The sequence below is a fragment of the Lacticaseibacillus sp. 30 genome, assembly GCF_053819265.1.
The window spans coordinates 115,344-173,014 of sequence record NZ_JBSOQX010000005.1 but is presented as its reverse complement, the minus strand read 5'-3'; the positions used below and the strand labels follow the sequence as shown (position 1 = coordinate 173,014).

53 protein-coding genes, 3 pseudogenes and 1 riboswitch (2 of these 57 cut by a window edge) are annotated in these 57,671 nt (G+C 47.0%); of the genes and pseudogenes, 28 read left to right on the top strand and 28 right to left on the bottom strand.

Going from position 1 to position 57,671, the window contains the following annotated elements; genetic code table 11:
• The 4 genes from ACWPAB_RS05425 to ACWPAB_RS05410 form a co-directional block, all read left to right on the top strand.
• A protein-coding gene (locus tag ACWPAB_RS05425; protein WP_003586029.1) for an NAD(P)-dependent malic enzyme crosses the window boundary here: on the top strand, positions 1–609 show its 3' portion. Its footprint begins 570 nt before the window's first position; the window shows 609 of its 1,179 coding nt (coding positions 571–1,179); the start codon falls outside the window, past its left edge; it ends in the stop codon at positions 607–609.
• Positions 610–1,268: 659 nt separating this feature from the next.
• On the top strand, positions 1,269–1,688 hold the full coding sequence (locus ACWPAB_RS05420) for a YjdF family protein (protein WP_003577099.1): 420 nt from the start codon (positions 1,269–1,271) through the stop codon (positions 1,686–1,688).
• Between the two features lie 111 nt (positions 1,689–1,799).
• The gene (locus tag ACWPAB_RS05415) at positions 1,800–2,384 is read left to right on the top strand and encodes a YdeI/OmpD-associated family protein (protein ID WP_003586025.1); all 585 of its coding nucleotides are present in this window, start codon (positions 1,800–1,802) and stop codon (positions 2,382–2,384) included.
• 154 nt (positions 2,385–2,538) lie between these two features.
• A complete protein-coding gene (locus ACWPAB_RS05410) occupies positions 2,539–3,933 on the top strand; it encodes an aspartate ammonia-lyase (protein ID WP_003577095.1) in 1,395 nt (464 codons plus the stop codon).
• Positions 3,934–4,072: 139 nt separating this feature from the next.
• Here the strand turns inward: ACWPAB_RS05410 and ACWPAB_RS05405 are convergent, their stop codons facing one another.
• The 6 genes from ACWPAB_RS05405 to ACWPAB_RS05380 all read right to left on the bottom strand — a co-directional run bounded on the left by ACWPAB_RS05405 (position 4,073) and on the right by ACWPAB_RS05380 (position 11,379).
• Positions 4,073–4,867 carry a Cof-type HAD-IIB family hydrolase gene (locus ACWPAB_RS05405; RefSeq protein WP_016381780.1) on the bottom strand — a complete coding sequence of 265 codons (795 nt, stop codon included), beginning with the start codon at positions 4,865–4,867 and terminating at the stop codon, positions 4,073–4,075.
• Positions 4,868–4,889: 22 nt separating this feature from the next.
• Positions 4,890–5,537 (bottom strand): sugar O-acetyltransferase, encoded by a 648-nt coding sequence (locus tag ACWPAB_RS05400; RefSeq protein WP_003568292.1) that lies wholly within the window; start codon positions 5,535–5,537, stop codon positions 4,890–4,892.
• 165 nt (positions 5,538–5,702) lie between these two features.
• Positions 5,703–6,812, bottom strand: coding sequence for a glycosyltransferase family 4 protein (locus tag ACWPAB_RS05395; RefSeq protein WP_003577090.1), 1,110 nt, complete (start codon positions 6,810–6,812; stop codon positions 5,703–5,705).
• Between the two features lie 479 nt (positions 6,813–7,291).
• On the bottom strand, positions 7,292–9,454 hold the full coding sequence (locus tag ACWPAB_RS05390; RefSeq protein WP_016381779.1) for a transglutaminase domain-containing protein: 2,163 nt from the start codon (positions 9,452–9,454) through the stop codon (positions 7,292–7,294).
• Positions 9,447–10,439 (bottom strand): DUF58 domain-containing protein, encoded by a 993-nt coding sequence (locus tag ACWPAB_RS05385; RefSeq protein WP_003586020.1) that lies wholly within the window; start codon positions 10,437–10,439, stop codon positions 9,447–9,449. The genes ACWPAB_RS05390 and ACWPAB_RS05385 overlap by 8 nt, the downstream gene beginning before the upstream one ends.
• Positions 10,440–10,443: 4 nt before the next feature.
• Complete coding sequence (locus ACWPAB_RS05380; protein ID WP_016381778.1) at positions 10,444–11,379, bottom strand: AAA family ATPase; 936 nt, start codon at positions 11,377–11,379, stop codon at positions 10,444–10,446.
• A gap of 366 nt (positions 11,380–11,745) precedes the next feature.
• Here ACWPAB_RS05380 and ACWPAB_RS05375 point away from each other — a divergent pair, with 366 nt between their 5' ends.
• On the top strand, positions 11,746–12,369 hold the full coding sequence (locus ACWPAB_RS05375) for a stage II sporulation protein M (RefSeq protein ID WP_003568283.1): 624 nt from the start codon (positions 11,746–11,748) through the stop codon (positions 12,367–12,369).
• Positions 12,370–12,476: 107 nt separating this feature from the next.
• Here ACWPAB_RS05375 and ACWPAB_RS05370 read toward each other — a convergent pair whose 3' ends face one another.
• Positions 12,477–13,025, bottom strand: a complete 549-nt coding sequence (locus ACWPAB_RS05370; RefSeq protein WP_003577080.1) for a GNAT family N-acetyltransferase — start codon at positions 13,023–13,025, stop codon at positions 12,477–12,479.
• A 207-nt stretch (positions 13,026–13,232) separates the two neighbouring features.
• Here ACWPAB_RS05370 and ACWPAB_RS05365 point away from each other — a divergent pair, with 207 nt between their 5' ends.
• The 3 genes from ACWPAB_RS05365 to ACWPAB_RS05355 all read left to right on the top strand — a co-directional run bounded on the left by ACWPAB_RS05365 (position 13,233) and on the right by ACWPAB_RS05355 (position 17,083).
• Positions 13,233–14,693, top strand: a complete 1,461-nt coding sequence (locus ACWPAB_RS05365; protein WP_032764559.1) for an ABC transporter substrate-binding protein/permease — start codon at positions 13,233–13,235, stop codon at positions 14,691–14,693.
• 243 nt (positions 14,694–14,936) lie between these two features.
• On the top strand, positions 14,937–16,346 hold the full coding sequence (locus ACWPAB_RS05360) for an amino acid ABC transporter substrate-binding protein/permease (protein WP_223602832.1): 1,410 nt from the start codon (positions 14,937–14,939) through the stop codon (positions 16,344–16,346).
• A complete protein-coding gene (locus ACWPAB_RS05355) occupies positions 16,343–17,083 on the top strand; it encodes an amino acid ABC transporter ATP-binding protein (protein ID WP_003568275.1) in 741 nt (246 codons plus the stop codon). The genes ACWPAB_RS05360 and ACWPAB_RS05355 overlap by 4 nt, the downstream gene beginning before the upstream one ends.
• Positions 17,084–17,199: 116 nt before the next feature.
• Here the strand turns inward: ACWPAB_RS05355 and ACWPAB_RS05350 are convergent, their stop codons facing one another.
• The 5 genes from ACWPAB_RS05350 to ACWPAB_RS05330 all read right to left on the bottom strand — a co-directional run bounded on the left by ACWPAB_RS05350 (position 17,200) and on the right by ACWPAB_RS05330 (position 21,466).
• Positions 17,200–18,069, bottom strand: coding sequence for a fructosamine kinase family protein (locus ACWPAB_RS05350; RefSeq protein WP_003581568.1), 870 nt, complete (start codon positions 18,067–18,069; stop codon positions 17,200–17,202).
• Between the two features lie 97 nt (positions 18,070–18,166).
• Positions 18,167–18,943: an AAA family ATPase gene (locus tag ACWPAB_RS05345; RefSeq protein ID WP_003577073.1), complete on the bottom strand. Its 777-nt coding sequence runs from the start codon at positions 18,941–18,943 to the stop codon at positions 18,167–18,169.
• The gene (locus tag ACWPAB_RS05340; protein ID WP_016381776.1) at positions 18,933–20,498 is read right to left on the bottom strand and encodes a PH domain-containing protein; all 1,566 of its coding nucleotides are present in this window, start codon (positions 20,496–20,498) and stop codon (positions 18,933–18,935) included. The genes ACWPAB_RS05345 and ACWPAB_RS05340 overlap by 11 nt, the downstream gene beginning before the upstream one ends.
• Positions 20,488–20,961 (bottom strand): PH domain-containing protein, encoded by a 474-nt coding sequence (locus ACWPAB_RS05335; protein WP_003568267.1) that lies wholly within the window; start codon positions 20,959–20,961, stop codon positions 20,488–20,490. Before ACWPAB_RS05335 ends, ACWPAB_RS05340 begins: the two co-directional genes overlap by 11 nt.
• Positions 20,962–21,142: 181 nt before the next feature.
• Entirely contained in the window at positions 21,143–21,466 is a 324-nt protein-coding gene (locus ACWPAB_RS05330; RefSeq protein ID WP_003568265.1) for a hypothetical protein, read from the bottom strand.
• Between the two features lie 157 nt (positions 21,467–21,623).
• Here ACWPAB_RS05330 and ACWPAB_RS05325 point away from each other — a divergent pair, with 157 nt between their 5' ends.
• The 4 genes from ACWPAB_RS05325 to ACWPAB_RS05310 all read left to right on the top strand — a co-directional run bounded on the left by ACWPAB_RS05325 (position 21,624) and on the right by ACWPAB_RS05310 (position 24,479).
• Entirely contained in the window at positions 21,624–21,962 is a 339-nt protein-coding gene (locus ACWPAB_RS05325) for an iron-sulfur cluster biosynthesis family protein (protein ID WP_003568263.1), read from the top strand.
• A 72-nt stretch (positions 21,963–22,034) separates the two neighbouring features.
• Positions 22,035–22,745: a DUF975 family protein gene (locus tag ACWPAB_RS05320; protein ID WP_003568260.1), complete on the top strand. Its 711-nt coding sequence runs from the start codon at positions 22,035–22,037 to the stop codon at positions 22,743–22,745.
• Between the two features lie 179 nt (positions 22,746–22,924).
• Positions 22,925–24,199: an ABC transporter substrate-binding protein gene (locus ACWPAB_RS05315; RefSeq protein WP_003586011.1), complete on the top strand. Its 1,275-nt coding sequence runs from the start codon at positions 22,925–22,927 to the stop codon at positions 24,197–24,199.
• Between the two features lie 25 nt (positions 24,200–24,224).
• Positions 24,225–24,479, top strand: a complete 255-nt coding sequence (locus ACWPAB_RS05310) for a hypothetical protein (RefSeq protein WP_003568256.1) — start codon at positions 24,225–24,227, stop codon at positions 24,477–24,479.
• Positions 24,480–24,501: 22 nt separating this feature from the next.
• Here the strand turns inward: ACWPAB_RS05310 and ACWPAB_RS05305 are convergent.
• The 3 genes and pseudogenes from ACWPAB_RS05305 to ACWPAB_RS05295 all read right to left on the bottom strand — a co-directional run bounded on the left by ACWPAB_RS05305 (position 24,502) and on the right by ACWPAB_RS05295 (position 27,205).
• Positions 24,502–24,700 (bottom strand): annotated as a pseudogene (locus ACWPAB_RS05305) (hypothetical protein).
• Between the two features lie 147 nt (positions 24,701–24,847).
• Positions 24,848–25,594 carry an amino acid ABC transporter ATP-binding protein gene (locus ACWPAB_RS05300; protein ID WP_003568254.1) on the bottom strand — a complete coding sequence of 249 codons (747 nt, stop codon included), beginning with the start codon at positions 25,592–25,594 and terminating at the stop codon, positions 24,848–24,850.
• A 3-nt stretch (positions 25,595–25,597) separates the two neighbouring features.
• On the bottom strand, positions 25,598–27,205 hold the full coding sequence (locus tag ACWPAB_RS05295) for an ABC transporter permease subunit (protein ID WP_003568253.1): 1,608 nt from the start codon (positions 27,203–27,205) through the stop codon (positions 25,598–25,600).
• Between the two features lie 103 nt (positions 27,206–27,308).
• Positions 27,309–27,481: riboswitch (Lysine riboswitch) on the bottom strand.
• 427 nt (positions 27,482–27,908) lie between these two features.
• On the opposite strand from ACWPAB_RS05295, the gene ACWPAB_RS05290 reads away from it, so the two are divergent.
• Positions 27,909–28,784: a helix-turn-helix domain-containing protein gene (locus tag ACWPAB_RS05290; protein ID WP_003568250.1), complete on the top strand. Its 876-nt coding sequence runs from the start codon at positions 27,909–27,911 to the stop codon at positions 28,782–28,784.
• A complete protein-coding gene (locus ACWPAB_RS05285) occupies positions 28,781–29,629 on the top strand; it encodes a helix-turn-helix domain-containing protein (RefSeq protein WP_003568248.1) in 849 nt (282 codons plus the stop codon). Before ACWPAB_RS05290 ends, ACWPAB_RS05285 begins: the two co-directional genes overlap by 4 nt.
• Positions 29,630–29,784: 155 nt before the next feature.
• Here the strand turns inward: ACWPAB_RS05285 and ACWPAB_RS05280 are convergent, their stop codons facing one another.
• Entirely contained in the window at positions 29,785–30,804 is a 1,020-nt protein-coding gene (locus ACWPAB_RS05280; RefSeq protein ID WP_003581557.1) for a helix-turn-helix domain-containing protein, read from the bottom strand.
• A gap of 234 nt (positions 30,805–31,038) precedes the next feature.
• Between ACWPAB_RS05280 and ACWPAB_RS05275 the strand changes: the two genes are divergently transcribed.
• From ACWPAB_RS05275 to ACWPAB_RS05255, 5 genes and pseudogenes are all read left to right on the top strand, one after another.
• Positions 31,039–32,310, top strand: a complete 1,272-nt coding sequence (locus ACWPAB_RS05275) for an MFS transporter (RefSeq protein WP_003581555.1) — start codon at positions 31,039–31,041, stop codon at positions 32,308–32,310.
• Positions 32,311–32,544: 234 nt separating this feature from the next.
• A pseudogene (locus tag ACWPAB_RS05270) lies at positions 32,545–33,521 on the top strand (mannose/fructose/sorbose PTS transporter subunit IIA).
• A 27-nt stretch (positions 33,522–33,548) separates the two neighbouring features.
• Complete coding sequence (locus tag ACWPAB_RS05265) at positions 33,549–34,364, top strand: PTS mannose/fructose/sorbose transporter subunit IIC (RefSeq protein ID WP_003568238.1); 816 nt, start codon at positions 33,549–33,551, stop codon at positions 34,362–34,364.
• A 17-nt stretch (positions 34,365–34,381) separates the two neighbouring features.
• A complete protein-coding gene (locus tag ACWPAB_RS05260; protein WP_003581553.1) occupies positions 34,382–35,293 on the top strand; it encodes a PTS system mannose/fructose/sorbose family transporter subunit IID in 912 nt (303 codons plus the stop codon).
• A gap of 298 nt (positions 35,294–35,591) precedes the next feature.
• Entirely contained in the window at positions 35,592–35,957 is a 366-nt protein-coding gene (locus tag ACWPAB_RS05255; RefSeq protein WP_003568234.1) for a DUF956 family protein, read from the top strand.
• 125 nt (positions 35,958–36,082) lie between these two features.
• On the opposite strand, the gene ACWPAB_RS05250 is transcribed toward ACWPAB_RS05255, so the two are convergent.
• From ACWPAB_RS05250 to ACWPAB_RS05225, 6 genes are all read right to left on the bottom strand, one after another.
• Entirely contained in the window at positions 36,083–37,012 is a 930-nt protein-coding gene (locus tag ACWPAB_RS05250; protein ID WP_003568232.1) for an aldo/keto reductase, read from the bottom strand.
• 60 nt (positions 37,013–37,072) lie between these two features.
• Positions 37,073–38,266: an MFS transporter gene (locus ACWPAB_RS05245; protein WP_003581551.1), complete on the bottom strand. Its 1,194-nt coding sequence runs from the start codon at positions 38,264–38,266 to the stop codon at positions 37,073–37,075.
• A 277-nt stretch (positions 38,267–38,543) separates the two neighbouring features.
• Positions 38,544–39,965: an MFS transporter gene (locus tag ACWPAB_RS05240; protein WP_003577039.1), complete on the bottom strand. Its 1,422-nt coding sequence runs from the start codon at positions 39,963–39,965 to the stop codon at positions 38,544–38,546.
• Positions 39,966–40,225: 260 nt separating this feature from the next.
• A complete protein-coding gene (locus ACWPAB_RS05235) occupies positions 40,226–40,849 on the bottom strand; it encodes a hydrolase (RefSeq protein WP_016381773.1) in 624 nt (207 codons plus the stop codon).
• 432 nt (positions 40,850–41,281) lie between these two features.
• Positions 41,282–41,803: a kinase gene (locus tag ACWPAB_RS05230; protein ID WP_003585998.1), complete on the bottom strand. Its 522-nt coding sequence runs from the start codon at positions 41,801–41,803 to the stop codon at positions 41,282–41,284.
• Entirely contained in the window at positions 41,800–42,264 is a 465-nt protein-coding gene (locus ACWPAB_RS05225) for an NUDIX hydrolase (protein WP_003585997.1), read from the bottom strand. Before ACWPAB_RS05225 ends, ACWPAB_RS05230 begins: the two co-directional genes overlap by 4 nt.
• 137 nt (positions 42,265–42,401) lie before the next feature.
• Between ACWPAB_RS05225 and ACWPAB_RS05220 the strand changes: the two genes are divergently transcribed.
• Positions 42,402–42,953 carry a GNAT family N-acetyltransferase gene (locus ACWPAB_RS05220; RefSeq protein WP_016367121.1) on the top strand — a complete coding sequence of 184 codons (552 nt, stop codon included), beginning with the start codon at positions 42,402–42,404 and terminating at the stop codon, positions 42,951–42,953.
• Between the two features lie 143 nt (positions 42,954–43,096).
• On the opposite strand, the gene ACWPAB_RS05215 is transcribed toward ACWPAB_RS05220, so the two are convergent.
• Both ACWPAB_RS05215 and ACWPAB_RS05210 read right to left on the bottom strand, forming a co-directional pair.
• A complete protein-coding gene (locus tag ACWPAB_RS05215) occupies positions 43,097–43,426 on the bottom strand; it encodes a PTS lactose/cellobiose transporter subunit IIA (protein WP_016367120.1) in 330 nt (109 codons plus the stop codon).
• Positions 43,426–43,758 (bottom strand): PTS sugar transporter subunit IIB, encoded by a 333-nt coding sequence (locus ACWPAB_RS05210; protein ID WP_003568216.1) that lies wholly within the window; start codon positions 43,756–43,758, stop codon positions 43,426–43,428. The genes ACWPAB_RS05215 and ACWPAB_RS05210 overlap by 1 nt, the downstream gene beginning before the upstream one ends.
• Positions 43,759–43,874: 116 nt before the next feature.
• On the opposite strand from ACWPAB_RS05210, the gene ACWPAB_RS05205 reads away from it, so the two are divergent.
• From ACWPAB_RS05205 to ACWPAB_RS05185, 5 genes and pseudogenes are all read left to right on the top strand, one after another.
• Complete coding sequence (locus ACWPAB_RS05205) at positions 43,875–44,585, top strand: GntR family transcriptional regulator (protein ID WP_003568214.1); 711 nt, start codon at positions 43,875–43,877, stop codon at positions 44,583–44,585.
• Between the two features lie 168 nt (positions 44,586–44,753).
• Positions 44,754–46,112: a PTS sugar transporter subunit IIC gene (locus ACWPAB_RS05200; protein ID WP_003581533.1), complete on the top strand. Its 1,359-nt coding sequence runs from the start codon at positions 44,754–44,756 to the stop codon at positions 46,110–46,112.
• A gap of 55 nt (positions 46,113–46,167) precedes the next feature.
• Positions 46,168–46,587, top strand: coding sequence for a DUF3284 domain-containing protein (locus tag ACWPAB_RS05195; RefSeq protein ID WP_003568211.1), 420 nt, complete (start codon positions 46,168–46,170; stop codon positions 46,585–46,587).
• A gap of 12 nt (positions 46,588–46,599) precedes the next feature.
• Positions 46,600–47,700, top strand: coding sequence for a DUF871 domain-containing protein (locus ACWPAB_RS05190; protein WP_003585991.1), 1,101 nt, complete (start codon positions 46,600–46,602; stop codon positions 47,698–47,700).
• Between the two features lie 153 nt (positions 47,701–47,853).
• A pseudogene (locus ACWPAB_RS05185) lies at positions 47,854–48,081 on the top strand (hypothetical protein).
• Here ACWPAB_RS05185 and argH read toward each other — a convergent pair.
• From argH to ACWPAB_RS05165, 4 genes are all read right to left on the bottom strand, one after another.
• Positions 48,078–49,460, bottom strand: a complete 1,383-nt coding sequence (gene argH / locus ACWPAB_RS05180) for an argininosuccinate lyase (protein WP_003577021.1) — start codon at positions 49,458–49,460, stop codon at positions 48,078–48,080. The pseudogene ACWPAB_RS05185 and the gene argH sit on opposite strands and share 4 nt — an antisense overlap.
• Positions 49,453–50,673, bottom strand: coding sequence for an argininosuccinate synthase (locus ACWPAB_RS05175; RefSeq protein WP_016367119.1), 1,221 nt, complete (start codon positions 50,671–50,673; stop codon positions 49,453–49,455). Before ACWPAB_RS05175 ends, argH begins: the two co-directional genes overlap by 8 nt.
• A gap of 52 nt (positions 50,674–50,725) precedes the next feature.
• Positions 50,726–52,174 carry an ABC transporter substrate-binding protein/permease gene (locus ACWPAB_RS05170; protein WP_003568200.1) on the bottom strand — a complete coding sequence of 483 codons (1,449 nt, stop codon included), beginning with the start codon at positions 52,172–52,174 and terminating at the stop codon, positions 50,726–50,728.
• 100 nt (positions 52,175–52,274) lie between these two features.
• A complete protein-coding gene (locus ACWPAB_RS05165; RefSeq protein WP_016381772.1) occupies positions 52,275–52,949 on the bottom strand; it encodes an alpha/beta fold hydrolase in 675 nt (224 codons plus the stop codon).
• 679 nt (positions 52,950–53,628) lie between these two features.
• On the opposite strand from ACWPAB_RS05165, the gene yycF reads away from it, so the two are divergent.
• The 3 genes in view from yycF to ACWPAB_RS05150 are tightly spaced (at most 15 nt apart) and all read left to right on the top strand, a layout consistent with a single transcriptional unit that may run on beyond the window.
• Positions 53,629–54,342 (top strand): response regulator YycF, encoded by a 714-nt coding sequence (gene yycF / locus ACWPAB_RS05160; RefSeq protein WP_003658889.1) that lies wholly within the window; start codon positions 53,629–53,631, stop codon positions 54,340–54,342.
• Between the two features lie 15 nt (positions 54,343–54,357).
• Positions 54,358–56,268, top strand: coding sequence for a cell wall metabolism sensor histidine kinase WalK (gene walK / locus ACWPAB_RS05155; protein ID WP_003568194.1), 1,911 nt, complete (start codon positions 54,358–54,360; stop codon positions 56,266–56,268).
• Positions 56,258–57,671, top strand: partial view of a YycH family regulatory protein gene (locus ACWPAB_RS05150; protein WP_003585982.1) — the 5' portion only. Its footprint extends 14 nt past the window's final position; 1,414 of the gene's 1,428 nt are visible here — the first part of the coding sequence; its start codon is at positions 56,258–56,260; its stop codon lies beyond the right edge, outside the window. Before walK ends, ACWPAB_RS05150 begins: the two co-directional genes overlap by 11 nt.

The window sequence follows — 57,671 nt, the reverse complement described above, 5'->3', positions numbered from 1 at the left end:
GTTGTCAACGGTGGCGGTTCTGCTGGATTATCTGTTGCCCGGCGCTTCTTGGCCGCTGGCGTCAAGTATATTATGGTGGTCGACAAGGTTGGTATTTTAGCTGAAAAGAACGCCGATCAACTACCGCCACACCATGCCGCCATTGCGAAAATTACGAATCATGAAAATCGGACTGGCACGTTGGAAGATGCGCTGCAAGGTGCAGATGTTTTCGTAGGGGTATCCGCGCCGCATGTTTTGAAGCCAGAATGGATCAAAACAATGGCCGACAAGCCGATTATCTTTGCGATGGCTAATCCAGAGCCGGAAATTTTCCCAGATGAGGCATTGGCAGCAGGTGCTTATATTGTCGGTACTGGGCGGAGCGACTTTGCTAATCAGATCAATAATGTGCTTGCTTTCCCAGGTATTTTCCGTGGCGCTTTGGATGCACGCGCACGCAAGATCACCATTGACATGCAAATCGCTGCGGCGAAGGGCATCGCAAGTTTGATTCCGGATGCAGAGCTATCGACCACCAACATCATTCCTAATGCTTTTGACGGGGATGTTGCGGAAGTCGTGGCGGAAAGTGTCCGGCACGCGGCAGAAGCAACAGCAGAAGCTTAAAAGCAATATTGAAACCTCCTGACAAGGTTGGCAAGGGTCAACTTAGTGGGGAGGTTTTTAGAATATTGACGTTAATCATAGAAAGCAGAACGTTTATTTTTTTCTGACGTTATCATGCGTGTCGTCCGTTACACTAGATGCTGCAGGAGGTGAAGAAATGACTCGAAATCTTGGCATGTCGGTCCTATAGGGTGACAGCAAAAATTTTAAAAGCTGACGAGTTGTTGCATAAAAATGAAGCTTTCAAAAAAATATCGGAGATTATTTCCCGTGCATTTGCTTTTGTTGGGCGGCCTTGTCACCATGACGAGGCTACATGCTGGACATGAATTGGTATCTATGAAAGGATTCATTCTGGTTATTGGGATACTACTGCTTATTTTTACGGAAGTAGTGACTTATCGATGGCTGACAAGGCAGTCCACAGCTGACTAAGTACCTATGTAGTAGTGAGGCTAAACGGACTTATATGCACTTGGTAAGAGACATTGATATTGTCATACACTAGCTTGGCTTGACAGGACCTTTATCAAAGTCAGACAATAACATTGCGCTATCAAAAACACAGTCTGGTTGGTAGTCCAGACGCGGCTTAGGCTGTCAGTATCCTTCCTCCTTGGATGTCCAGATTGCGTGAAAATCTTAAAGGAGGTGTTAGTTTGACAATTCAAGGCAAGCTAACAGTTTATTTTGAACGACCTTTTTATCGCGGATTGTTCGAACAAACAATGGGAGACACGTATCGTGTTGCTAAAGTCACATTTGGGACACAAGCCCCGACAGCAAGTGAGTTGTTACATTTAATTCAACAACGATGGGAAGATCTACATTGGGTAGCCGCACAGGATGTTATTCTCCCCAAGTTACAGATGACAATAAGTCCAAAAAGGCGTAGTCGTCAGGCTCGAAAAGAAGTCCGTAACGCTAAAAGGACCCAAGCAACAACTTTTTTGAAGCTAGCACACAAGCGAAATTTGCAGGTGAAAAAGCAACGACGCAAGCAACTGAAAGACCAGCACGCTTGTGAGGTTCGCTTGAAGAAGCAGGCGAAACGTTTAGAAAAACATCAGGGACATTGATGGGCAATTCAGCATCAATAAATTAGATGAAAAATCTACGCGGATGAATACGTTGCGTAGATTTTTTTGTAAAATGGCCATAGAAAGTTGCTATATGAGGAGGCGGACTTATTGACCAGAAAAATCGTCAATCATCTAACGGTAGCAAATCGCCACCAATTTCGTAGTTGGTTAACAGCTCACTATCAAGACGCCTCGGAATGTTGGGTAGACGTTAAGCGTGGTGTACCGAAACAGGATGACACGTTTTGGTATGTTGACGCCGTGGAAGAAGCCATGTGTTTTGGCTGGATCGACAGTACCTACAAAAAGTTGGCACCTGATCAACCAGCATCGCAGCGCTTTGTACCAAGAAAAGTGGGGAGCGCGTGGTCGGAATTGAATAAAGAACGATGTCGCCGCATGATTCACTTAGGGAAGATGACGGCAGCTGGGTATGCTGTTTTGCCTGATATGAACCCGCGTCATTTCAAGTTTGATCCCAGAATTATTCGAGCACTTAAACGTCGTCCGGGTGCGTGGCAGTATTTTCAGTCGTGTCCGCCTTTGTATCAACGAGTCCGTTGTGACACGATTCAAATCAAAAGTCACCAACCTAAATTATTTCGTCAACGGCTGACAAAGTTTGCTAACGCCTGTCAAGCACAGCAAATGATCGGGCAATGGTGTGACGGCGGACGGTTACCTGTTAAATGAATACGGTTAACGCATTTAAGCTTCATCACAGTGATTTTTTAAATTGGTATACTTTTTATAGGTGTTGTCAGACTACCTAACAACAAACGTTGACGCACGTTTTTACCCGATTATACTGATAAAGTAAATATTGGTATATGAAAGGAAGTTCACAATGCGTATCGAGGAAGATTGTATTGGTAAGTTGGCAATTGATGAGGATGTCTTATATGGAATTCACACGACCCGTGCGCTAACGAATTTCCCGATCAGTACAGAGCGGACTGATCCGCTACTTTTCAAAAGTCTGATCATCATTAAAAAAGCAGCTGCACAAGTGAATGCAGCTGCAGGTACGTTAGATGTTCGAAAGTCGCGGGCGATTGTTGCTGCGTGCAACAGCTTGCTGATGGGGGAACATCAAGATGCGTTGGTCGCGCCTGCGATTCAAGGCAGCGCTGGGACTTCCGTGAATATGAACGTCAATGAAGTCGTCGCCAATTTGGCCAGCGCTGAGCTCAAAACGATTCGCGTTCATCCAAATGATGATGTTAATCAGAGCCAGTCGACCAATGATACTTATCCAACAGCCGGAAAGATGGCAGCATTACAGGCATTGCCACCGCTGAAACAAGCATTAACGTTTTTGATCAAAACCTTGGACGCTAAAGCACATGAGTTTGCGGATGTTGTTAAAGTGGGCCGCACGCAACTGCAAGACGCTGTTCCTACAACATATGGACACAGTTTTCACGCGTATGCCAGCTTGTTCCGTCGAGACTTAGCCCGATTGACACGGGCTGCGGCCGATTTACAGGCGGTTAACTTAGGCGGTACGGCGATTGGAACTGGGTTGAATGCGTCGCCTTATTACCGTAGTCATATTATTCGTCAGGTTAATCAATTGATTGATCTGCAATTGAAGCCAGCTGAGGATTTTATTGATGCAACGCAGAACTGCGACGTTTTGGTGGCCTTCTCTGGTGCTATGAAGGGACTTGCCACTGACTTGTCAAAAGTAGCCAATGATCTTCGCTTGTTAAGCAGTGGTCCACAGGCGGGACTTAATGAGTTACATTTACCAGCAAAACAGGCTGGTTCATCGATTATGCCAGGAAAGGTCAATCCTGTCATTCCAGAAGTCGTTAATCAAATTGCCTTTCAGGTGATTGGCCAAGATGTCACGATCAGTATGGCAGCCGAAGCCGGACAGCTTGAACTGAATGCTTTTGAGCCGATTATTTTCCGTGATTTGTTGCAAGGGGAGCGGTACTTGGCTCGCGGCATTGCAACCTTAACGTCAAACTGTGTGGCTGGGCTGACGGTTAATCGTGAGCAGTGTGAAACCGCGGTTCACCATTCGGCTATCAGTGCCACAGTTTTAAGCCCGTATCTTGGTTATGAGGCGACGGCTAGATTGATTCAGCACAGCATGAAGCAGCACGTTGCTATTCCTGACTTGTTGCGCTCGGAACATAAGCTGTCGGCTGCGATGATCGCGCGATTGTTTTCGCCGATGGTCATGACGAATCAAGAAACAGTGCCAGACTTATCAATTGCTGAAAAGTAGGGATTTGTTAAGCCTAGTTCCACGTGAAACGTCCGCGTATTCGAGTGAGTTTCACGTGGAACACAAAAAAGGAGGCCGCATGCATCGCAAAATCGAGATGCATGCGGCCTCCTTTTTAGTGGCTTCTTCCAACAAGGCTTCAGGGTTCAGATAACAGATGATGCATAAACTGCAAGACACCTTGTTCCTGATTGCTCTTAGTGGTTGTGTCGGCGACTGCCAGTACTGCTGGCGTTGCATTTGCCATCGCCACACCAAGACCAACTTCCCGTAGCATTTCTAAATCGTTGCCGCCATCGCCAAAAGCGCACATGTCAGCAAGTTGAATGTTTAAATGCCGACCAAGTGTTGCCAATCCGGCAGCTTTGTTCATCCCGGGTTGAATGATATCGATGTCGCCGTGGCCGCTGCTTGTCGGTTCTCCCAAGCCAACCAACAGTTGGCGCATTTCGGCAACAATAGCCGCGGTTTTTTCTGGAGGACAACTAATGGCAAATTTTAAAATGCGATCATCGAGATTGTCGAAAGTATCAACTAAACGTAATTGCTTGTAGTATTGTCGTGCCGTTGCGATATGGGTAGCATCAGTACTTTTCAGGGCATAGGCGCTTGATTGACCACAGACAAGAATTTTGAGATCAGGTATGCTAGTTAGTTTAGTCAGAATTGGTTGAATGGTACCGTTTTCAAAAGAACTTAAAGCATACACTTTGTTAGCATCGCGAATGTAGGCGCCGTTTTCAGCAACATAAATCGTATCAGGGAAAGCTTCAAAAAAGGAAGTCAGCTGAAAGTATTGATTTCCACTGGCCACCACCCACTGAATGCCTTGCGCTTGCATTTTTTCATGTAACGTCGCAAAAAAGTCGCGATCATAGGTCATGTCGTCTCTCAAAAAGGTGCCATCCATGTCTGTTGCTATTAATTTGAACATTGTTCTCTCCGTTAATGGTCAGTTAAGACTGCTTTGATTGTTGGCTTTCATCAGCCTGTTGCTGCCAGGTTAAGAACTCATCTTTTTGTTGTTGCCACTGGGCATGATCTTTATCAGTAATTCGCCGAATCATGCGAGCAGGATTGCCAGCAACGATGACATGATCAGGAACGTCTTTTGTGACCACCGATCCAGAACCGATAACAACATCGCTGCCGATGGTCACACCTGGATTAATAATGACGCCGCCGCCAATCCAGACATCATCGCCAATTTTGATAGGCTTACCATATTCTAAATCTTCACCGCGGATAGCGGCATCAATTGGGTGGCCGGCTGTAAATAAACTCACTTTAGGCGCTAAATAAACCCGGTTGCCAATGGTAATTGGCGCGGTATCCAAGAAAACACAATCTGTGTTGGCATAAAAATGATCACCGATTGACGTGTGAGCACCGTAGTCAACGTAGAAAGGAGGCTCAATGTAGTTATTGTCTCCAAATGCATGAAATAATTGTTTTAAAACCGCAGCTCGTTCTGCTTTTTTATCAGGGGCTAAATGATTAAACTGCCAGACGAGATCACTGCCTCGCTGACTCTCAACGCTGATCTCTGGATCGTTTGCTTTATACAGTTTGCCACCAAGCATTCTTTGCTTCATTGATTCCATATTGGTTAGAGCCTCCATACTTAAGATAAGCTCATTGTACCGAATCTTGGCTGTCATGACCAAACTAGAGTCGTTATGGGACGATTTTTAATTGGGATTGTGCGTGCATCATCATAACGCGCTCACAAAAAAGCCGATGCAACAGGCGCTTGCATCGGGGCTTGGTTAACCAGTAACTGAAACACGGGTTGGTTGATGTTCGATAATCGGCATCCATTGACTCACAATGGTTTCGGGGCTAAAGTGACTGGCACGTTCGAGACTTTGATGGGCATAATGATGCCGTAATGCTGGCTGTGACATCATCTTTTTGAGATTATCAACGAAATCAGGGACGTCTTGTGCCTTTGTGAGTAAACCGTAGTCATTGTTGCCAAGATATTCGCGTGAGCCAGTATTTTCCATTGCTACGATAGGTAAGCCAGAAGCCATGGCTTCACCGATAACTAACGGCATACCTTCCCAACGAGAGGTCGATACGAAGATTGAAGCATTACGATAATGATCGCGTAAGGCTTGGTCTTTCAGTGGGCCTTGGTAGATTAACTTGTCGGCCACATGGAAATAGTCAATCAAATCGTAGAAATTTTTCATATCTTCATCAGTGCCTGAGCCGGCAATCGCAATTTGCCAGTCATCTGGTAAAGATGCGGCGGCTTCGAGTAAGAAGTCGATACCTTTGTGGGCAATCGCAATGCGCCCAGTGAAGGCGATCCGGTGTGCGTCAAGATTTGCCTCACCAGTTGGGACGAGGGTGAGGGGATTGTAAATTTTAACCGTGTTCGGATTGAAACGCTTGTAAGAATTTAGGTCACTTTCAGTGAGGGTGACCAAGGTATCAACAGCTTGCAAGCCGCCTTCAAACTCAGCTTGCATTTGAACGTAGTAATCTTCCATGTACGTTGCGTAGTTATTGTGCATCCAGCCAATCAGATTGACCTCTGGTAATGCCTGCTTGATGAGCGGTGCGAAGCTGGTCGTCAAACCAGCAGGCAAAATCACAGCCTGAAAATGCTGGTCACGAATCGTCATAATCAAGTCATTGATTTGATCACGATAATGTGTATATGGGTCGCTCCCAAAGAAGTTAAGCAACTTGGGATCTGTCGGACGCGGGGCAATAAGCAGCGGGGCGTCCAATTCAAAATATGCAGGGGCATCTGCTAAACTATAGAAACTGACATCATAGTGTTTAACGAGATCATTTCCTAAAACAGTTGATGCGCGTTTAACACCGTCCATGACGATGTTTTCAAGTACGATCATAACTTTCATAAGTGTTCGCCGCTAAAGTCAGCGGCTCCCCCCTTTCTTCTGAGTACGTCACGATCTAACTGCAGAGTCCAGTCGAAAAGGCACGGCTGCTAAAAGAATAGCAGTAGGGGCCAAACAATTTCTAAGGTCTACTCAGAAACTGTTTGTATTATCATACTCGCTTTTTATTAGTAAGTGCAAGGATTTTCTGTTAAATGTTGGTATAGCAAGGTTCTCACGGGGTAGACGAGCCGGAAAAGAATGAATTGTGACATTTCCATGAATAATAGGTGTTATGTTTCATGTGAAACCTTCAGGCGGTGCTTATGACAATGAATAGGGATGAATAATTTAACGAGAATTTCTAGGAAAGTGAGGAAAACTTTTTTGGAAATAGTACCGGCATTAGTGGTATGTAAAAACCGAGTATTTTTGTTAAACACTCAAAAAACACAGCAGAGATGCTGCTGTGTTTCATGTGGAACGATTATTGCGTAAAGTTAATTTTGTTTCACGTGGAATTTGCGTCGTGCGCATTGGGCAAGCTGCGTGCTCAAGGATTTTAGGGATGTTGTGAGCGGATCAGGATGAATTGCGACATGTCCAAAAGTCCAAGCTTCGTAAGCATGCGTGAGCGTGGTGAAGTGTCGTTGATCGCCTAATCGTGTATCAATGCGGTGTGCATAGACTGTCAATGGTTGACTTGACTGGCGTCGTGTCACGCGCCGTAATGACCAAAGTAACAAACGATAACGGCGGGGAAAGTTTCTCTGTGTCAAATTGAAACTAATGGTGAACGCCACCAGCGCTGGTAGTTGCCAGATTAAGACAATGCATAAAGTCAAGACGACAGTCAAAACAATGATAGCTGTCCAATGAAAGCTGCCGAGAGACGATCGAGAAGACGGTTTCGGTTGAGTAGATGAGGCGCTCATAATGGAACGCGATTCTGACGAAGATACTGCTGAGCTGACTGCTGAACTGCTGGCTGATTGTGAGGCTGTATTGCTTGCCGCGGAAGGCATTACAGGATCATCAGGGGTGGCCGGATTGCTGAATCCTGGTGTTGGTTCGAAGGGAACCCAGCCTAAATTGTTGAAATAAATTTCCGGCCAAGAGTGTGCATTGCTATTGCGAATGATGTATTGTTTGTTCGCGCCACTTCCGCCTTCAAAAGTGCCAGTATTAAATCCTTTTGCCCATCGTGCTGGCAGGTTAATGCTGCGGCATAGGACAACCATAGCACTGGAAAAATTATCACAGTAACCAATAGGTGAATCGAACAGAAAGTAATCAACATAGTCACGATTTGCCGGTGTTTGCTGTGCATCTGTTTTTGAATAGGTGAAGCGCGGATCTGAGCGCAAGTAAGTTTGAATGGCGATGACTTTTTCATAAGGCGTTTTGGCATCAGCCGTGATTCTTTTTGCCAGTGTTCTAACTCGTTGCGGTAGTGAACTAGGAAGCCGTAAATAATTAGATGAAATTAACTGAGTTGAACTCGTAGCAGTTTCGAGTTGCGTATCGGTAAACTGTTTTTGCTGCACCTGAATATCGAGGCGTTCGAAGCGTTGATCATCGCTCGCAGTTATCCTTTGTGTGGCTGAGTTAAGCAAAAAATCGGTCGTGGGGTCTGGTTTACCGCCAGTAAAAGTTAATTGCCCATACGGTAATGGCAAAAAGGTTTTACCGCCGTTAAAAACTAGTTTCACTGACGTTGCTTGACCATAATCGACTCGAGCCGATGGATCACGCATAATAGCACCGTCTAAAGGAGCAGCTTGCGTCTGAAATGCAGATGGTCGCCAACCCGTTCCTGTATAAAAGGAGTCAACCTCGACGCGATAATAATGAGCTTCACGACTGGTGGCGGTGAATACTGGTGTGGGATCATCATATACCGGACCGCCTAAAACACGACTGTTTTCGGTGAATCCTGTGCGGCCTGAGCCGTTAGCGTAAGCTTCAAGGCTGGCATAGAAGCCTCGCTGATTGAGTCGTTCGCGCGCAGGAACAGAGATATTAGCTAACCAGTCATTCAACGGAGTGCTGGTGCTGAGCCACATGAGTCCAAGGGTTAAGCCAACAATACTAAGACTGCCAATTAAAAACGCTCGCCAGCGGGTGTGATAAAGGTGCAAAACAGCCAACAACCCGGTGACAACAGCGAGCTGGAAAAATTGTGTCGTCAGGTCGCTGCCATTGAAAACATGTACAGCAAGTAAATAACTGAGCACAATGGCCACTGCGCCAGGATAAAGTTGGAGAACAACGGTTATTAATAGTAGAAAGGCGACAAGAGCTACAATCAACGTCATGCTGAGGGTCGCAGGGACATCCACGCCACCAACTTGCAAAAACCGCCTAGTCGCGGTATTGAAGGTTTGGACATAAGTGTTAAACCAGGTAATACCAAAATGCTGTTTAAGCGGCAGTATTGCCCAAAGGCCAACGATCATGCTCAAGAAAGCAGTGGTTAGCCAAATTGGCCAAGCCCGTGGCCATAATGCGGCAAGATAACTAATTAAGCTGATGATGACAACATAGCCTGCGAGTTCACGAGGATGTGCTATCGGATTAATCACCGAGAAAGGCTGTACAAAAAGCGCCAATAACCACCATGTCAGCAAAATGGTAAGGAGACGTTGTAGCCATTTAGGCATGGTCATCACCTCCAGACAAGTCGACTAGTGTTGTAGCAGCCGGAGCCAGTGCATGTGTGAAAGGCACTGCGGCCTGTGTATCAGCAGTTAAAATAAGATAGGCGCGATGCTGATGCTGTGGGGTGGTCAAAACAGCTAAAGAATCAGGCGTGGCGGTACCGTCAGGCTCAAAGTTGGCTAGCGATGTGTTTTGCCGTCCTTGTATGACGGAGGTTAACCGACTGTCTAGCAGATAGCCGTTCCCGCTGAAGATGCCTGTGTCCATGAGACTTGCGAATAAGCTCAAGGCAGGCTCGAGTGACAGCGTTGGTGTTATTAGCAACAGCAATGTCCAGCTGGCCTGACCTTCATGCTCATCGTCATGAACAATCAGCGTATCGGCATGTGCGCTGACTTTCCAAGCGATTTGTTGAATATTATCACCCGGGAAATAATCGCGGAAATTTTTAATGCGGTCACTGGGCAAGCCAGCGTCAGCAGCAGACATTTTTTGCGAAAAGTCATCTGCAATTCGTGCGGCAGCTTCTGGTCTGCGTGCGGGGCCAACAGTGATCGGTGTGGCTAAACGCAAGGGTAGTGTTTTACGAAACCAGCCGAATAAATCAGTCACGGTGGCGGTCATCGGTAACTGATCATAAATGCCGCGCTGTAAGGTTAAACTGATTTTGGCTGTCCGTTGTCCGATTGGCAAATGCCATGTATGTGTTTTGGCACTGTCAAGCAGAAAAAGATTAGGTAGCCATCTGCCATGAGTCAGCGTGAAAAGGCGCGTTACCGGTCTATCGGCGATCATGTCAGGATTATCTGCTGTGAAACGCAGTGTGTTTTTCAATGGCCACAATAGCGGTATCGCAAGTAGTAGTATCAGGATAGCAAAGTCACTGGCAAACCAGCTGGTAGATGAGTTAAATGCCACGCCAAAAACGATCAGCAGGCTGAGCACAAGCAAAATGCCAGCATTGATAAAAAAGTTGCGCCAGTTCATGTGCTCACCCCCGAATCGGAACGGCGGTGTTTTGCAGAATATCTGCTAAGATCGTTGCCGTCGAAAGTGTCGGATCCTTGGCAATGAGCCGATGACGAAAAACAGGATCGAGTAGCGTTTGAATATCGCTTGGATCAACGTAAGTACGTCCGTTAAGCGTAGCGAAGGCTTTGGCGGCAGTGACCAAGGCAATGCCACCACGCGGGCTGATACCTAGCCGAACACGGTTGTCGTGTCGGGTTGCCTGTACTAGCGCGAGAACGTAACTGGCGATTGCATCGCTGACCGTCACGTTAGCCACGAGTTTTTTGGTTTCAGCTAGTAACGATGCGTCTAGTCTAGGTGTTAATTGAGCAATCATCGTTTTACGATCAGGCGTTAGCAGCAAACTTTTTTCCGCGTCAGCATCTGGGTAGCCAAGTGAGAGGCGAAGCATGAACCGGTCCAACTGTGCTTCAGGAAGCGGGTAAGTCCCTGCATAATCAGTCGGGTTCTCAGTTGCCATGACAAAAAAGTCAGGGGCTAGCTGATAGGTATGACCATCCGTTGTAACCCGTCCTTCACCCATGGCTTCTAACAAGGCGGCCTGTGTTCGTGGCGTGGCGCGATTGATTTCATCTGCTAATAAAATACTGGTAAAAATAGGTCCTTTTTGAAATTCGAATTGATTAGTGGCCCGATTAAAGATTGATGTGCCAAGAACATCACTTGGCAGCATATCAGGTGTGAATTGAATGCGGGAAAATGGCACCGCTAAGGTTTTGGCCATCGCTTGAACGAGGGTGGTTTTCCCAACACCGGGAATATCCTCGAACAACACATGACCACCTGCAAGTAAGGCGGTGAAAGTCAATGTGATCGGCATTGATTTGCCCACCACAATCGTCGCTACTTGATCCCGTGCTGCATCAAAAATGGCTTGTGCTTCATTGACTTCCATCATGACACCTCCATGCCGTCATTATTCACGAAAAAAAGCTAAACAGCAAGCATGCGAACTGACGGCTGGCCTGGCGAAAAATGTGAAACGCTGTTTATAGTTTATAAAGGCATTTATTCAGAGCGTCATTTCAATTTTAGTGCTAAGGCAGAACAAGAAAATAGGCGACGCCAAACGTCCCAGTTCGTGGCACGATGTTGGATTAAGTAACGGCTAGTGAGAACTGATGGACACTCAGCTTGGATAATAGGAGAAGGCCTGATTAGAAGAAAAATGATACATACCGCCAAACCCTCAAAATAGCCACCCTTTCCACCCTGGAGTATACTTACCCTAGCATCTGTTATTAGGAAAGAGGGGCAACCTATGAAGAAACGGCTTGGATACAATTTGAATGTTATTGGCCATTATCTATTGATCGGTTGGCTCATTTTCTTTGGTGTCACCATTTTTGTTGGTCTGGTGACATATCTGGTCATGGGCGCGAACCCCAATTTTGTTCGTGGTATTTTTACTGGCCTCTCTGGCAAGTTTGCTAATACTCACGACAGTCTCAGTGCATTTTGGGCCATTTTAGTGAATAACGAACGCGTTGCCTTTGGCCTCATGATCATTGGTATGATTCCGATTCCTTTTCTATACTGGATTTCGTATTATCTCACCTGTGCTTCTGTCGGCTTGGTGCTAGGCATTTATGCCGCTAAGCTGGGTATCGGTGGAGCTTTGGCAGCGTTTGTCTTAGGCATTTTGCCACATGGTATTCTGGAGATGAGTGCTTTGATTATCGGCGTCGCGCTCGCTGCTCAAGTCAACAAGGCCCTTCGCCAGTCAATCAAGCGTTTTTTTGCCGATCCATATTATCGAAAGTCGTCGTTAGATGTGAAGGCTATTGCACTACAGTATGTTTGCATCATCATTCCGATGATTGCCGTTGCTGCCTTAATCGAAGGCTTTGTGACGCCAGCGTTGCTGCGACTGCTTGTACATTGACCTAATTAGAAATAGGGCGCAAAAATAAACCCCGCATGCTGATTTTGCAAGCGGGGTTTTCATATGGCGTGGTGAGCTGGAGGTGACAATTGTTTCGCATGAAACAATTAAGCCCACTCCGAACGCAACAGCGAATAAGTATTCACATCTAAGAAGGTGCCGTCAGCTCGTTGATCGTCTTGACGCAAAGTGCCATCGAGATGAAAGCCGGCTTTTTCGGCAACGGCATTGCTCGCGCGATTTGCCACAGCGGCATTGATGGTTAGCTTATTTAGGTCGTAATCGTGGAAGGCAATATCGGCCAATGCTTCAATGGATTTGTGCATAATGCCCTTGCCGCGTTCGGGAATGGTTAGCCAGTAACCAATGTCGGCTTTATGGCGAACCAAGGTGTCGATCGTGTTCAAACTGATCATGCCAACTGGAGCATCGGCTTGATAAATGGTCAGATGCAAGGCAGTCCTTGCACCAAAAAGCTTGAGTGTTGTATTTAAAAAGTTGATTTCGTCGTCGGCAGTCAGTGTCGTTGCGACCCAAGGCAAGTAGGCAGCCAACGAATCGCGGCTAGTCTCAATTTGTTCGAATAAAAGGGGACCGTCGATTTCCGGTCGCGGTAGGGAAAGTTTCAAATCATAGTCGATTAGGTAGCTAAACATAAGGTCACCACATTTTTCTTTAAGTTTCTCTTAGTATAAAGCAATCTTGCTTTTCTTGCGCGTAGACAACCTTTAGAAAAATCGGTACACTTGTAAGCTGTGAATGGGAGCAGGGTTTACAGGTCTCAAAACACATGAATTGAAGTAGCATGCGTCATTAGCAATTTTTGAAAGAAACAGGAACTAAATGAGAAAGATGGTGTTTTCATGAGACGAGTTTGGAAGTGGTGCGTTGCTGGGGTCATGGCGTTGATGCTGGCGGTCGTGCTAGGCTCACCGGTGTCAACGCAGGCGGCCGAGAAAACTTATGTGATCGGCACAGATGTCACGTATGCCCCGTTTGAGTTTGCGGATAAAAATAATCAGTATGTCGGGATCGATATTGACCTGATGCAGGCAATTGCAAAGGCCGAGGGTTTCAAGGTTGATATCAAACCTTTGGGGTTCAATGCAGCTGTGCAGGCCTTGGAAGCTAATCAGATTGATGGTGTCATTGCTGGTATGCAGATTACTCCTGAGCGGCAGCAAAAGTTTGCCATGAGTGAGCCTTATTACAAAACGGCGGTTGCCATGGCCGTGGGGCAAAATAGCGAAGTCAAAAGTTTGAAGGATTTACGCGGCAAACGTGTGGCCTTGAAAACTGGGACGGCAGCCGCAGACTATGCTTTAAGTTTGAAGGCAAAGTATGGTTTTACCACGGTGACCTTCGATGATTCCAACAATATGTATCAGGATGTCATCACTGGCAATTCGGTCGCTTGTTTTGATGATAAACCGGTTCTGCAATATGCCATCGCCACAGGGTTGAAGCTCAAGCTGGCTGGTCCAGAAAGTAAGGCCAGTTATTACGGTTTTGCAACACAAAAGGATCGTAGCGATCATCTTGATCAACGATTCAATGCCGGACTCAAAAAAGTCAAAGCTGACGGTACATATGCCAAAATCGTTGCCAAGTATTTAGGCAATGGCACACAAGCCGCCCAAAAACAAACCAGTGCCAAGACTCAAGATAGTGATCGCAGTTTTCTCGGATTATTGCGTGAGAACTGGGGAACCTTGATGGGTGGCTTGAAAGAAACCATGATTGTGACGATTGTCGCGATCTTCTTCGCAACCGTTGTCGGGATTCTTGTGGGCTTGCTTGGCGTTTTGCCAAATCAGTTTGCTCGCGGTGTAGCCACGACATTTATCTACATTTTCCGCGGATTGCCGCTGCTGGTATTGGCCTTATTCATTTACACAGGCATGCCAAGTCTAATCGGTTCAAAAATTCCGGCATTCGTGGCTGGGATCATCACCTTGACCTTAAACGAAGGTGCGTACACCGCGGCCTTCGTCAAAGGAGGGATTCAGGCGGTTGATGACGGTCAAATGGAAGCCGCACGCAGTCTAGGATTGCCTTTTGGAAAAGCGATGCGGCGCGTGATTTTGCCACAAGGGATCAAAATTATGATTCCGAGCTTCATCAACCAATTCATTATTACCCTTAAAGATACGTCCATTCTCTCAATCATTGGTATTCTTGAATTGACCCAAACTGGGAAAATTATCATTGCGCGCAACATGGAAGGCTTTAAGATTTGGACCATGGTTGCTTTGATTTACTTGATCATTATTACGCTATTAACTTGGCTCAGTAATTGGGTTCAACGGCGTATGGAGGCCTAGACCGTTGGCGTAAAATAATGTGACAAATGTCAATTAATCTAACATCAGGACTGGACAGCGACTGTTGCTTTCCGCTAGCATAAAAAGTAGTTTTTTTAATTAAGGTCGCTTAAGTCAGCCTGATCGTGGGCAGAAAGCGCATTTGTTGCAAGCTAAACGAGTTTGCAATCGGATATCATAGAAAGCGTGGTGTTAGGGTTGAAACGAAAATGGCTGCTAGGGCTGCTAATCGCCCTGCCTTTAATGCTGGGAGCTTTATTACCCGGCAAGTCAGTGGCAGCGGCACAAAAAACATATACAATCGGGACGGATGTGACCTTTGCACCGTTTGAGTTTGCGAACCAGGATAACAAGTACGTCGGTATTGACCTTGATCTCATTAAGGCAATTGCCAAAACGGAAGGTTTTAAAGTTGAAATCAAGCCGCTGGGATTCAATGCGGCGGTTCAGGCACTTGAAGCTAAGCAAATCGATGGTGTCATTGCTGGCATGTCGATTACACCTGAGCGGCAACAAAAGTTTTTGATGAGTGATCCTTACTACAAATCAGGCGTGGTCATGGCGGTGGCAAAAAAAGGGACTATCAAGTCGCTAAAAGATTTGCGCGGTAAGCGAGTTGCGGTTAAGACCGGGACTGATTCTGCGGATTATGCCAACAGTATTAAAGACAAATACGGTTTTTCAACGGTGACATTTGATGATTCGAACAATATGTATCAGGACGTCATCACAGGTAATTCAGCTGCTTGTTTTGAAGATCAACCGGTGATGCAGTACGGGATCAACAATGGCATGGCCTTGAAAATTATCGGTAAGCCAGCCCGTGAAGGTTCATACGGCTTCGCAGCTTCGAAGAATAATCGGGCGCTCATCACGAAGTTTAACGCTGGCTTGAAGAAACTTCGGGCAAACGGCCAATACGATAAGATCATTGAACGTTATCTTGGCAACGGCAGTGCAAAGTCCCAAAAAACTGCCGCTGGCAATGCGCAAACAACTGATCGTTCTTTCTTCGGTTTGTTGAAGGCTAACTGGGGCACCTTAATGAGCGGCCTGGAAGAGACAATGGTTCTCACGGTTGTCGCCATTTTCTTCGCTACCTTGGTTGGGATTCTTGTTGGATTGTTAGGCGTCTTGCCAAATAAATTTGCACAAGGGGTCGCGACGACCTTCATTTACATTTTCCGCGGTCTTCCACTGATGGTTTTGGCTCTGTTTATCTATACCGGGGTGCCAAGCCTGATTGGATCAAAAGTACCAGCATTCATTGCTGGGATTGTGACTTTGACCTTAAACGAAGGCGCGTACACCGCAGCCTTCGTCAAGGGCGGTATTCAGGCGGTTGATCCGGGCCAGATGGAAGCGGCGCGAAGTCTAGGCCTGCCATTTGGTAAAGCGATGCGGAAGGTTATTTTGCCGCAAGGAATCAAAATCATGATTCCAAGTTTCATCAACCAATTTATTATTACATTGAAGGATACCTCAATCCTGTCGATCATCGGCTTGCTGGAACTGACCCAAACCGGGAAGATCATCATTGCCCGCAACATGGAAGGGTTCAAGATCTGGACGATGGTCGCCTTGATTTACTTGATTATTATTACGTTATTGACCTGGCTGAGTAACTGGGTTCAGAAGAAGGTGAAGGCATGAGCGATTATCGCGTTGAAATGAAAAATGTGCACAAGAGTTACGGTGACAATGATGTGGTCAAGGGTGTCAATCTGAATGTGGCGAACAATGAAGTGGTCGTTATGATCGGGGCATCCGGTGCGGGGAAAAGTACCGTCTTGCGCATGATCAACGGTCTTGAAACCGTCACAAGCGGTGAGATCTTGATTGATGGTGAAGATATTGCCCATAAAGGCACCAACATCAACAAAGTTCGTGAAAAAATCGGGATGGTGTTCCAGCATTTTAATCTGTTCCCGAACATGTCAGTGATGGGTAATGTGACCTTGGCGCCAACCGAGCTGGGAATCGCCAGCAAGGAGGAAGCCATCAAGCAGGCAAAAGCCATGTTGGAAGTTGTTGGTTTGACGGACAAGGCAGATGCGATGCCAGCTCAGCTTTCTGGTGGGCAACAGCAACGTGTCGCGATTGCGCGGGCGTTGGCGATGCATCCTGATATCATGCTGTTTGATGAACCGACCAGTGCGTTGGATCCAGAAATGGTCGGCGATGTGCTAGGTGTTATGCGGCGGCTGGCCAAGCAAGGCATGACGATGGTCATCGTGACTCATGAAATGGGCTTCGCCAAAGAAGTGGCTGATCGGGTTGTCTTCTTTGACAATGGCACTATCCTTGAACAAGGCACGCCTGAAGACATTTTCGAGCATCCAAAGGAAGAACGGACCAAGAGCTTCCTGAACAAGGTGCTGAACGCTTAAATATTGATTTTTAGAAGATAGCAAAACGGCCAATCCATCAACTAGTGGGTTGGCCGTTTTGCTGTTTTAATTTCCTGGGAAATAGTTTTCGTTTCGAAAATACATAGCGAAGCGATTTATTCAGCTAAGCCATGATCGAGAATTTGATTCATCACTGCGGCCACACTGCCAGCGTAACCCATGCCGAACTTATCAAGATGAACCATCAGATAATACAGCCGGTAAAAGTCAAGGCGGAAGTGATAACCAGCATCAAGTGGGTAGACTTCTTGATAGCCAGTGTAAAAGTCTGGGGTGAATCCGCCAAAAACTGTCGTTACCCCGATATCGAGTTCGCGATCACCATATACTGCTGCAGGATCAATCAGAGCTGGCTGACCATCGGCAGTAAACATGTAGTTGCCACCCCATAAGTCACCGTGCAGCAGGGAAGCATCGCTGTGATGATGGGCCAGTGTTTTGCTGATGATGGTGCGCACCTGTTGGAAGGTCGCTTCATCGTCGGCTTGCCACAGCCCCTTTTTAAGCAGGTGTGCGGCGAGTTTGTCCAAGCGTTGGTGAATGAATAGATCTGCCCATGAATCGGTCCAGGTGTTGGTAAATGAGACGCTGGTGCCCGCATAAGGGTAGTCAAAGCCGAATCGACCATTTGGTTCATGATGTTGATGCAAATGCGCGACTAATCGCCCTAAATCGCGTTGCGATCCATTGCCGCTGGTAAGGAAACTGAGTAGCAGAAAACCATCGCCTTCAATTTGACCATTAGCAATGACACGCGGTGCTAAGATTTGTGCCTCGTCAAATGCTTTTAAGCCAGCTATTTCGCCAGCATAAAAGTCAGCAGGATAACCCGGTTGAACCAGCAAAAAGTAAGGCTTTGTCGCCGTATCGATCCGGTATGCCTGATTGACGTCACCGCCACCAACCGGGGTGACTTGCGTGATGGCGGTCAGCGGTAATTGTTTGATCCAAGATGAAGTCAGCATATTATTCCTCCTCATTAACGTGATCTCCAGCCTAGTTACCCGCGCTGGAGATCGCTCGCCCCCACCTTAGAACAGCCAGGTGCGTGATTGCAACGGGTCAGTCGTTTAACAGGTGATAAATAAATCGTTGCGGATCATCTAAAAAGTGACGTAGAAAAGCGACATGTTCGATTTGATCATATTGAGTGGGTGCTAGTGTGTCACCCAACGCCAGTAGTTGCGCATTCGGATAGGCCATGAGAATCGGCGAATGTGTACTAATGATAAACTGCGAGCCATTTTCTACCGCATCATGTAGTAAGGCTAATAGACTGAGCTGATTTTCCGGCGTGAGCGGTGATTCTGGTTCATCTAGCAGGTAAAGTGCATTTGGACGCAGTCGAGCACGAAATAAAGCAAGGAACGCCTGACCATGGGAAAGCTTGTCGAGATCAACTTGATAAAGATGGTGAATGGCACTGAGTGTATTGAGATAAGGCAAGCGTTCCAAACTATCGGGTGCCAGTTGCTCAAGCTGTGTCTGCGCGTATTTGATCCGGCCACGGGTTGCGCGAATGAATGAGATAAAATCATCTGCCCGAAAGAAAAAGCCTGCCTTCGTCCGATATTGCCAAGTCAACTTGAGGCAACGGGCTAAGGCACGGCTATTTTGATATTCCGGGTCCTCATCAAGGGAAGCCCCGCTCATGAGGATTGCATTGTAATTAGCAGCAATAGCATTCAGCAAAGTAGACTTGCCACTACCATTGTCGCCTGTCAAAACCGTGACGGGTTGCGACAATGTCAGGTCACGAAAGGAAGCTTGCCAAGGCAAGTTGAATGGATACGCGGTTTTTGATTTTGGTGGGGTGTACTGGATACGATTAAGCAGCATGATTGTCTCCTTCTTGCGGCACTGATGGTAATGGCTGATACCAAGTCATAATCTGCTTGGCCAAATCAACGGCCATATAGCGGGAGTTGACTGTCTGATCGCTGTTGCCTTTGCGAATATGCACCTCTAAATGGGCAACGCCACGCGCCTTCATCCAGATGGATTGTTTGATCGTCATGGCCTGAATGTCTTTTTTACGGACAAAATAACGTTGCCTTGTCCACATTTCACCGACTTGAATGATAAGTTGCTTAGGTGGCGCAATAGCAATGGCGGCTGTGGTTGCCGCATATTGACCTTGCAACGCCATGACGACTAACCAAATCAAGCCAGCCAGTACCAGCCACAGCCACCAACTGACGTGCAACCAAAACACACTTGCGAGCACAACCGGCAACACCAATAGTGTCAGATGACCTAGGACCATGTTGCGCATGTAGTACCAGCGGTTGCTAACTGGAATTGGCTGTAGTTTCGGTGATGTTTCCGGCAACCAGCTGACGAATGCCCGCATGCTGCTGAGTGCTTGCCGTTCTGGGATAACCGGCATCAGGACCAGATCATTATTTTGCTGGTCATCAGCGGCGCTTGAGGCTAATAACGCCTGAACGGTGCTAAGATGCAGCCATTGCCGCAAAATGCTCTGCTTAAAGCGAACCGCCTGCAAGCGTGACAGTCGGGCACTGACCGTATTGGTTTGAAAAAAGCCGCGGCTGGTTCGTAGTTCGTCACCGGTTCGGTCCAAAGTGAAGTGGTAGTATTTTTGAATAATATTCAAATAGGAGATCAGGAAACCTAGAATGAGAATAATAAGTGTCAGACCGATAATAAGGTAAACCGCTAAGCCAGTGATGGCATGCTCAGCATTCTTGTACCAGCTATCTGGCAGGTATTCTTGAGCTTTTTGTGTTAACCAAAGAATCCCGGAAGTGATGGGGATGAAGCCTAGTGAAGTGAGCGCGTATTGATTAAGATCATGGCCGTTGATTTTATAGGCCGCATCTGCCACAGGCGCGGCTGGTGCGGCGGTGGTGCTTGTTTGATCGGGTGCAGCAGGGATAGCCTGATTATCAGTCGCATCAGGTGTCACTGGCTGAACGTTTCCTTGACGGTAGCGGTTGATGGCATCAGCTACGGCTACTGGCACGGCCGAGAGCATTCCTTCGGCTTTTTTAGATTCTTTGCCAGCTGTTTCGATGGCAACCTGTTCGAGACCTAGTGGCTTTAGAAAAAACCATTGTTGCCGTTGTACCGTCTGAATACGGTCATAAGGGATGTGATTGACTTTACGAATCAACACACCACTGTTGATGGTCAGACCGTTCGGGGCAACAAGATAGGTAAATCGCAAATAATGCAGGATTGACCAGATGAGGGTGAGTACCAAAACGCCAACAATTAGGCCGCCCCACAATAGAAATTGATTGAAGCTCATGTCTGCGCGCAGTATTGAAAGCCCTCCGCCAACAAATAACGGCCACCACGAAATAAAGCCTCTGATCCAAATAATTAGTAGCGCGACAGGCGCGAGTCGTTGCGGTTGGTCAGTCTTCATCGCGCGCCTCCTGAGCCAATTGGAGGATTTGATTGCGCAATTGGTCGGCCACTGGTCGCGTCACACCATCAATCACGTGGGCGGTGCTGGCGGTTTCGATGTTGACTTGTTGCAGTGTCTGCCACTGAAGTAAAGGACCGGCTTCTAACGTGACATTTTGAATCCGCGAAATCGGAATGGCTTCATTTTTTTGGAAGAAAAAGCCTTTTTGCAAGAAAACCGCGGTTGGCGTGATGTTGTAGCGCCAAAAACGATAGCGATACGGCACAAGTGCTAATCGGAACAGCAGTTGAATAATCGCAATGCCAATAAGACCCAACCCAAGCCAAAAGGACCAATGCCAGAAAAACCAAGCGGCAATGAGTCCCAAACCGATGATCATGAGCACTAGCGCCCACAACGCCGCACTTGCCCGCCAAATTCGTTGAATGGTTGCTGGTAGCGCTTGTCCCGTTTGTTCCATTTCCTCGCCTCCGTTTTCGTCAGAATAGCAGAAAATAGACCTAAGTGAAACTGTTACAACAAGAATCAGGCAAGATTTTTCACTAAAGAAGGGATTCCGCAGGCACATAAAAAGCGCGTCATCTTCGCCGGGATAAGACACCGGTAAAAATGGCCGCGCTATTATGATAAAATAAACAAACCTAAACCATTGGTGCGTAAATCAACTCGATCAACTGCTTTTTCATCGCAATATTGACGCCGGTGATCGGCTGCTCAAGAATTTTTTGATATTCTTCAAGGACATCATAGGGCAGCGGGGTGAGCAGATTGAGGTCATCAATCACATCGCTGACCCGATCGGTTGTGCTAAGGTCAACGAAAATGTCAATTTTGTTCAAGCAGTCAGCCAATAAGTCGGTCATGCCGGCATCAGGCTTGCCGCTTTGATCAGTGATGACAACTTGCAGGTGATTGACTGGCTCATGATCGATTTGGATAAACTTTAAAGCCGAATAAATATTCATGGCACACCTCGTCCTAGCTGAATAAAATCACATCGGGTTAAATTCAGTTTAACCCAATTTTAGGCATTTGGTGAAATTTTTACAAGAGAGTTGTATCTTGATCGGTCGGGCGCCATAATATTGGTGACAAGGATTATTTTACTTTTGGGGGCAAAATATGGAGCTTAATGTATCTGCTGTGGCCGCCTCACGATTGGCGCCGATGTTACATGCCGATAAGGCGCTAATCCTTGATATTAATGACGGTATTGGTCCTTATTCACGGCCATCAAAAACATCAGGACAGGCGAAATTCAATTTATTGATTCTACCGCGTACCAATGTACCCGATGTGTATGATGCACACCTTGATTCGCCGGTGGGGCCGGTATTGATCAAAAGTTATACGAGTGGGTTTTTTAAAGCAGAAACAGAATTAACAGTCAGCGGTGATCACTTTGCTATTGTTCCCGGTGAACCGCAACTTGATCCCAATGTCCGGTTGAAGTTTGTATAACTCAACCGTCTTTTTCTGTTATGATAACCCCAAGGATTGTGATGACTTGTCACAGTTAGAGGGGGAATATCTATGGATCGTACTTCTTTAAAAGATCAGGCCAAGGCTGAGCTGAATCCCAACTTTAGCTATTATTTACGGATTAGTTTACCGGCATTATTATTGACAGCCTTTGTGGCGCTGGTGCCATTCCCGCTTAATGAAAATATGCATCGAGCTGGTATCCGTGTCGTAGCTCATGGCAGCCGACGGATGATGACAAATGGTTATTGGAACAACATCGCAATGTGGCAGACAGCAGTGACATTTATCGGTTTGCTGACAGCGCTGCTCATGATCGGTGTCAGCTTCGCTATGATTGATGGGTTGCGCGGTAGGTCGGATCACCGGTTTAGCTGGACGCAGATGTTCAAAATTTTTGAACGTGGCGAATATTTTCTCGGCAGCTTGCTGATCGGTTTGCTGCAAGTCGTTTGGGTCAGCCTGTGGATGTTGTTATTGGTTGTTCCCGGGATTGTCAAAGGATTGGCTTATTCACAAGCCCAGTTGATTTATCGTGATGCCATTGATGCTGGCCAGCCAATTGGCTATACCGAGGCTGTCACGCGCAGCCGTCAATTGATGTACGGCCATAAGTGGGAGTTCTTCGTTTTGCTCCTCAGTTTCCTAGGTTGGTGGTTGTTGGAAATGATTACGTTTGGCTTAGCGTCAATTTGGGTCATACCATATCGCACGATGACACTGGCTAATTTCTATCTAAAATTGACCGAAGAACAAGCCTGACATCATCTCATAGCTTCATGCTAAAAAAGAAGGCATACGCTTTCTTTTTTTAGACTTTAGTTCCCCTTGATCCGGTAAGTATTGGTATACTATTCGTGGTTGACGACAACGCACTTATATCCGAATAGGGATAGGTCAAGTTGTCTCTGTTCACGACAAACCGCGATAATGGAGGGAAAATGATGAAGAGACGTTGGTTGCTTGGGTTTGTGACAGTGTTGATGGCAGTCCTGCTGGTTGCTTGCGGTAGCGGCAGTTCAGCGCAAAAGAGTACGAAGGGGCCAGTGACGATTACATTCTGGCACCGCATGACAGGAAATTATAACAAGGCGCTTGAAGGTTATATCAAGACGTTCAACAGCAGTCAAAAGCAGTACAAAGTTGTTGCTACTTCGCAAGGGTCTTATGATAACCTACAAAAAAAGTATCTGGCTTCAGCGAAATCTCGCACGTTGCCAACCATTGGGCAGGTAACTGATACGATCATTCCTGAATACGTGCATGACGGGATGTTAGTTAACATTGACAGTCAGGTGAAGTCACAATTTTCCGCAAATGAGCTCAAAGCCATTTATCCGGGCATTGCGACAAACTTGAAGTATGAAGGTAAATATTACCAAATTCCATTTGCCACTGGGACACGATTGATGTTCTATAACAAGGATATTTTGGATAAGTACCATCTCAGTGTGCCCAAGACTTGGGAAGAACTGACTAAAATGAGTCAGCAGCTCAAAGACGACGGCATTACTGGGGTCGCATTCAACAAAAGTTATGATTTTGAATTTGAAACCTTGGCCTATGATGCTGGTAATCGCCTGATCACGCCGAAGTATCAGGCAAAAATTGACACACCGGCCAGCATCAAGGCTATGACCGCCATCACGACCATGTTAAAAGATAAGACGGCGGTCACTGCCGGCTTGGACAATTATTTTAACGTGCCATTTGTTCAAGGTAAAATTTTTGCCGGGTTTGGCTCTAGTGCGACTATTCAGCAAATTGCAGCAACAGCGCCGAAGTCCATGCACTGGGGAACCGCTGTGATGCCAAGCTTTGCTGGCAAGGCCAGTTCTGTACTGGGTAACAATGGGATTTCCGTTTTCAAAGGCGCTTCAGCTGATCAGATCAAAGGTGCGGTTACCTTCATGAAATTCCTGATGAGCACCAAGATTCAAACGCAATGGGCTAAGGCTAGCGGTTATGTGCCGGTTGTGAAGACCGCAACCCAGTCCAGCGCGTATCAAACCTACTTGAAAGAGAATCCGACCTATCAGGCAGCAGTGGATGCTTATGACGATGCGTTCTCCTCAACGCCATTTATTGGTTACAATACGTACCGCAATAACTTGCTTGATGCTGTGGACCAAACCGTTTCAAAAAATGCTGAGCCCAAAACAGTACTGACGAATTTGCAGAAGCAAGCTGATACGATTTTGAAAGATAATAAGTAAGACTCATTAGAAAGCAGGTCACCGCATGACGACATTCAAACGCATTTTAAAACGAACGCTGATGTACACGTTGCTGGTTTTAGGACTGGCTATTCTCATGACATTTGGCTACGTCGGCTATCGGGATGTCACAGGCGGTAAGGGCTACTTGGCCATGCGTTATTTGATTTTGACACTAGAATCGGTCGTTGGCGGCTTTTTCCTGTTTCTTATTGTGGTGAGCTTGGATACGTGGAGCGAACACCGCAAGCAGAAGCGTGAGCAGCAGTCAAAAAAGTAAAATCGTTGTAAAAGGGACTTGGTTAAAAGTTCTTTGCCGTGCCAAACTCCGCAATCTCCGGCCAGCTGGGGTGGCGACGCGGAGCTAGAGCGGAGACGGCGCTTCGAGCCCGCAAAGCCCGCGGTCTCGAAGTCGCCTAACAACATCAGCGACAAAGCCCAGTCGCTGTGTTGTTTGCACGGCTGAGCCCCATCTGGCCTACGATTGCTTCGCCTTGGCACTACGGTCTTTAAAATCGCAGTAAAATAATCCACGAGAAACTAAAAAGGAACAATTTTTCCCACAACAATCGGAAAATTGTTCCTTTTTATTCGTTTGACTGAGAATTATGTCTCAAGCTCTTGTTGCCCAAGAATCGAGCCATAGGTTTAGATTCGGTTCAAGTACCGTTTCAAGAACTCTTTTGTTTCAGGTTGCTGTGGATCGCCGAAGATCTGATCCGGTGTGCCTGCTTCGGCAATAACGCCATTGTTCATGAAGACGACCCGATCGGACACTTCGCGCGCGAAGGCCATTTCGTGGGTCACAATGATCATGGTTAAACCAGTATGTGCCAAAGCAGTCATCGTGTTTAAGACATCATCGACCATTTCCGGATCAAGTGCACTGGTTGGTTCGTCGAAGAGCAACACTTCTGGATCCATCGCCTCAGCCCGCGCGATGGCGACACGTTGTTCTTGACCGCCAGATAATTGGTCCGGTTTTGCAGCGATGAATGGATCCATCCCGACCTGCTTCAACAAGTCGAGGGCGTGCGCTTTAGCTGTGGCAGCATCGCGCTTTAAAACCGTTTGTTGCGGAACCATCACATTTTGCAACACCGTCATGTTGTTGAACAGATTGAAACTCTGGAAGACCATCCCAACTTTGGCGCGATAAGTGCTTAGTTTCTCTTCATCGCTTAAAATACTTTTTCCGTGGAAAAGGATATCCCCGCCAGTTGGGGTTTCCAAAAGGTTGATATTTCGCAAAAGTGTTGATTTCCCAGAGCCGCTACGGCCAATGATCGAAACGACTTCACCGGCATTCACGTCCAGATTGATGTTGGTCAAAACTTCGTGATTGCCAAAGGCCTTTTTTAAATTTTTGACTTGGATTAAAGGTTCGTTTGCCATGGATTAGCCCTCCTTTGCCGTACGAGTTTTCGGGGTTTCGACCTGCATCTGGTTGGTCATGACGTTGTAATCTTTTGGCCCGTCGAGATGTTTTTCAATTAATCGGAATAGGCGACTAATTGTGAAGGTCATGATGAGATAGATGGCGCTGACAATCAGATAGGTGTGGAAGAATTGGAAGCTTTGTCCGGCAATAGTCTCACCACTGAAGAACAATTCGGAGACAGAGATAACGGACAGAACGGACGTATCCTTGATGTTGACAATAAATTCGTTGGTCACAGCTGGCAGTGAGTTGCGCACGGCTTGAGGCAAAATGACCTTCATCATGGTTTGCAGATGGGTCATTCCCAGAGCGTTGGCAGCCTCGAATTGACCTTCGTCAACCGAGATAATCCCACCACGGATAATTTCGGAAATATAGGCCCCAGTGTTGATCGAAACAATCAATAAGGCAGCGGTGGTCCGGTCCATGTTCAAATGCCAAGCTTGTGCGGCACCATAATATAGGACCGCGGCCTGAACAATCATTGGCGTGCCACGGAAAACTTCGATGTACAACGACAGCAGCCAGTTGATCACGGCGCGTAAGCCGCGCTGACCGAGTTTTTTCGGCTTAGGAGTTGTCCGGATAATCCCGACTAACAACCCGATGATAAAGCCGACGATTGTCCCAACAAGGGAAATCAGTAAGGTCATGCCTGTCCCGCGTAACAGCATTGGACCATATTGCTTCATAATCGCGATGAACCAGTTGCCATTGCTCTCAGTTGATGGCTGGTTATCGACAGCTTCATTCATCAGCTGTGCTCGTTCTTTACTTGAAATTGTGGCAAGTAGTTCATTGATCTTTGCTTTATTCGGATCATTCTTGCGCAAGCCAATCGCCAGATTCGTGTCACTGGCATCGGTTTTAAAACCCTGACCTTTTGCAAAATGGATATACATCAAGTTAGGATTAGCACGTTCTGCCGTGATCCCTTCAGGCACTTCGGAAACGTAACCATCAATGGTTCCGGATTCCAAGGCCACACGCATAGCCGGAAAATCGTTCATAGCCGGTTCCTTGACGACACCCTTGATTTGATTGATCGCCTGATAATGATAGGTGCTGAGCTGCGCGGTGATTTTAGCACCCTTAAAATCCGCAATGCTCTTGGCTTTGGCATACTTGCTGTCTTTGCGAACAACCATCGTCAAGTTGGAGATGTAGTAGGGATTACTGAAATCGATGGTCTTGCGACGATCAGGTGTCGGTGACATGCCGGCGATGATGGCATCGATTTTGCCTGAAGTTAGAGCTGGTGGCAATCCGTCCCAAGATGTTTTGACGACGACTACCTTTTTGTGTAAGGCTTTGGCAACCTTACGTGCAATCTGCACATCGTAGCCGTTAGCGTATTCCTGACTACCTTGAATCTTGACGGCGTTGTTAGCGCTGGTGGTTTGCGTCCAGTTGAACGGCGCATAGCCAGCCTCCATGCCGACTTTAAACGTGCCGCTATCACTAGCAGCATTGACCGGGGTGGCAGCAAAACTGCCTAGTAAGAGGCTCAAGGCGAAGCCCAGCACGCCTAAACGTGCAACCCAATGCTTTTTCATAACTGACATTTCTCCCTTCTTGTAGTGGGAAATAGAGCTGGAAACAAAAAATCGACCTTATTGTGTTGTGATACCGCAATAAAGGTCGATTCCATCGATTTTAGTCATAAACCAGAATCATAGCGCCCCGAAGCGAGTGCTTCGACAGTCCATGGGTTATGCACCCATGGCCCAATGCGCACGATCCGAATATCGTGCAACATTTCGGCGGTGGCACTTACAACTGGTTCAACATGATACGGCACTCCCCAGTTTTCGTTGCCCACCGCAACCTCTATTTCTTGGTGGTGTATTTAAATGTCAAAATTGAGTTTAGCGGAGTCAGGGATGGATGTCAATTTATAATGGCAGCGCGTGAGCAAGTACAGTTTCTACGTCTGCTCACACGTTTTAGATGGCACAGTAGAAGGATTCGCTCTTCTGATGCTTGTTGGGCAGGCTTCGATAGTCTGAACTGGTTTTGTGAAAATTCGGAGTAGCGATCGCCAAGGCTAAGGCGCTGGTATGGCGGCGTCCATTGAATTTTCGCTACTGCCTGATGTCTATCAGAAAAATGCGTAAAAAATTCTTGGGACTAGCAACCCATGTTTAGGCAGCGTTTAAAAACAAAAATATTCAAATTTGAGGTGCAATAAGTAGTAAGATATTTTGAAAAAATGGCAAAACGTGTTAAGTTTGTCTAATAAAGTTCTCATAAAAGGGTCGGGTGCTGATGCCAGAAGAACATGTCAAAATCGGGGCATATTTGCGGGCTTTACGTCTCGAGGAAAATGATTCATTAGAAGAAATTGCAGCTGGGATTACGACAGCTGCAACTTTGTCGCGGTTTGAACGTGGGGAGACGCAACTGAGTGCGGCAGTTGTTTTAAAATTATTAACACGGTTTGATCAAGACGTTGAATCCATTCAACAAGGATACCGCGCCTTGAATCAGGATAACTTTTTCCAGCAGGTGAACCGGGCGACTGTTGCTGGGAAACCGGCGCTACTGGCATTGGCTAAGCGACAGTATCGGTTATGGCGGGAAACGGGGCTTATTTTTTACCGACTTAATCAGATTAACATCATGGCGCACAACGGGTTCAGTGACCCGAGTTTTCAAACAACACCAGCCATGAAGACTGACGTTATGCGTTACTTAAAACGAATTAAGCACTGGGGACTTTATGAGCTGGATCTTTTTGCGGCGACGTTGGTGCTTTTCGACAGTAAACAGTTGGTTAGTTTAGTGGCAGGGATGTTACTGGATATGCCAAAAACCGAGAGTCACCGGACGCGCGATCAATATTTGTGGGCGATTCTCACGAATAGCATTGCGTTACTGATCCATCGGCGTGAGTTTAGTGAAGCAGTTCGCTTGCTAACCATTGCGACCAGTATGCCAGTGCCGCCGGATGATCTCTATTCCCGATTGATGCTTCGGTATCAGCAGCAATTATTGGTGTACCATCGCGGTAAGCATCGAGCAGCAACGGCAGCGGTTGAGCAACTGTTAGCCAGTTTGCGGTTATTAGAGTCACCATTTTTTGCTCAATTGTTAACAACTAGTTGGCAGCGGTTTCTTAAGGAGGAGGGGGCTGCGAGATGACGATTGGTAGACAATTTAAGTTATTACGTAGGGAACGAGGACTGACTTTAAAAATGGCAGCGCATGGCATTTTATCGGTGTCAAGTTTGTCAAAGTTTGAAAATGGTACCTCACAGTTAGCTGCTGATCGTTTCTTTTTGTTGTTGGATCAGTTGAATTTAGATTGGGATGTGTTTGCAAAACCTCGTTCTAGGGATAAGCAACCTTTTTTACAACGTTATTTGGCGGCTGCGCGTCACGCTGACGTTCAGGAATTGGCCAGCATTTTACGTCAATTGCCACTCGCCAATGTTAATCAACGCCTGTTGTTGCATTTGACCTTACATAATGACGCGCCGGAACGCTTTTCAATTTTACCGCATGAGCAATCACAAGCGCAGTCATTGCTGATGACGACGGCTGACTGGTCGTTACTATTACGACTGATTGCCGTCCAATTGGCTAAAATTATTGGCCTGGATGAGCTAAGTCAATTGATAGCTGCTTTTTCAAATCAGATTCAACGTCCTAACACGCCGCAGGATCATTTTAATCTTGCTAACCGCACGTTTCTAGCGGCTGTGCTTCGCTATGTGGCAGCGGGTAAATTGACTGAGGCACGAAATGCTTTGAATCTTATCGGGCAAGCAACTGTTGGTGATCTAGGCATTGAGTTTCAGATTGCTTGTGTGAAACGATTACTTATGATTTATTCATCCGACAAAGTGGTGGCGTTACAAGGACGGCAAGAGTTTTTGCAATTAAAAAAAATGCTGGCGCAATTGGGGGCACCAGCATGGACGGCGACGTGGCTTCCTGCAATTGAACGGCTTGCAGCAGCAAAAGGGTGTAGCCAAGAAGCTTAAAGATCCGCGCCAGCAATCATGCAGGCAAAAATCGGTACTGAGAAAAGACACTTTCCAGTACCGATTTTTGACGCCATTAGTGAGAAGATTGCCAGAAGCGTGTCTTGCAAATGCTCAAAAGTTCCACGTGAAACTTCAACTGCCGATAAATAAGTTTAAAGGAAGAAAGCACTTTTTTCCGGATTGTTGACATTTTGATGAATAAATTCTAATGAATAACGCAACTGTTGTTCTTGTTTAGGCTGATCAAGGATGTGTGCCAAGCTAATAGCCTGATGGCACAACTCCCAGCCAATTTCAGGCTGATCGGCGATGACGTGATACCAACCGCGTAAAAAAAGTAACATAGCAGCGTTGGTCAAATCGTCACTGTCATGCAATAAAGTTTTGGCAGTATCGAGCGCTTTTTTCGCATCGGTGAGCTGCCGATCATTAATAAAAACGGAGAAGGCCGCAAAAAGTGTCCTGATTCGGATATTGCGGATTTGGTTAAAAGCACGATACTTTTCCGAGCGTTTGATGGCAAGTGGCAGTAAGTTTTGAATCGTGGCTGTCGGTAAGGCGACCATAAGATGGCGAAACCAATAGAGTTCAAAGTAGTTCCATGTTTCGACCGAATAAAGATAACTCACGACCGGCTTTGCCAAAGCCTGAAGCTGGGCCATAGCGTCAGCGACACTTTTGAATGGAGATGGTTGGTTTAATTGTTTAACCCGATCAATCATGGTTAGCCGAAAAAGTTGAATGCTGATCAGCTCGAAGCGGGTTTGGCGGTTGTGGTCTTGGGCATAACGAGCTTGCCATTCCTGCTCCTTTTTGAGGAAATAAGCATAGTCTGCTGGTGTCGGTTCCTGAGTTGAAAAGCGATCCTGATAGTCAAGCACTTCGACAAAGGCGCGATGCGTTAAGGTATTGTACACAAAATTAGGATCATTCGATGTCGGCACAACGCCGGATTGAAGATCACGGATAAAAACAAATTCTTCGACAGAGATATTAATGCGATACAGCAAATGGGTTAAACGCGAAAAGCTGATATTAGACTTGCCTTGCTCAAATTTACTGATAAAAGCAATCGAATTATGGTCGTCTGCCACTTGCGCTAAGGTTAGCTGATGATTATGTCGCAACTGCCGAAAAACCGCACCATCTGTGGCCTTTATTTTTTCTACCATAGTGGAATTTCACCTCAATCCGATTTTACCCTGCGTACACTCTAGATACAAATAAGCAGAGCGTGAACTGGCGTGTTTAGAAACCGGAGCATAAGCGGGCGCAACCTTAAATGGCAGGGTTTTGGCCATTTAAGATTGCGGTCCTTATGAGCAGGTTTCTGCGGCAGTGAACGCGTTTTGAAAGCTCATAGGCGTGTCTAGAAACCAGTAAGCACCTTGAGGAGGAAGATTGAGATGCATGAATATCTTACCAATCGCGGGTATCGTGCGATTTTAAATGCCAGTTTGTTAAGTGGGATTGGTGATAGCCTCTATAATATTGTGTTCATCATTTATGCCGCAACTATGCCATTCAAAAGTCTGGCGGTGACGTTAGCCGCCATGGCAACCAGCGTGCCGACCATGCTGTCGCTTTTAACTGGGAGTCTGGCAGATCGGACACATGCTAAAACTCGGCACATGGTGGCAACCCGTTTGGGACAAATGTTGTTGTTCCTAAGTTTAGCGGTCATGATTTTACTACCGGCCAGTTTTCCGCTATTTCTATCATTACTTTTAATCAATATTGTTTCCGATTCGTTAGGTCAGTACGGCAATGGTTTGACGCTGCCGCTCTTGCATCGCTTGATTCCCGCAAAAGAGCTTAACACTGCCTTAAGTTTCCAAAGTGCAACGAGTTCAACCGTGCAACTGGTTTTTCAAGGGCTTGGAGCCAGTTTGATCGTGTTATTGAATCACAATTATGCACTTTTTGGCTTGCTCAATGCGTTGACCTTTTTACTAGCCGCTGTGACGCTTGTCTTCCGAAAAAAGCAATTGAAGCAAGCAGAACCGCCAGTGACAACGGGCAAGTCACAGCCAGTTATCGGTAACATCCGGGCAGTTCTTAAGTTTCTTGCTGGCAATCAATTCCTATTCGCGGTTATTCTCTTCGCGATGTTAGTCAATACGCTTGGCTCATCCGTTGACGGGTTGATGAATATCACGCTTGTGCAGGAGCCAGACCTATGGCTGCGCGACTTTGGAACCACCGTTGCAATCATCAATGTTGTGTTTTCTGTCGGCCTTATCTTTGGAGCTTTATTTGCCAAGGATGGTTTGCAGCGCTTGAGCACGTTCAAATTGCTAAGTCTGCTGATGGCGGCCATAGTGGGTTTAAGCAGCAGCTTTTTCCTGCTCCATTCGATCATGGCGGCACTGGGGTTCAGCTTTGTGACAGCATATCTGATGGGCAAAATCAATCCACGTTTAGCCACCGTGATGATGCGGCAAGTGCCTGAACAGCAGATGGGTACGACAGCAGGGGTGGTCAACCTGGCAGCATTGATCGGCATGCCAGTAGGACAAGTGATTTTCTTCACGATTGCGAACCTTGCTAGTGCTCATGTTAGTTGGATCGTTATGGCAGGGTTGGCGACAGGATTATTTTTGGTTTTGATTTGGATGAGCACTAAAATTTTGGACCCAGTCTTTACCGATTCCGATCAATATTCGCAAAAGGCTTAATCCAACATAGGCAAAATTGGTACTTACCAATAGACCAATTCAGCGAAATCGCTTTTCAGAAGTGCATAGAGAATGTATGCGCTTCTTTTTATGCACCCTTTTCAAGTGAAAATGCTTGCATAGCTGTGCGAAGGACGTCATACTATTCTATTGGGAAGCCTTGTTTTTTAGATTATTTTCGTTTATTGCAGATATTATTTTCAAGGCAACCACAAATTTTTAGGAGGCGTAAAAATGGTCGGAATTATTCTTGCTAGTCACGGCCAATTCGCTGCTGGCATCAAGCAATCCGGTCAAATGATCTTCGGTGAGCAAGAAAAAGTCGAAGCTGTGACCCCTTCATGCCCGATGAAGGTCCAGATGACTTACACAAGCACCTCGAAGATGCGATCGCTAAGTTCGACCCAGACGATGAAGTGCTTTTCTTGATCGACTTATGGGGCGGCTCACCATTTAACCAAGCGAACTCGATTTATGAGGCGCATAAGGATAAATGGGCAATCGTGACCGGACTGAATTTACCGATGCTGATTGAAGCGTATGGTTCACGACTTTCGATGGATTCTGCACAGGATATTGCAGCACATCTGCTCGATGCTGGACGTGAAGGTATCAAGATCAAGCCAGAATCACTGGACAAAGTGATGAAGTCAGCTGCTCAAGCAGCACCAACTACTTCGAATGCTGGTCAGCCAGGCTCACTTGAGTATGTTCTGGCGCGGGTTGATTCTCGGTTGCTACATGGTCAGGTTGCCACAACCTGGACCAAGACAACCAACCCGACACGCATCATTGTTGTCTCTGATTCAGTTGCTAAAGACGACTTGCGAAAGAATCTGATTAAGGAAGCTGCACCAGCGGGCGTTAAGGCGCATGTTATTCCTATCGATCAGATGATTAAGATCGCTAAAGACGATAAGCATTTCGGCGGGCAACGTGCATTGCTATTATTTGAAACACCTGAGGATGCACTTCGAGCAATCGAAGGCGGCGTTCCACTCAAGGAACTTAACATTGGTTCCATGTCCCATTCAGTTGGTAAGGTTCAGCCGAACAAGGTGTTGGCCTTTGATCAAAAAGATATCGACACTTTCCATCAATTGGAAAAAGACGGTGTCAAATTTGATGTTCGCAAGGTGCCTGCAGACCATGCCGAGAACATGGATGCAATTTTGAAGAAAGCCCAAGACGAACTGAATGCACAGAAGTAATTTTTTTGAAACGGAGGAAGAAGACTTATGACTTTAAACTTTATTCAAGTCATTCTGGTCCTCATCGTGTCATTCCTTGCTGGTATGGAAGGTATTTTGGATGAATTTCATTTCCATCAGCCAGTTATCGCGTGCACGTTGATCGGACTTGTGACCGGCAATTTGGCACCTTGCTTGATTCTAGGCGGCCAATTGGAAATGATTGCCTTAGGTTGGGCCAACATTGGCGCTGCTGTCGCACCTGATGCCGCTTTGGCATCTGTTGCATCTGCTATTATTCTGGTTCTTGGCGGTCAGGGCACAAAAGGTATCAGTTCAGCGATCGCGATTGCGGTTCCACTGGCTGTTGCCGGTTTGTTGCTGACCACTTTGGTACGTACCTTGGCAACCGCGATTGTTCACTTTATGGATGCAGCTGCTGAAGAAGGCAGTTTCCGAAAGATTGATATGTGGCAATGGATTGCGATCTGCATGCAAGGCCTGCGTATTGCCATTCCAGCTGGCTTGATTCTAGCCGTTGGTGCTGGTCCTGTTCGGGCATTGCTTGAAAGAATGCCTGACTGGTTGACCGCTGGCCTTGGCATTGGCGGGGGCATGGTTGTTGCCGTTGGGTATGCCATGGTTATTAACATGATGGCGACCCGTGAAGTATGGCCATTCTTTGCGCTTGGTTTTGTTTTGGCAACAGTTAAAGAGATTACCCTGATCGGCCTTGGTGCCATCGGGATCTCTCTGGCGTTGATTTACTTGGCTCTGTCCAAAATGGGCGGCGGCTCAAGCAAAGGCGGCAGCTCGAATAGTGGTGCCGGTGATCCTGTCGGCGACATCATTGACAACTACTAAGAAGGAGGTTGACAAACATGGCTGAAGAAGTTCATTTAACTAAAAGCGACCGAATCAAGGTTTGGTGGCGGTCAACCTTCATTCAAGGTTCTTGGAACTACGAACGTATGCAGAACGGTGGCTGGGCTTATACCCTGATTCCGGCACTGAAACGTTTGTATCATACCAAGGAAGACCGTTCCGCTGCTTTGAAACGGCATCTAGAATTCTTTAACACGCATCCATATCTGGCATCACCAATTATTGGTGTTACCATGGCACTGGAAGAAGAACGTGCCAATGGGGCGCCAATTGATGACAAGGCGATTCAGGGTGTCAAAGTTGGGATGATGGGTCCGCTGGCTGGTGTCGGCGATCCAGTGTTCTGGTTCACGGTTAAGCCAATTATTGGTGCTTTAGCTGCATCATTGGCAATGGCTGGTAACATCATGGGACCAATCTTGTACTTCGTGCTTTGGAATGCAATTCGTATGGCTTTCCTGTGGTACACGCAGGAATTTGGCTACAAAGCTGGGAGCAAGATTACCGAAGACCTTTCCGGTGGTCTGTTGCAAGAAGTTACGAAGGGTGCCACGATTCTTGGGATGTTTATCTTAGGGTCGCTGGTTAACCGTTGGGTTTCTGTTAAATTCACACCAGTCGTATCAGACGTACCTAACCAAAAGGGTGCTTACATCGACTGGAGTTCACTACCAAGTGGATCCAAGGGTATTCAGAAGGCTTTGGAATTACAATCTCAAGGTCTGTCACTGACCAAGAATAAGGTCTTAACGCTGCAAGATAACTTGGATAGCTTGATTCCTGGTTTGATGGGCTTACTGCTGACCTTGTTCTGCATGTGGTTACTGAAGAAGAAGGTTTCTCCAATTGTGATTATCCTTGGCCTGTTCGTTGTCGGGGTTGTCTTCCACGTTGTCGGCTTGATGTAATATCAACCGTTAAAACGAACAAAGAATCACGGAAGCTCAGGCGCAAAGTCTGGGCTTTTGTTTTATAATGGAGAGCGTGAACAGGAGCGGTTAGAAATCGTAGTGTAAGTGGCCTTGGGTGTGATGGCCGGGCTTTGGCCATTGCGCCCAAGGTCCTTACACGCAGGTTTCTGGGCTGGCGATCGCGTTTAGAGCGTGAACAGGAGATTTCTGCAACTGTAATTGCGTTTGGAGAACAGACCGAGTCGTCTCCATCAGTAAAAAATCGTTCAAGATGAGTTTAAAAGGATGGCGGAAAATGGTTCAATCGATCAACACGAAGTCCGAATTAGTGGTCGAAGGCACGGCCTTCATGGGGATGCCGACATATGGCAAGATCATGATCGGCGATAAAGGGTTTGAATTTTTCAACGAAAAAAACGTGCGCGATTTCTATCAGATCCCGTGGAATGAGATTGATTTGGTCATTGCGTCGGTGATCTTTAAAGGCAAATGGATCCCACGGTTTGCAATCAAAACGAAGAAAAATGGGACATATACCTTCGCGGCAAGAGATCCGAAACGCGTTTTGCGCGCCATCAGAAATCATTTCCCGGCAGATAAAATTGTACAATCACTGACGTTTTGGCAGGTTATCAAACGGGCATTTAGACGCAAAAAGTGAGTGATGCCTGCTCACCATCCGTTTTTTGATAATAAAAAGAAGCAGCTCGTTTCCGCATGTGTGACATGCTGGAAGCGGGCTGCTTTTTGGATTGTGCGAAGTCTGTAGCCTAGAACAATGCGCGATTATTCAGTACGGAATTTTTTGAACAACTCGTCAATAGATGCATATTCAGCATCGCGTAAATTGACGTCTAAAGCTTTAGCATTGCTTGTAGCTTGTTCAGGTAGGCGGGCACCGGGAATCACAACCGCAATGGCCGGATTCTTCATGTACCAAGCCAAGAAAACCTGAGCCAAGGTTGCCTGATGGGCATCAGCGATGCCATCGACTTCTCGCAAAGCGGCAAGAATGGTCTTGAACTGATCTGCCGAGAAACGTCGACTAAACTTGTCAGCATCATCAAGGCCATACTTACCAGTTAACAAGCCGGATGCGAGTGGAAAGTATGGGACGAAACTGATCTGGTGTTCATTCAAATACGGGAACAGGTTTTGCTCAGCATCACGATGTACCAAACTGTAATTGTCTTCAACGACATCAACCTGATTGTCTTGGTTGGCCTCTTTGATTTGGTCTAATGAGAAGTTAGAAACGCCGATCGCCCGAACCTTGCCGGCCTTGCGGGCATTGGCAATGGCATTGACCGCCTCCGCTTTGTCAGTTTTGTCATCAGGAAAATGAATATAGAAAATATCAAGGTAATCGGTTTTAAGGCGTAACAAAGCATCATCAATTGCCTGCGTTAAAAATTTGGGATCGTTATTTGGTTTGAGATCATTGTGCGGATCCTGTGCTGCCTTGGTTGCTAGAATAATTTTGCTGCGATCATAGCCTTGTGTGGCTTCACCGATTAATTTTTCCGACTGCCCTAAACCATACATATAAGCGGTATCGAGCATGTCAATGCCGTGGTCAAGCGCGGCTTTCACGACGGCGATGCCATCTTCGTCATGCAGATTAGGGAACAAGTTGTGGCCGCCGACTTTATTGGTGCCTAAACCTAGTTTCCCGGTTGTGACCGTACTTTTACCAATTGTCGTTGTCATTGCCATTTTGTGACCTCCTTAGCCATTCATGCTTAGTGTAAAAAAAGTAATAGAAACTTGCAAGCGCTATCTATTCACCTTTGATGGAAAAATCCGATGGTTCGCATTGATGATCAGCCCTGCCACAAACATCAGCAGCGTGAGCCCGACTGTCAGCCACAACAATAAATCCCACGAACCTGTAGCCGTTTGGATGAAGCCGTATAATACTGGACCAACCGCCGCAAATAAGTAGCCGACACTTTGAGCAAAGCCAGAGAGACTAGCCGTTTCATAAGCATCGGCGGTTTTCTTCTGGAAAAAGACAATGCAGATGGCAAAAGCGGCCCCAGAAGCAACGCCCATGAGCAGCGCGTAGACAACGTTTAAGCCAAAGTTCGCCCCAGGGATAAGAATACCCAAAGCACCTAGTACAAAGCCTAGCATGATGCCCCAGACACTATATAAGAGGCCATGGCGCTTCTCAGCAATGAATGGGATGGATAATGTTGCCGGCATCCCGCTCAGCTGAAAAATGGTAGCCAGATTACCTGCCGCGATTTGGGAGAAACCGGCCGCTTGCCAAAGACTTGGCAGCCAAGTCAGCAAAGAATAGTAGAGAAAGCTTTGCAGGCCGAAGAATAAAGCGATCCACCACGCTAGCATAGATCGCGAAACGGCGATATTTTTGCGCTGGACGTCTTGCCGGGCTGCTTTCTTTGGTAGTGTGCGAAAGGCCAACGCCCAGACGAGTAATCCAAAGACGCCGACTAACGAAAAAGCTGCTAGGGTGATCTGCATGTTGAATTGCTGATTTAGCAATCCTGCGAGTCCAGTACCGAGGGACGCAATAAGTCCCATCGTCACGGTATAAAGACTGGTTTTAGCACCGATAGCGTGGGGAAATTGGTCCTTGATGATTGCCGGTAAAAGAACGTTACCGCCAGAGATACCAAATCCGATGAGCAAAGTACCAGCAATTAAGGCTGTCAAGCTGGGAATGATTCGCAGCAGGCTACCAGCCAACAAGATAACCAGCGCTACCAGCAAGCTCCATTCATTACCACGACGATTACCCATTTTGGCGATTAACGGTGAGGCCAGCGCGAACATGAGCAATGGAATGGTTGTCAGCATACCTGCCATGGATGCAGGTAGGCCGAGTGTTTGCTTAATTGTCGGCAGCAACGGTGGGATCATCGTGATGGGCAGCCGCAGATTGGCACCGACCAGCATGATGCCCCAAGTCAACCAGGCTGTCGAGGTGTGGTTCTTTTTCATGGCTGTTTTCCTCCGTCATTAGAATACGCCCACAGTCGCAGCAACCTACATGTAAGCATGCCAGTCATAAATAGTCAAAACTCGGCCATTCAGGTTATGCTTCCTAAGCACGTCTGCTGACGCTGTGCAAGCGGACACAATACTTTTATGCTAGCACTTTTTGAGCCGAAGGGAAAAGTGGACTTGTTGCACGAACGTTGATTTACCGGCGAAACAATCGTCTGCTTTCATTGGAAAATGAGGTGTTCTGACGGATGAACTGTCATGAAAACTGACACTAGTTTTTTTCGTGTGCCTGCCACGGTTTGATTGTCAGGCCGATGGCGATGGCTCCGAGAATAGCGAGCACAGCAGCGACAATCATGGCAACTTGTAAACCGCTGATAAAGAATTCGGGATGTGCTGTTGGATAGTTCGTTACGCGACTGCCAGCAAGTTGACTCATCGTGCCAAAGAGCACTGTTGTCGCAACCGCCGTGCCGCTGACCATCCCAAGATTGCGTGCGAGCGCATTGAAACTGCCAGCGATGCCAAGCTGATTTTTCGGAACAACTGACATGACCACATCGCCAATTGGGGATTGAAAAAGACCGCTGCCGATGCCGACAAGGAGTGTACTGATGATGTAAATGGTCAACGGTGCGTTTAATTTCAATGTGGCACCGATAAGACTGCCGACAGCGATAAAAATGCTGCCGAGCAAAGCAACTGCTGGGACGTTCCATTTATCGGCCAGCCAACCGCCAAACGGGGCGAAGAAGACCATCATCAGTGGATAAAGCGATAATAGCGTGCCAGCCGTACCTGGTGTCAGGCCACGAGCATCTTCAAGGTAGAACGGCATCAGCACTGTGCTGAAAAACTGCACCATAAAGATGAAGAAGACAGTGACCACACCGAGTGTGAAAATACGGACACGGAAAATACGCAAAGGAAGCAATGGTGCTTGTTGCCGTTGCTCAAAGACGATAAAGGCGATGAGAGCAACGACTGCCAATGCAAGGGTGCTGAGGACAACTGGATCGTCAAAACCGCTTTGCTGAGCAAGATTCAGTCCCCAAAAACCGCTTGCAATCGCTGTTGCCTGCAAAATCATCCCCCAACCATCGTACGTACCGCGTTGTGGGATGCCATTGTTCATAGACCACAAGGAGACACCCAATGCGATTAAACCGATAGGAACGTTGATGAGAAAAATCATTGGCCAACTGAAATGGGCCAAAATCAAACCGCCTAGACTTGGACCAGCGACACCACCCAATGCGACGAAGGTACTCACAACCCCCATTGCCCGGCCACGTTCAGCAAGTGCGAAAGTCGAGGTGACGATCCCGTACGTATTCGCCAAAGTCATCGCCCCGCCAAGTGCCTGGATCATCCGGGCTAACATCAAAAAATTAAAGCCGAGATTAATCCCAGCCATCAAGGAACCTAAGACAAATGTACCGGTGCCCCATTTAAAAATCCGCTGCTTACCGATGCGGTCGCCAAGTTTACCAAAGGGCAATAGCAGCGCACTTAAAACGATTAAATACAGCGAGACGGTCCATTCCATCTGACTGGCGGGGACTTTGAGATCCTTGGCCATAATTGGCACGGCAATATTCACAATTGAACCGTCGAGATTGGTCATGAAGGCAAAAAAGCCCAGCGCGACCAGTAGCCACCAACGTTTTGGTGCCGTTTCAGAACGTTGCATGTTGAATCCCCCTAACCATAACGCGTTCGCCAGAGCAGTCACCTGCGCGTAAGGACCTCAGTCGCAATGGCCAAAGACCGGCCATCACGCCAGAGGCCGCTTACGCTTCGGTGACTAATCGCTCTGGCTCACGCTCACCAATAAAATAAGGTACCTGTTCATGGCATCATGCGATGTCATGGGCAGGTACACATCATAAGCGATAAGAAACGAAACGGGGCTGCTTTAATCAGCCCCGTTCATGTCATATTGTTAAAAAGCTAGTCGCCTAAATTGATAAAGTCGCCTGCACCCAGCAGCAGTTTAACAAAATCCGGTACAGTGTCGGTTCGGTTCCAGTCGCGCTGCCATTCGCAAGCCAGTTGGGCATTTGTGGTCAATTGTGCACCTGCTTGTTCAACGCGGCGTAAAGCAGTTTCATGAGCAATTTGTGAGGTGCCGCCAACAGCATCCACGACAGGATAAACATGATAGCCTTCAGCCAAAGCATCAATTATTGGGAAGGTTAGGCAGGCTTCTGTCCATAAGGCCGCGATAACCAAGTTCTTACGGCCAGTTGCCTTGACTGCTTCGACAAACTCTTTATCTTGCCAAGCATTAATCGAAGAGCGATCAATACTTGGTATATCGCCGAGGGCTTTCTTTAAATCGGGGATGGTGTCTTTATTGCGTCCGCTTTTAACGTTAACAGTAGAGAGAACAATTGGCACATTGTACGTTTTAGCCAACTTGGCCGTCATCACAACATTTTGGATTAAAGCGTGATGGTTCATGGAACCGATGGATTCAATTTGTGTCGGTTGGTAGTCAATCAGAATCAAAGCAGAATTTTCCGGGGTGAGCAGCCGGTCAGTAACCGGGTCACGGCGTGGATAACTTGTCATCAAAAATCACTCCTTTTAGTGAGCGTGAGTCAGCACGGTTAGCAACCGGAGTGTAAGTGGGTCTGTCCGTGATGGTCGTACTTTGACCATTGCGAGCAGGGTCCTTACATGCAAGCTGCTGTGCTGACGAGCGCGTTATGAACCGAGCGTGAGCAGGAGCGCTTAAAAGCCGGAGCATAAGTGGGCTTGAACCAGAATGGCTCGAACTTGGCCATTCTGGTTCAAGGTCCGTATGTGCAGGCTTCTGCGACTGCGAGCGCGTTATAGCCATTACTAATAATGAACTAACCTTTACGAACCCATTCTAGTCCGAAACCCATGAAAACAATAATATTTTGCCCGATTATGCCAATGCTGATTTTGCCCGCCGTTAAGGACAAGAAGACGCTATCAAATCAGTTTGGAAAAGAGCCCGCGAGTTGCTGTCTTTTGTCAGTGAATGGGTTTAACAGATTCTGTATTGTTCAATCCAGCCAGATCGGTCAAGATGTGGTTGATGACCATGGTTTGCGACCAATCGGCAGAAATGAGCTGCTCAGTCGGCACATTTAAACGATCATGGGGCAAATACCAGTCACGCATGACGTCGGCTCCGAATTCCTTGGCTTTTGCGCGATGGGCATGGCGGCGCAAAGTCTCATCAAACGAGAGGTCATAGTAGTAAACCAGACTTTGATCAGCTTCTGCAATGAGTGTTTTCAACATGTCGCCATAGCGTGCTGCCGACAGAATCCCCTCAAGGATGACAGTTCGCTGATGCTGCAATCCAAAGCGACCAATCGTTTCAATTAGTTCAATTGTGGGATTGCCCGGTTTGTCTTTTTCGGCGAGCATGTCACGGCGCACGACGTCTTGAGATACTAGCAGCGTATTGGCCAGTTGGGTACGCAAGGCGGTTGCGGTGGTGGTTTTACCACTGCCTGAATTGCCACGCAGAATGATCAATCGATTCAATCAAAATACCCCGTTTCATTTGCGATAAAGTGCGCCAAGACTTCCCGATGTTGTTGATTAAACAGGTCAGGAGCGGCTGCTGGATCCCAAAATTTTAAGGCTTCAGTCTCACTGTTGTCACTATTTAACACACCGCTTAATTGTTTCACAAGAAACACCGGGCACAACCATTGGGCAACATCGCCATTTGGATAGGTGAGGGTGAGATTGCCATTAACGCCAAGCAACCGGACAACTTCAACCTCCAGATTGGTTTCTTCTTTGAATTCACGCACCATCGTCTGGGCAGGGGTTTCGCCGTATTCGATCGTCCCGCTAATCAAGCCCCATTCACCGGTAAAATCGCTGCGTTGTTGGAGTAGAACGCGCCCAGCCTGATCATTCAAGATGCCAATCACGCCAGCCATAATCAAGGGCGCATGACCAACCTTTGTCCGGATATCTTTAATATAATCTGCCACTATGAGATTCACTCCTTATCTAAGATTAACTCGAATCGTTTACCGCTATACTGACATTAACATAGTTGACGATTGCATTATTTCCTGGGCAATAATTGTGGTATGTTGTTAACAAACATCAAAGGAGCGGTGAACGCATGACAGTGACGCTAAAACATTTTCAATCTGAAGATCTAGAAACACTGTGGAAGGTGGCTTTTTCTGATCCAAAGGCTGAATGGCATCAGTGGGACGGACCGTATTTTAACCAAGAAGTACCGACACTACAAGAACTGCAGGAAAATCAGGCCAATCAAACTGGCTTTCAATGGGTTGCCAATCCATTTGTCAACGGTATTTGGTCAAACGGCGTTTTGATTGGGGTCGTCTCTGCCCATTATGAAGATGGCGATCTGCAGCGGTGGCTGGATCTTGGCATCGTTATCTATGACTCGGCTAATTGGGGAAAAGGTTATGGGCAAGATGCGCTGGATCAGTGGATTGATCGCATCTTCGGACTCGTCAACTTGCCGCATTTAGGTATCACCACCTGGTCAGGCAATGATCGGATGATCGGTTTGGCTAATGCAGTTGGCATGCAGGAGGAAGCGCGTGTCCGACAAGTTCGTTATTATCAGGATCGTTACTGGGACTCTGTTAAGTATGGCATTCTGCGGGAAGAATGGCAGGCAGGTCGCCAGCAAAAATAACACATAGTATTAAAAAGGCGGCTCATTTGCTGAGTCGCCTTTTTGGTGCGATTATTTGGGATTTCATAACAGCCGTTTATTCACAATGGCCACTGCAAATAAGCCTTCATGCGTCATCGCGTGGCGAAGGCTTATTTGTTTTCCTAGGCTTCTTTCTCGCTTAATCGTTTGTACAAATCAACCATTTCACCAGCTAAATCGCGGAAGGTGATGGCATTCATCAGATGATCCTGACTGTGAACCATTAACAAGGTAACCTTGGCATGATCGCCTTGGGCTTCAGCGGTTAACATGCCTGTTTGAACGTTGTGGGCTTCAGTCAGAAAGTGGTCGGACTCTTTAAGCTTTTCGTCGGCCTTTTCAAAATCGCCTGCTTTGGCTGCGTGAATAGCTTCAAAGGCAGAACTCTTGGCGTTGCCACCATTCATGATCAAGCCCATGACAGTTTCGAGGTTCTGATCTTCTTCACTCATTATGCTTCTTCTCCTTGTTTACCATCTGCAATTGCCTTCAAGGACGCCTTGAGGACTTTTTCGCCGTTCATCAAGCCGTAATCCTGCATGTTAATCACATCAACCGGAATATCGAGATCCTTTTTGAATTGACCTTCAAGATAGCGGACTTGAGGTCCTAACATCAGAACATCTGGTTTTTCCTCAGCTAATTTGTTGTCTGCATCGGAAGCGGCGGTTGCAAAAATATTGACCTCAACGCCATCTTTTTCGGCGGCTTTTTGCATGCGTGCAACCAGCATACTTGTTGACATACCAGCGGCGCAGACCAACATAATCTTTTTCTCTGCCATTTTTTTCGGCTCCTTTTTAAAAAAATGTAATCGTTTTCTGTTTCTTGTGCTATTATAATTCGTAGGTACAAATTTTACAAGCGTTTTCAAAACCACACCTTTGGAGGGGGTCATAAATGTATCACGATATTGCAGAGCAATTGATTCAAGATATTCTGGCTGGTAAGTATCCAGTGAAGTTGCCAACCGAGCAAGTGTTGATGAATCGCTATCAAGCCAGCCGCAACACTATTCGTAAGGCGCTGGATGTCATTTTTGCCCATGGACTCGTGCGCAGAGTGCAGGGCAGTGGCTACTACGTCATTGATCATTCGGAGCAATCAAGCGCCGTCTTGAATATGTCAATCGGGTTTGATCAAACCGCGATGGTCAAAGGCGGTCCGCTTAAATCGAAAGTCGTCAAATTTGCTTTGATACCAGCAACTGCGGCATTGGCCCGCCGCGGCAACGTAGCAGTTGGCGATCCGGTTTATCAGGTTGTGCGTCTGCGCTATTTAAAAGGGCAGTTGTACGACTTGGAAGAATCATACTTTCCACAAATCATTGTGCCGCATCTCTCGGCAGAAATTGCTGCGGGGTCAATCTTTACCTATTTGCGCAACACCTATGACATGGTTGGAAGCACAACCGAAAATTATATTCAGTCTCGGCCGCTGCCGGCTGAATATGCTGACCTGATGACCACATCCGGAAAAGGCGATCTTTTATGTCTGGATGGGATTAACTATCTAGCCAGCGGCAAAGTCTTCAACTTTTCTCGAACTTATTTTGTTTATCCAGGTCTCACACTGTATTACCACACGACCAACATTGATTTGGACCAATGAGGCGGGGACCTCAGTTCAAATTAATAGCTCGCGCGTTTGCAGTTGCCGGAATCTGACGCTGTCAGCTTAAAAACAATGATCAAAAGCAGATCATGACCGTCAAAGCTAGCTACGTCTTGATTTCACGCCGTGCCTGCTCGCGCCCACTTAAAAAGGAGTGTTATAAAAATGAACGGACTTATTAATTGGCTCAATAAACATGTTGTCCCAATCGCTGCCAGAATCGGCTCAATTCGTTGGCTGGTTGCGTTGCGTGATGCTTTTATTGCCATCATGCCGGCCATGATGGCTGGTGCCGTATCGACGGTGCTGAACGCTTTGATTCGTGATATCCCGAACCAGTTTGGCTGGACGGGCTTTGTTAATTCCATGCAATGGCTGATCGGTATTAACGCCGTTGTCTGGACAGGGACACTGGCAATTTTAGGCCTGATCTTCTCGTTCACTTTTGGGTACCAACTGGCAGTTCAGTATAAGGTCGAACCAGTCACGGCGGGGATCGTGACGCTTGGTACCTTCATCATGAGCTTGCCGCAAAACTTCACCATGACGGTTAAAACCGGCTTGGGTAAAGCAGCGATCAAGTCACTGACCGATGCTGGGGCAGCAGTTACCGGCAAGGATGTCAGCATGTGGGGCTTCTTCAATTTTGGTAAGTTCTTTGGCGCATATGGTTTCTTCACGGTGATGCTGATGGGGGCCATTGCTGCTACCATCTATATCTGGCTGATGAAGAAACACATCACCATCAAAATGCCTGATTCCGTACCGCCAGCAGTTGCTAATGCGTTTACTGGGATTGTCCCTGCTGCTGTTGCTATGTATGCTGTCGGTATTATCAACTATATCTTCACTCAATATGGCACTACAGTAATTGAATTCATTGCTAAAGTCTTGCAGGAACCGCTGTTGAATCTGAGTCAAGGTTACGGATCCGTGTTGATAATGACGATCTTGGTTCAGGTTTTCTGGTTCTTCGGAATTCACGGTACGAACGTCTTGGCACCAATCCTTGATGGAATCTGGCTGACGGCTCAGATTGCTAACACTAACGCCTTTTCAAAAGGTGAAGCCTTACCATATTTGTGGACCCGGAACTCCTTTGATCTGTATGCTTGGATCGGCGGGGCTGGTTCAACTCTACTACTTCTGATTGCGATTCTGATCTTCTCAAAACGTGATGATCAGCGGGCGGTTGCTAAATTATCGATTGCACCAGGCTTCTTCAACGTCAACGAACCAGTCATGTTCGGGATGCCAATTGTGCTTGATCCGATTTACTTCATTCCGTTTGTTTTGGCACCGGTAGTGATGGTTTCAATTGCCTATGGTGCCGTAGTTAACGGTTTGGTTTCACCGATTAAGGCTCAGATTGTTTGGTCAATGCCACCGTTCCTGAATGCCTTAGTTGCAACGATGGACTGGCGTGCTGCCGTGCTACAATTAATCAACATGGTGATCGGTTTCCTGATCTATGTGCCATTTGTTAAGGCAGCCAATAAGATCAAACCGACTGAACTCGACTAACATCCCATCACGCTGGTTTTGAGCTGAACAACGTTTTTAGAAAGGTGGCTTTCACTTGGAAATCCAAATGACATTTAAGGTGCCAGCAGCATTTATGTATGGCCAACTCATTCGATCCGCGCAGGAAGACATCAAGGCCCATACCGGCCGCGAGGTGTTAACTGGCAGTCTCAATGGTTTCTCTTACAAGAAGAAATGGGCTAATGGCATGACTGGGACACTCACGATAACCCATGCCATTGCCAACCAACGTTATGCTTACGAACTGGATACTGATCGTGATCACTATACGGTTGACTATCAGCTAAGCGACGCTGGTGACAACAAAACGGCTTTACATTACACGGAAACGATTGAAGGCAAAACCGCGAAAGGCAAAGCTAACAATCGTACAGCCGGCTTTTTACTCAACTGGCAGCGTAAGCACCGGTTCAAAAAGATGTCTCGCCAGATGGCGGCACAATACACGGCTTAGAAAGGATTTTCAATGAAACGACTAGGAATATCGCTCTATCCGGATCAAAGCAGTTTTGATCAGAACAAGGCCTATCTCGAAATGGCGCATCAATATGGTTATACCCGCATCTTCACCTCGTTATTGCAGATGTATGGGGATGACGGAGAGGATCTGTTCGCTATTTTCAGCCAAACCATTGATTATGCTAATCGACTGGGCTTCCAAACGATTGTCGACATCAATCCGGCCTTGTTCAAAGAGCTAAAGATCAGCTATGACGATCTGAGCTTTTTCAAAAAGCTCAATGTTTGGGGACTGCGACTAGATGAAGGTTTCACCGGTGCTGAAGAAGCGCGCATGACGCGTAATCCATACGGGCTGAAGATTGAGCTGAATATGAGTCGCGGAACCAATTATTTGGCTAGTATCATGGCCTATGAACCGGACCGTGACAACCTGCTCGGCTGTCATAACTTTTATCCACAAGCCTTTACGGGATTAAGTGATCAGATTTTTGCTGAGTACTCTCAGCAATATCGTGATTATGGGCTGCACACAGCGGCGTTTGTCTCTTCGCCAACTGGCAAGATCGGTCCATGGGCGGTCAATGATGGCCTGCCAACAATGGAAAGCGATCGCCATCGAAGCATCGCCAGCCAAACCAGCCACTTAGTCATGACCGGTTTGATTGATGATGTCATCATCGGCAATGCCTTTGCTAGTGAAGCTGAGTTGCAACAGGTGGCTGCTAACTTCGTGGCAGCATATCCTATTTTGCATGCTGATATGCTGCCGGGGATGTTGCCAATTGAGGCGAAGATTGCCTTTGAAGCGCCGCATCTCTACCGTGGCGATGCCTCAGCCTACTTACTGCGCGATACACAACCGCGGGTGAAGTATGGCAAGGAAAGCATTGCACCGCATGACAATCACCAGTCCTTTGAACGCGGCGATATCCTTGTTGTGAATGATGCTTATGGCCGTTACAAAGGCGAGCTTCAAATTGTGCTAACGCCATTTGCCGATGACGGTCAGCGCAATAAAATTGGCCAAGTCAGTGCTGATGATCTAGGCTTTCTGGATCTTATTCGCCCGTGGTCAACATTTGTTCTTGAAAAAACGAATGCTTAATGATTATTCCTTAATTTTTTTCGATTCATAAAAATTAAGAGTAGAAACACGATTTATAGCTCCAAATAAAGACGGCTGGTTTTCCGAGTGCACACGGAAAATCGGCCGTCTTTCATTTGGTTAGAGATAGTCTGTCGAGATATAGAGATGCCAGTGCCAAGGCGGAGCAATCGTAGGCCAGATGGGACTCAGCCGTGCAAACAACACAGCGACCGGGCTTGGAGCTGATGTTGTTAGGCGACTTCGCGACCGCGGGCTTTGCGGGCTCGAAGCGCCGTCTCCGCTCTAGCTGCGCGTCGCCACCCCAGCTGGCCGGAGATTGCGGAGTTTGGCACGGCAAAGAACGTTTGCAACCGCGCTATAACGAGCAAATGCCGCTAGTGAGAAGCAATCATTTCCTCATCGCGAGCAACTTCTTTCAACACATTACTAACCGCAGTACCGCCTAACGAGGTCCGTCGATCTACGGCGGCCTTTGATGTTAATTCAGCGTAAACATCCTGCTGAATTTGCGGTGCGGCTGCTTGCAACTCGCTTAACGGCATTTCCTGCAAGGCAGTGTTGGTTTTGATCCCCTTGAGTACCAACTCACCAACAATGGCATGTGCCTGCCGGAATGGCACACCCTTTGTCGCGAGGTAATCCGCTAACTCCGTTGCATTGCTGAAGTCATGCGTGGTTGCCTCTGCCATCCGTTTTTCGTGAACGGTCAGGTCGCTTAACATGCCAGTGAAAATGTGCAAAGAGCCAAGAATAGTGTTATAAGCATCGAAAATGGGTTCTTTATCTTCTTGCATATCTTTGTTGTAAGCCAACGGGATTGCCTTCATCGTTGTCAACAAGCCCATTAAGGCGCCATAAACACGGCCAGTTTTGCCACGAATAAGTTCCGCAAAATCAGGATTCTTTTTTTGCGGCATAATTGAGCTACCGGTTGAAAAATCATCGCCGAGTTCAATGTAATTAAACTCGTAAGTGGACCAAAGAATGAGCTCTTCTGCCATGCGACTCAAGTGCTGCATCAAAATGGCACTATTGCTGAGAAACTCAAGCGCAAAGTCGCGGTCTGAAACAGCATCGAGGCTGTTGTGATAAATTTGGTCAAATCCCAGCTCTTGAGCAACCAGCGTCCGGTCAATCGGGAAGGTCGTACCAGCGAGGGCGGCTGCCCCTAATGGCAAAATGTCGGTGTGCTTTTGGGTAAAGTCGAAACGTTCCCAATCGCGCTGGAACATTTCGAAATACGCCAACAAATAATGACCATAAGTGATCGGCTGGGCGTGTTGCATATGGGTATAACCGGGCATGATTGTTGCTGCGTGGACCTTGGCTTGACCAACCAACACGGTTTGCAGGTTGGTCAAAGCTTCTTTGATTGTTGGTAGGCGATGTTTCAGCCAGAGGTGCAGATCGGTTGCGACTTGATCATTGCGCGAGCGGGCAGTGTGCAGTTTGCCAGCAACGGGGCCGATTTCAGCGGTCAACAGGGCTTCCATATTAAGATGGATATCCTCATTTTCAACCGTGAAGTGCAGTTTGCCAGCAGCCAATTCCTTCTCCAGATGCTGCAAACCCGCCGTGATCGTGTCGGCATCGGCTTGGGGGATGATGCCGGTTTTGCCCAGCATCTTGACATGTGCAAGCGACCCCTCCAAATCTTCTTGGGCCATTTGCTGATCAAAACCGATGGAGGCTCCAAAAGCATCAACCCAGTGTGCCGCTTTTTCAGTAAACCGACCGCCCCATAACTTATCAGTCATGTTGTTTTTCCTCGAAGTGCACATGGTTGACTTGCTCGAAAACGGTTGTCGGCAAGGTCCAGAGTTTGATAAAGCCAGCTGCTGCTTCTTGATCGAAGGAATCAGCGCTCGTGTAAGTCGCGAGATCTTCATCGTAAAGCGAGTTGTGGGCGGATTTGCGAGCAACGGCTGTGGCGTTGCCTTTGTAAAGCTTCATTTTCACTGTGCCATTAACGACAGCCTGAGTCTTGTCGATGAACGCCATCAAGGCATCAAACAACGGTGAGATCCACTGCGCTTCATAGATCATGTTGGTGATTTTATCTTCGATCGTTGGTTTAAAATGCTGAACGTCACGTTCAAGCGTCAGGTTTTCTAGATCGTGGTGGGCCGCCATAATGACAGCAGCGGCTGGCGCTTCATAGACTTCACGCGACTTGATGCCAACTAGCCGATTTTCGATTTTATCAATCCGGCCAATGCCATTGTCGCCAGCCAGCTTGTTTAGCTCCTTGATCATCGTTGCCAGTGCCATGGGTTCATCATTTAACGCCACCGGAACGCCTTGCTTGAAGGTGAGATCAATAAAAGTTGGATCATCAGGAGCGGCCTCCGGGGAAACTGTCATACCCCAAGCATCATCTGGTGCCTGATTCCAAGGATTTTCAAGAATGCCGGCTTCATTTGCACGGCCCCAGAGGTTGGCATCAATGGAATAAGGAGATTTTTTACCAATTGGTACCGGGACGTTATGCTCCTTGGCGTAATCAATTTCTTCCTCACGGGACCAGTGAAAATCACGGATTGGGGCTTCGATTTTCATTTCCGGGTCCAAAGCGTGGATCGCGGCTTCAAAGCGAACTTGGTCATTGCCTTTACCGGTTGAACCATGGGCAATCGCTGTGGCATTTTGCGCGTGGGCAATTTTCACCAGATGTTCAATGATCAATGGCCGAGATAAGGCGGAAACCAGCGGATAGTCGCCTTCGTACAAGGCATTAGCTTTAATGACCGGGGCAACATAGTGATCGGCAAATTCATCTTGGGCGTCAACCACAATCGAATCGAGTGCACCAACGTTCAGTGCTTTTTGCTGAATGGCGTCAAAGTCGGCGTTTGGCTGGCCGACATTTAATACCACCGCAATCACTTCATAGCCTTTGTCTTTTAACCACGGGATGGCAACCGAAGTGTCCAAGCCGCCTGAATATGCCAGTACGATTTTTTCTGTCATGAGTTAAAAATCCTCCTTAGTTTTGAGGTGCTATTTGAGCGTTACTTTGATCTTAATTAAAGCGTTTTTCAATCAGTCGCAGCAGGCGTGAAAGAGTGAAGGTCATGATGAAGTAGAGAATTGCCACAACAACTAGCGGTAAGAATGGTTTGAATGAAGCACCTTGAACGACGGTTCCTTCAAACATCAATTCAGTGGCACCGATCACGGACAAGACGGAACTTTCCTTGATATCGGTGACGAATTCATTACCCAACGCTGGCCAGATATTCTTTGTTGCTTGCGGCAGGATGACATAACGCATGGCCTGACCTTGATGGAGTCCGAGTGAACGGGCGGCCTCGGTTTGACCGATCGGGACGGAGTTGATCCCACCACGAATGATTTCGGCAACATAGGCACCTGAGTTGATGGCCATGGCGATGGCACCGGCAACGAATGCGCTAAGATCGAGACCAAGAATTTGCGTTCCGAAGAAGACGATGAAAGCCTGCACCAGTAATGGGGTACCGCGAATGAATTCGATGTAGACGTTCGCGATTGCCTTGGCAAACCAACTGTGGCTTAGTTTCATCAAGGCGAGCAGCGTGCCAATCACAGTCCCGAAGAAAACAGTTAGAACCGCAAAGATCAGAGTGTAGAGTGCGCCACGAAGGAAGTAGTTGCCATATTTAGCCCAGAAACTTTGGTTTTGATCCTGTAGTTTATAAGCGGCTTGCAGATAGGTCTTGTATTTGGCGCCTTTGACCTTACTGATTGTCTTGTTGACCTGAGCGAGCAGGGCTGAATTTTGTTTGCTGACGGCAATGGCCGTTGGTGCTTTGGGGGTAGCAAAATGCGGATTGAGTACCATTAAGCTTGGTGTCCGCGCCACATAAGAATCAGCGATGGTGCTGGCTAAAACGGCACCATCCAGCTTGTTATAGGAGACTTGAGCAATGACATCATTGGCCTTGTCGAGACTTGAAATTTTGGCACCTGGGAGTTGCGTTTTAGCAAGCTGCTCCTGCGTCGTTTGCTTTTGAGCCCCGACCTTTTTGCCGGAAAAATCAGCGATCGATTTATACTTGGCTTTATCAGCCTTCCGAATCACCATAACCTGTGTCTCATATAGATAAGGCGTTGAAAAATTGACTTCTTTTTCCCGTTCAGGGGTTTTTGACATACCGGAGACGATCAAATCAATTTTGCCGGTTTTCAAGGCACCAATTAAGGCGGTGAAGTTCATTTCCTTGATCTGCAGTTTCACGCCCATGTCTTTGGCGATCTGTTTTGACATGGAGATATCTGCACCAACAATGGTATCGGCCCCATTGAGGGTGGCATGGAACTCAAGTGGTGCGTAATCGGCTGACAGACCAACAACCAAGTAACCACGTTTTTGAATTGCCGCCAGATCCTCGCTTGCTGCCGCCGTTGGTACCGGCTGATTTGCAGCGAAGCCGACGAGCATAGCCACCAGCGCAATGAAGGCCATGGCCCAATGTTTGATTCCCCGCATATGTTTCACTCCTCATTTGTGATTATGGATTGAATATATACTCATTTATATGAATATGCAAGGAAAATGTTAAATATGCAAAAAAAATACAGACTAAACTTTAGTCTGTTCTGTTTAAACCAGCAAGAAAAGGCCGAATCAATTGCCAGAGTTTCGCGTTGTCTTTGATGTACGAATTGTGATTTTCACCGGGAAGAATATGCAGCTCAGCGTTTTGAATATTAGTCGCAATGGTGAGCGTTTCTTTTCGTGCAATCAAGTCACGACTGCCTGCAAGGACCAATGTTGGAATGGCCACCCGATGCAACATAGCGGGTGTGATTTGCGGTTCATGGAGCATCATTGCCATTTTAGGTGATGGATGGTAACCGGCAGCAACCCGAAAAGCAATTCGCGAATACCAGCGTAAGCCTTGCGGGGTCAGATTCGCCCCAGCAAGAATTAAAGCGCCGGCTAACTGGGGTTGACGAATCGCCAACTGCAATGCCACAATCGCGCCATCAGAAAAGCCAAGCAAAATCGGCTGCTCAAGCTCCAAGCCAGTGATAAGGGCCGCTAAATCTGCCGTCATTGCATCATAACTCAAGCGACTCGTCCGCGAACTCTGACCATGATCGCGACTATCCACTGCAATCACCGTATACAGCGGTGCCAATTGCTCAATCAGGTTAGCAAAAATCGTATGGTCCTCACCATTCCCATGCAACAACACGATCACTGGTCCCGAACCGCGCCGTTGATAGTAAAGCCTGAGCTGATCATGATAAAAGAACATATTAGCAACCTCCAAAATTCATAATTGGGTGATTAAATGTCGGCAAGCACCGGAATAGCGATGCGCGTTTAGTGTGAAGACGAGTTGAATGACGAAGTGTTTAATTGATAAAGTTTTCTTATGCTTGTTGGCAAGTGAGCGTCTGATACTTGTTGTAAAGAATACCATTGATAGCCTACAGAGCAGGACATCACAACATGTCAGGAAGGTAAACAGAATTGCATTGCCTTTAAAAATTCAATGTACGATAAACAAAGAGGAGTCGAACTCTGGGATAGAAAACAAAGAGTTGGCGGAGCGGCGATGGGCTCAGCACTGAAATTTTCCTTAAGCGGGTGGTTTTCCCGCTTTAGGAAAAGGCCGAGCTTTTAGACGGCGCGCCGGGCTTGCGCGTTGGCTAAAAGTCGTGCCCAGTGCGTTCCAGCCCAATCGCCGCGGAGCCAGCTTGCAGCAGCATTTAATGCAAGCCGGAATCTATCGAAGTGCGACCTAACGTGCTTGTAGAAAATGCGCTCGCGGTCCCAGAAACCTGCATATAAGAACCTCAAGCTTAAATGAACTAAGTCCTGCCATTTAGGCTTAAGGCCGCTTATGCTTCGGTTTCAAACTGGGCCCCTCGCGCTCTTTCCCTAAAACCGTTATACTATAGTAGTGTATCTTAAACCAAGGAGGGCCAATGATGGCGAAAAAAATCCTGGTCGTTGACGATGAGAAGCCTATCTCTGATATCGTCAAGTTTAATTTGGATAAAGAAGGTTACGATGTCGTAACCGCTTATGATGGCGAAGAAGCCTTGAAAAAAGTCGAAGCAGAGTCACCCGACTTAATTTTACTTGATCTGATGTTACCAAAAATTGATGGGCTTGAAGTCGCCCGACAAATTCGTAAAGAACATGACACCCCAATTATTATGCTGACAGCTAAGGACTCAGAAATTGATAAAGTGCTCGGGCTGGAACTCGGTGCTGACGATTACGTCACCAAACCATTTTCCAACCGTGAACTGGTGGCACGTGTCAAAGCTAACTTGCGCCGAACCGCATCATCCAACGCTGCCAGCAATGAAGAAGACGAAGCAAACAAGGAATTAGAAGTCGGAGATCTAACGATTCACCCCGATGCCTATACAGTCTCTAAACGCGGTGAAAACATCGAATTAACCCACCGTGAATTTGAGCTGCTGCACTACCTTGCCCGACACCTTGGGCAGGTCATGACCCGTGAGCATCTGCTGCAAACCGTTTGGGGCTACGATTACTTTGGCGATGTCCGCACCGTCGATGTGACCGTCCGCCGTCTGCGTGAAAAAATCGAAGACAACCCGTCTCACCCTGAATGGCTGGTGACTCGACGCGGTGTCGGTTACTATCTGCGGAATCCCGATGCTGAATAATTAGGAGCACCACTGTTGAATAAAAAGATTCGCTTCTTTCAGTCAATCCACTTCAAAATTGCGATCGTATTTATTCTCTTGTTAGTCGTGACGTTGGAGTTAATTGGGGCTTACTTTGTTAAGACCCTTGAGCAGCAAAACATTGAGCAGTTTAAGACCAGTGTGAACGTGGACAGCTATATTCAAGATAAGCTGGCCGCGGATTTGTTGCGGACTGATACAGAAGGCGCCAATGATGATATTAAAAGCACGTTGAGCCAGGCAGATATTGCCAACTCAGCGGATTTACAAGTGGTTGATGCGAAGGGCACTATTCGCGGCGACAGTGATATTAATGCGCAAACCAATGTGGGGCAAAAGTCAGCTAACTCCAGCATTAAAAACACATTGTATTCTGGCCAGCAATACGAAGGTTATGAATACCGTGATCGAACGGGATCAACTTATTATAAAGTGATCCCGATCAAAAATCCGAATGCGACAGGCGACAACAATTCAGTGATCGGCGCCATTGCCATTTCGGCATCTATGGAACAGGCCTACGATAGCATCAATAAAATCGTGGGCATTTTCCTAATCTCAAGTTTAGTAGCTGGCTTACTGGGCACTTTACTATCGATTGTCATCAGCCGGGCTATTACTCGTCCAATTGATGAAATGAAGAAGCAAGCGATTCGCATGGCGCGCGGCGATTATTCTGGACAGGTTCGGATTTATGGACAAGACGAGCTGGGTCAGTTGGCAGTTGCCGTTAACAACCTCAGTGTTCGCGTTGAAGAAGCACAAGAGGCGTCTGAAGCGGAACGTCGGCGGTTGGATAGTGTGCTGGCTCACATGACGGACGGTGTTATCGCGACTGATCGGCGTGGGAATGTTATCATCATCAACCAGACGGCACTGAATTTCCTGAACACCAAGAATGAAGATGTCATCGGTGTTTCAATTCTAAAGCTGTTGAACATCGCTAAGGATTATACGTTGCGCGATCTGCTGGAACATCAAACAGAACTGTTGTTGGACTTTTCGGAGCAACTGGATCATGAATTGATTCTACGTGTCGATTTTAGTCTGATCCAGCGGGAAACCGGGTTTATTTCCGGTTTGGTCGCTGTTTTGCACGATGTTACCGAACAACAAAAGATTGATCGTGATCGCAAAGAATTTGTTTCCAATGTGTCACATGAATTGCGGACGCCCCTCACATCAGTTCGCAGTTACATTGAAGCTTTGAGTGATGGTGCGTGGAAAGATCCAAAGCTGGCGCCACGTTTTCTCAACGTGACCCAAGAAGAAACGGATCGGATGATTCGGATGATTAATGATCTCTTGAGCTTGTCACGGCTTGATTCTGGCACCAGCAAGTTCAATTTGGAAACCGTTAATCTCAACGAATTCTTCAATTATGTGCTTGATCGTTTTGACATGATGTTAAAAACCGATAATGAACACACGGGTGAAGCCAAAACGGCCCAACCGCTGCCACAGCCAGATGGTCAAAAGAAACGGTACTCGATTAAGCGCGAGATTACTGATCAGGACTTATGGGTCGAAATTGATACCGATAAGTTTATGCAAGTGATTGATAATATTATGAACAACGCGATTAAATACAGTCCGGATGGCGGGACCATCACGGCGCGGCTGTTCCAGACGCATGACCACGTGATCCTATCGATTAGTGATCAAGGACTTGGCATTCCACGTCAAGATCTGGGCAAAATCTTCGATCGCTTCTATCGGGTCGACAAGGCACGATCACGCAAGCAAGGCGGTACCGGTTTAGGATTGGCAATCTCGAAGGAAGTTGTTGAAGCCTTGCATGGCCGAATTTGGGTCGATTCGCAAGAAGGCCGCGGCAGCACCTTCTATATCTCACTGCCGTATGAACCGATCACAGACGGAGGTGATGATTGGGATGAAGCTTAGTAATTGGATCTTAAGAATCAGCCTGATCGCCATGGTGATCTTGAGTTTTATTTTCACATCCTTAATTTGGCGTAATCCATCGCGTCAGGAACGGCGCAGCACTTCAAGCATGCAGGTCACAACTGAAAATGATCCCAATGTTAAAAAGATGGAAGCAACGGTTTATCTTCCTAGTCGGGTGTACTACACGCATGGCGACCAGAAGCAAATGCTCTTTCAGGCAAATGCCAGTATGGGATCACGTGTCCATCAAGAGATGGCAAGTTGGCATATGCAACAGATCAAAACCATTGGAAAAGTTTCGCAGAATAACTATGAGAACTTTTTGACTCAAAATGGCAGTCTGCAATTAGTTTACCAAGACGTGATGAGTTTTAATCATTTTGAGCGATGGTTCTTTAACAAGCAGCCTAATCTAAAATCAGCTGATTTTCATTTTAACCGGATCCTGTTTGATTTAGATGGATCAGGCAATAAACTGATTTTTATCAATGACGCGACAAGAACGGTTTACGAGGCCAAAATGGCTAACGTTACAACCAACAAGTTACGCGATGCGGTGGCTAAACAAGCTACAGGGGCCTTTCCGGTCGAGGAGAGACGCTTGGGCAATAGCGAAGTCGCTTTCTTCACCCGTCCAATTAAGTTGCAGCCATATGCCTATCTGATGGATCAACAGAGTGCTAATTACTATGTTTCGCTGTTAATGCCATCGAAAACCGCCAGCAACGTGGATTCACGAGAAATTGGCGATAGTACGTTATACACCGCCGGATCAACTCGGCGGATGACAGCTGATTCATCCACTGGGGCAATCGAGTTTGAAAATTATGCGGCCAATTTTCCTAGTACTGGGTTAGCTAATTTCTTCCATGCGACGTTTGAAGGACTTAGTGATTTGCAGATGACCAATCTGGCCAGCATGCGTTATTTTCAATATGACGCAAGTCGCAGTGCTGTTATCTATAAGACCTTTGTTCAGGGCTTTCCGATTTTTAATGGCTATCAAAAAGGGGATGTTACGGTGCGCTATACCCAGACATCTGAAGAGATTAATTTCTCAAACACCAATTTGACCGTCCCGATCCCAACCGATCAAGCTGCCCAGACCTTGCCAGCAACTGCGACGATCCTGAGTCAATTAGAAGCCGCTGGCTATCGCGTCAATCAAATTACGGATATTTTGATTGGCTATCAATGGACGGGCAGCAGCAATGATCAACAAGTGGTCGATTTGCAGCCGACGTATTATATTGAGATGAAAGGCGAATACCGCGATTATCAGAGTTGGATCAATCACCAAACAGATCAGCAGGCTAATGCTGCTAGTGAACAAACAGCTGCCAGCACGGCTACACCGAGTAATGATGCAGCAAGCGCGAGTGTCAGCACATCAGGTTCAA

What these genes read in the sequence shown, in the direction of transcription:
- ACWPAB_RS05410 (WP_003577095.1), top strand. Translation starts at nt 2,539, where the DNA reads ATGCGTATCGAGGAAGATTGTATTGGTAAGTTGGCAATTGATGAGGAT.
- ACWPAB_RS05405 (WP_016381780.1), bottom strand. Translation starts at nt 4,867, where the DNA reads ATGTTCAAATTAATAGCAACAGACATGGATGGCACCTTTTTGAGAGAC.
- ACWPAB_RS05400 (WP_003568292.1), bottom strand. Translation starts at nt 5,537, where the DNA reads ATGGAATCAATGAAGCAAAGAATGCTTGGTGGCAAACTGTATAAAGCA.
- ACWPAB_RS05395 (WP_003577090.1), bottom strand. Translation starts at nt 6,812, where the DNA reads ATGAAAGTTATGATCGTACTTGAAAACATCGTCATGGACGGTGTTAAA.
- ACWPAB_RS05390 (WP_016381779.1), bottom strand. Translation starts at nt 9,454, where the DNA reads ATGCCTAAATGGCTACAACGTCTCCTTACCATTTTGCTGACATGGTGG.
- ACWPAB_RS05385 (WP_003586020.1), bottom strand. Translation starts at nt 10,439, where the DNA reads ATGAACTGGCGCAACTTTTTTATCAATGCTGGCATTTTGCTTGTGCTC.
- ACWPAB_RS05380 (WP_016381778.1), bottom strand. Translation starts at nt 11,379, where the DNA reads ATGGAAGTCAATGAAGCACAAGCCATTTTTGATGCAGCACGGGATCAA.
- ACWPAB_RS05375 (WP_003568283.1), top strand. Translation starts at nt 11,746, where the DNA reads ATGAAGAAACGGCTTGGATACAATTTGAATGTTATTGGCCATTATCTA.
- ACWPAB_RS05370 (WP_003577080.1), bottom strand. Translation starts at nt 13,025, where the DNA reads ATGTTTAGCTACCTAATCGACTATGATTTGAAACTTTCCCTACCGCGA.
- ACWPAB_RS05365 (WP_032764559.1), top strand. Translation starts at nt 13,233, where the DNA reads ATGAGACGAGTTTGGAAGTGGTGCGTTGCTGGGGTCATGGCGTTGATG.
- ACWPAB_RS05360 (WP_223602832.1), top strand. Translation starts at nt 14,937, where the DNA reads ATGCTGGGAGCTTTATTACCCGGCAAGTCAGTGGCAGCGGCACAAAAA.
- ACWPAB_RS05355 (WP_003568275.1), top strand. Translation starts at nt 16,343, where the DNA reads ATGAGCGATTATCGCGTTGAAATGAAAAATGTGCACAAGAGTTACGGT.
- ACWPAB_RS05350 (WP_003581568.1), bottom strand. Translation starts at nt 18,069, where the DNA reads ATGCTGACTTCATCTTGGATCAAACAATTACCGCTGACCGCCATCACG.
- ACWPAB_RS05345 (WP_003577073.1), bottom strand. Translation starts at nt 18,943, where the DNA reads ATGCTGCTTAATCGTATCCAGTACACCCCACCAAAATCAAAAACCGCG.
- ACWPAB_RS05340 (WP_016381776.1), bottom strand. Translation starts at nt 20,498, where the DNA reads ATGAAGACTGACCAACCGCAACGACTCGCGCCTGTCGCGCTACTAATT.
- ACWPAB_RS05335 (WP_003568267.1), bottom strand. Translation starts at nt 20,961, where the DNA reads ATGGAACAAACGGGACAAGCGCTACCAGCAACCATTCAACGAATTTGG.
- ACWPAB_RS05330 (WP_003568265.1), bottom strand. Translation starts at nt 21,466, where the DNA reads ATGAATATTTATTCGGCTTTAAAGTTTATCCAAATCGATCATGAGCCA.
- ACWPAB_RS05325 (WP_003568263.1), top strand. Translation starts at nt 21,624, where the DNA reads ATGGAGCTTAATGTATCTGCTGTGGCCGCCTCACGATTGGCGCCGATG.
- ACWPAB_RS05320 (WP_003568260.1), top strand. Translation starts at nt 22,035, where the DNA reads ATGGATCGTACTTCTTTAAAAGATCAGGCCAAGGCTGAGCTGAATCCC.
- ACWPAB_RS05315 (WP_003586011.1), top strand. Translation starts at nt 22,925, where the DNA reads ATGATGAAGAGACGTTGGTTGCTTGGGTTTGTGACAGTGTTGATGGCA.
- ACWPAB_RS05310 (WP_003568256.1), top strand. Translation starts at nt 24,225, where the DNA reads ATGACGACATTCAAACGCATTTTAAAACGAACGCTGATGTACACGTTG.
- ACWPAB_RS05300 (WP_003568254.1), bottom strand. Translation starts at nt 25,594, where the DNA reads ATGGCAAACGAACCTTTAATCCAAGTCAAAAATTTAAAAAAGGCCTTT.
- ACWPAB_RS05295 (WP_003568253.1), bottom strand. Translation starts at nt 27,205, where the DNA reads ATGTCAGTTATGAAAAAGCATTGGGTTGCACGTTTAGGCGTGCTGGGC.
- ACWPAB_RS05290 (WP_003568250.1), top strand. Translation starts at nt 27,909, where the DNA reads ATGCCAGAAGAACATGTCAAAATCGGGGCATATTTGCGGGCTTTACGT.
- ACWPAB_RS05285 (WP_003568248.1), top strand. Translation starts at nt 28,781, where the DNA reads ATGACGATTGGTAGACAATTTAAGTTATTACGTAGGGAACGAGGACTG.
- ACWPAB_RS05280 (WP_003581557.1), bottom strand. Translation starts at nt 30,804, where the DNA reads ATGGTAGAAAAAATAAAGGCCACAGATGGTGCGGTTTTTCGGCAGTTG.
- ACWPAB_RS05275 (WP_003581555.1), top strand. Translation starts at nt 31,039, where the DNA reads ATGCATGAATATCTTACCAATCGCGGGTATCGTGCGATTTTAAATGCC.
- ACWPAB_RS05265 (WP_003568238.1), top strand. Translation starts at nt 33,549, where the DNA reads ATGACTTTAAACTTTATTCAAGTCATTCTGGTCCTCATCGTGTCATTC.
- ACWPAB_RS05260 (WP_003581553.1), top strand. Translation starts at nt 34,382, where the DNA reads ATGGCTGAAGAAGTTCATTTAACTAAAAGCGACCGAATCAAGGTTTGG.
- ACWPAB_RS05255 (WP_003568234.1), top strand. Translation starts at nt 35,592, where the DNA reads ATGGTTCAATCGATCAACACGAAGTCCGAATTAGTGGTCGAAGGCACG.
- ACWPAB_RS05250 (WP_003568232.1), bottom strand. Translation starts at nt 37,012, where the DNA reads ATGGCAATGACAACGACAATTGGTAAAAGTACGGTCACAACCGGGAAA.
- ACWPAB_RS05245 (WP_003581551.1), bottom strand. Translation starts at nt 38,266, where the DNA reads ATGAAAAAGAACCACACCTCGACAGCCTGGTTGACTTGGGGCATCATG.
- ACWPAB_RS05240 (WP_003577039.1), bottom strand. Translation starts at nt 39,965, where the DNA reads ATGCAACGTTCTGAAACGGCACCAAAACGTTGGTGGCTACTGGTCGCG.
- ACWPAB_RS05235 (WP_016381773.1), bottom strand. Translation starts at nt 40,849, where the DNA reads ATGACAAGTTATCCACGCCGTGACCCGGTTACTGACCGGCTGCTCACC.
- ACWPAB_RS05220 (WP_016367121.1), top strand. Translation starts at nt 42,402, where the DNA reads ATGACAGTGACGCTAAAACATTTTCAATCTGAAGATCTAGAAACACTG.
- ACWPAB_RS05215 (WP_016367120.1), bottom strand. Translation starts at nt 43,426, where the DNA reads ATGAGTGAAGAAGATCAGAACCTCGAAACTGTCATGGGCTTGATCATG.
- ACWPAB_RS05210 (WP_003568216.1), bottom strand. Translation starts at nt 43,758, where the DNA reads ATGGCAGAGAAAAAGATTATGTTGGTCTGCGCCGCTGGTATGTCAACA.
- ACWPAB_RS05205 (WP_003568214.1), top strand. Translation starts at nt 43,875, where the DNA reads ATGTATCACGATATTGCAGAGCAATTGATTCAAGATATTCTGGCTGGT.
- ACWPAB_RS05200 (WP_003581533.1), top strand. Translation starts at nt 44,754, where the DNA reads ATGAACGGACTTATTAATTGGCTCAATAAACATGTTGTCCCAATCGCT.
- ACWPAB_RS05190 (WP_003585991.1), top strand. Translation starts at nt 46,600, where the DNA reads ATGAAACGACTAGGAATATCGCTCTATCCGGATCAAAGCAGTTTTGAT.
- argH (WP_003577021.1), bottom strand. Translation starts at nt 49,460, where the DNA reads ATGACTGATAAGTTATGGGGCGGTCGGTTTACTGAAAAAGCGGCACAC.
- ACWPAB_RS05175 (WP_016367119.1), bottom strand. Translation starts at nt 50,673, where the DNA reads ATGACAGAAAAAATCGTACTGGCATATTCAGGCGGCTTGGACACTTCG.
- ACWPAB_RS05170 (WP_003568200.1), bottom strand. Translation starts at nt 52,174, where the DNA reads ATGCGGGGAATCAAACATTGGGCCATGGCCTTCATTGCGCTGGTGGCT.
- ACWPAB_RS05165 (WP_016381772.1), bottom strand. Translation starts at nt 52,949, where the DNA reads ATGTTCTTTTATCATGATCAGCTCAGGCTTTACTATCAACGGCGCGGT.
- yycF (WP_003658889.1), top strand. Translation starts at nt 53,629, where the DNA reads ATGGCGAAAAAAATCCTGGTCGTTGACGATGAGAAGCCTATCTCTGAT.